A 46,103-nucleotide genomic window follows, 5' to 3' on the forward strand; every position below is an offset into this window, starting at 1 on the left:
TCGCAGACAAGGGCGCGGACGAGGACGTCACCCGACTGGTGACCGTCTACGAAAACATGAAGCCCAAGGAAGCGGCGCCGCTTTTTTCGACCATGGCACCTGATTTTGCAGCCGGATTTCTGTCGCGCATGCGCCCTGAATCCTCAGCCGCGATCATGGCCGTACTCGACCCGAAGGTCGCCTATACGATCAGTGTCATCATGGCTGGCCGCAATGCTGGCGCCCCCCAAAACTGATCCGAAGAGCATTTGTTAAGCGACCTCTGGCAGTATCGCCGGAAATGGATGGAGAACACCCATGCTGGGGATTGTAGGTATCATCATCATCTTCGTCATGGTGTTCGGAGGATATGTCGCCTGCGGGGGCAATCTTGAGCCCGTGATCGAGGCAACACCCTTCGAGATGATCGTCATCGGCGGCGCGGCAGTGGGTTCCTTCGTGCTCGCCAATGACATGGGCGCGATCAAGCACACGGTCAAAGACATGGGCCTGGTGTTCAAAGGCGTGAAATGGAAACCCGCAGATTATCGGGATCTTCTATGCCTGCTCTTCGAGCTGATCCGTTTGGCCCGACAGAATCCCGTCGCTATCGAAGAGCACATCGAAGCCCCTGAAAATTCTTCTATTTTCGGAAAGTACCCGAAAATCATGAAGGATCATGCGGCAGTGGAAATGATCTGTGACACGATGCGGTCGGCGTCAATGAACTACGACGACCCCCACCAGGTCGAAGAGGTGCTCGAAAAGCAGCTCGAAGCAAATTATCACCACGCGATGCATTCGAGCCATGCGATCCAGTCCGTGGCCGACGCCATGCCCGCCCTCGGCATCGTTGCCGCCGTGCTCGGCGTGATCAAGACAATGGGTTCGATCGACCAACCGCCCGAAGTTCTTGGTGGCATGATCGGTCACGCGCTCGTGGGGACTTTTCTCGGCGTGTTCATGGCTTACGGTTTCATCGCGCCCTTCGCCACACGCATCAAGGGCGTGGTCGACGAGGATGCGCATTTCTACAAGTTGATCCGGGAAGTTCTGGTGGCGAACCTTCACAACCACGCAACCAACATCTGCATCGAGGTCGGGCGTCAGAATACGCCGCATCACATCCGCCCCAGTTTCTCGGAACTCGAAGAGGCGCTCAAGGCGGTGAAATCGGAGGCTGCATGACCCGGTTCATTCTGGCTGTCTGGGCGCTGCTGTTTGCGGCTTCCCCGGTCCCGGCTCAGCAGATCGCGGTGCGTTCCGGCGAACATGAGAACTTTTCCCGTCTGGTGTTCATGCTGCCTCCCGGTACGGCATGGACAACCGAGCGTGTCGATGGCGGATATCGCCTGACAACACCCAGCCGAGAGAACCGCTTTGATCTTTCGCGCGTTTTCGATCTCATTCCGAAAACGCGCGTGCTCTCGATCTCGCCGGATGTGGATGCGCGCTCGGTTTTCATCGAGACCCCGCCTTCGGTTCACCTTGAATCTTTCCCGTTGCCAATCGGGGCAGCGGTGATCGACATCGTGGACGGCGCCGAGCCCGATAAAGCGGTGCCGGTCACACCGGTTAAACCCAGTTTTGTTCCCTCGCCAAATCGCGGCTATCTGGATCTTTACTGGTCAAAGCCTGCCCCCTCGGCTCAACCGGAAACCCCGGACCCCGTGGTACAGATTCCAAGCGAAAAGCCGGTGCAGGTGGCCTCGCCACTGGCCTTGCCCGACGCGCGGGTACAAGCAGCCGAGCGCGATCTGGTCGATCAGCTCGGGCGGGCCGCCTCGCAAGGTCTGATCACGATGGAGTTGCCGAAACACGCTCCTGAAGCCCCCGGGAAACCACAAGAAGAGCCCCCGACCGAGCATGCCGCAGCAGAAACACCGAAACAGGAAGGCGTATCCTTGCCGCTGCAATCGGAAACCGTCGTCGATCGTGACATGGCAGCGACAATTGCGAGGCATCAGCTTTCCGATTCGGGGCACAGCTGCCCGTCCGACACGGAATTCGACGTGCTGTCCTGGCAGACCGACAAACCGGTGGTAGAACAACTGACGGAGGCAAGACGCGACCTTGTCGGCGAATTCGATCGCCCCCGTCCGGAGGCCGTGATTCATCTGGCGCAGGTCTATATCGCATATGGCTTCGGCCTTGAAGCCAAGGCGGCCTTGCGTGCTTTCGGCATTCCCCCGGCGGAGGCTGGCCCCCTGCCAACCATGGCCGATATCGTCGATGGAAATCCGATCCCGGCCTCGGACAAGTCCCTGATCGGGTTGAGCGCCTGTGATGGCAAGGTGGCACTCTGGTCGGTTCTGGCAAGCCCCGAGACACCCCGGAAGGAGGATGTGAACTTCGGCGCGGTTCTGCGCAGTTATTCTGCCCTTCCCCCGAATATTCGCGCTCTGGTCGGACCACCGCTCAGTGCCCGGTTGATCGAAATGGGGGCACCAGACGTTGCCACCACTGTTCGCTCGATGCTGGCCCGTGCCCCCAAATCGGATCAACGGGCGCTCGATGAAATCGATGCTCAGATCGAGCTGAGCGCCGGTCGCAAAGAAGAGGCGACCCGCCTGCTTGACGGGCTGGCGCAATCGGATACGCCCGAAGCGGCCGAAGCGCTGATCAAGTCGATTGAAGTCAAACTGTCTGAAGGCGTGGCCATTCCGACCGCAGATGTCGACAATGCCGGGGCGCTTGGGTTGCAGATGCGCGGCTCGGAAACCGGAGCCCGGCTGGTCCGGGCGGAGATTCTGGGCATGGGGTCGACGGCCCGGTTCGATGACGCTTTCCGCGCCCTCGCGAACTGGGACTCGCAGAACTTCGGGGATCTTGAGAAATCGACCCGAAATGATCTTGCCAATCTGCTTGGCAAGGTTCCGAGCGACAGCATCTTCATCGAAACCTTTTTCCGGCATCGTGACGAGCTTGACCCCGCCAACCTTCAGGAAGAGGTCCAGTTGACGCTCGCCGATCGACTTTCGAACACCGGTTTCTCGCAATCGGCGCGGGATATTCTGGCTGCGGAAACCCGGCGCAGCCCGAAGGGCAGGCTTGCCCTGGCGCGGGCGGCTCTGGTGGGGCGGGATGCGGCGGCAGCTTATTCCTACCTGAGCGACCTTCCGGGCGAAGAAGCCTCGAAAATGCGTGGCGAAGCCATGAGCATGATTGGCAATCACGACACGGCCGAGGGCGAATTCGCACAGGCAGGCCAATCGCAGGCACAGATCGAGGAAGCCTGGCGCGCAGGGAACTGGAATTTCGTTGCCAAGGAGGGCTCGGAGACGCAGAAGCGATTCGTCGAACTCTTCGCACCGGAGACGAAACCACCCGCGGACCCGCGGGATATCGTCCCGCTGGGCCCATTGGCGGAAGCGCAACAACTCATCACGCAGAGTCAGTCTGAACGCGATGCTTTTGCGAAGCTGATGGAAGAGCTCAAAACCCCCTGACCCGGAGCGGCAGGTTCGTCATGGATACGAATTGCCGCGCCCCCGCTTTGCCGGGAAAGCTGGTCTTCCCGCCCGCGCCGCTCTGGGCTAGCACTTGGGTCGAGCGACCGTCGATCAAGGGAAGCGCCAAGATGACCATGACACCAGAGCAGATCCGCACCGCGCGCGCCAAGAAGCCGCGGGTCTATGCACGTGATTTCGCAGAGGATCTTGGCATCACCGAAGCCGCGCTTTGCGCCGCTTTCGTTGGAGTGACTGGCACCCGGATTGTGGCGGATCCAGACCGGATCATGCCCGGTCTGGCGGCACTCGGTCAGGTGATGGCCCTGACCCGCAACGACAGTTGCGTGCTGGAAAAAGTCGGTTGTTATGACCAGTATCAGTCTGGAGACTCGCCCCGGATCGTCAATCCGCCAATCGAGATCGAGATGTTCCGCCCGCATTGGCAGCATGCTTTTGCCTTTGATGAGGCCACACCAAAGGGGCCGAAACGCTCGATCCAGATCTTTGATACCGCGGGTGAGGCGGTGCACAAGATCCACCTGCGCACCGAAACAAACGCTTCCGCTTGGGCGCCACTGATCGCGTCGCTGCGGATCGAAGATCAGAGTCAAAGCTTCGATCCCAGCCCGGCGGGTCATTCGGTCGATGGTTGGGGGGATTTGAGCCGTCTCGCGGATCTGCGTCTTGGCAATACTCCAGCCCGCCATCTCTCCAAAGGATCGGTCGAACGATTGATGTATCGCGCCGCCGAGCTTGCCGTGCCGGTGCAATTCGCCGTGGGCAATCCCGGCTGCATCGAGCGGCATTCCGGTCTGATCGTGCGGGTGCTGGAAACAGGCCCCTGGATCAACGTCCTTGACCCGGGGTTGGAACTGCATCTGCGCATGGATCACATGGCAGAAGTCTGGGCCCATCCCGACGGGTCGGTCGATGCTTTCGGCGAAGCCGGTCAGCTGATCGTGCGGATGTCGGGGGCGGAGGGCTGGGCCGATCTGCTGGCGGCCGAGGGCGATTTCCAGCCCTGAGCCTCAGGGCATCAAAGCGCGAATCACCGCATTGAGCACTGCACGCCCCTGTGCGGTGGCGCGGACGCGCCCCGCGTCACGCGCGATCATCCCCATTTCCTCCAGATCGGTCAGGGCCTGCGCGGGCAGCGCCTGCCCCGAGAGGCGTTCATAGCGGGCCGGGTCGATCCCCTCGGCCAGCCGCAGGCCGAACAGCAGGAATTCGGTCGCCTGTTCCTGCCGGTCAAGCGGTTCTCGCGGCATCTCGCCATTGCCCCGACGCTCGACCCGGTCCAGCCACTCGGCAGGGGCTTTCGGCGCCTCGGTCGCGTGACGGACGCCGCCAAGGGTCAACCGCCCATGCGCGCCGGGGCCGATCCCGGCATAATCGCCATAGCGCCAGTAAACGAGGTTGTGCCGACACTCGGCGCCGGGCCGCGCGTGGTTCGAGACCTCATAGGCGGGCAGCCCCGCCGCATCACAGATTTCCTGCGTTTTCAGATACATATCGGCGGCCAGATCATCTTCGGGCAGATCGCGCAGCTTGCCCGCCGCGAACAGCCGCCCGAAGGCGGTGCCGTCTTCGATCGTCAGCTGATAAAGCGAGAAGTGATCGACCGCCATCGAGAGCGCCCCGCGCAATTCGCGCGCCCAGTCGTCTAGGCTTTGCCCCTGCCGCGCATAGATCAGATCGAAGCTGACGCGGGGAAAATGCGCGCGGGCGATGTCAAAGGCCGCCCGCCCCTCGGCCACGCTGTGCATCCGGCCAAGACGGTGCAGGCTTTCATCGTCCATCGCCTGCATGCCCATCGAGAGCCGCGTCACTCCGGCCTGAGCAAAAGCCCGAAACTTGCCCGCATCGATGCTGGTCGGGTTGGCCTCGAGCGTGATTTCCAGATCATTCGCGGTGGGCCAGGTGGCGCGCAGCCGGTCGATCACCGCCGCCACCGTCTCGGGCGCCATCAGGGACGGCGTGCCGCCGCCGAAAAACACCGTGTTCAGCACGCGCCCCTGCGTTTCGGCGCCGATCCGGTCGATTTCGGACAGATAGGCGCGCAGCCAGCGGTCGTGATCGATCGTGGCGGCCACATGGCTGTTGAAGTCGCAATAGGGGCATTTGGCGGCACAAAAGGGCCAGTGAACGTATAGGCCGAAGCCCCCGTGCCGCCAATCGTCGCTCATCCCTTGAACGCCGTGACTTCGATCTCGATCTTCATCGCCGGATTGACCAGACCCGCCACGATCATCGTCGCCGCCGGACGGATCTCGCCGAAGGTGGTCGAGAGCGCCGGGATGATCTGCTCCATATAGGCGGCATCGGTGATGATGTAATTCGCCCGCACGACGTTTTCGAGCGCGAAGCCCGCGCCTTCGAGCACCGATTTGATCGTGGCCAGCGTGTTCTGCGCCTGCTCCAGCACCGAATCGGGGAAGGTCTTCGTCACCGGGTCAACGCCGGTCGTGCCCGCGACAAAGCACCAGTCGCCCTGCACCACGGCGCGGGAATAGCCAAGCTTCGGTTCGTAGGGCGAGCCGCCCGAGATGTTCTGCCGAGTCATTTTGCCTCCATGACCTTGACGAATTTGCGGAACGCATCCGCACGGTGGGAAATCTCGTTCTTTTGCGCGGGGTCCATTTCCGCGAAAGTCATCTCGAACCCCTCGGGCTGGAACATCGGGTCATAGCCGTGCCCCTGCGCACCGCGCATCGGCCAGACAAGCTGCCCTTCGGCCTTGCCCTCGAAGACCTCGTCGTGCCCATCGGGCCAGGCCAGAACCAGCGTCGAACGGAACCGGGCCTTGCGCGGAAAGGGGGCGTTCTTCGCCTCGCATTCCGCCCAGGTCCGGGTCATCGCCTGCACGAAGTCGCGGCCATTCGGCGTTTCCGCCCAATCCGCGGTGTAGACACCCGGGGCGCCATCGAGCGCGTCGACCTCGATCCCGCTGTCATCGGACAGCGCGGGCAACCCGGTCGCCTTGGCCGCCGCATGCGCCTTGATCCGGGCATTGCCGACAAAGGTCGTCTCGGTTTCCGCCGGTTCGGGCAGGTTCATTTCCCCCGCACCGACGACCTCGACCCCGTAAGGGGCCAGAAGATCGCGCATTTCCGCCAGCTTACCCTTGTTGTGGGTCGCCACCAGCAGACGCTTTTCGGTGAAAGCCCTCATGCAAGCGCCGCCTTTTGCGCCGCCACCAGCTGCGCCACCCCGGCCTCGGCCAGATCGAGCAATTTCCCCATCTCTTCGCGCGAGAAGGTCGAGCCCTCGGCGGTCATCTGCACCTCGACCAGACGGCCGCGCCCGGTCAGGATGAAGTTGCCGTCCACGCCCGCTTCGCTGTCCTCGGCATAATCCAGATCGGCCACCGGCTGGCCCGCATAGATGCCGCAGGAAATCGCCGCCACATGATCGATGATCGGATCGGACACGATCAGCCCCGATTTCAGCAGCTTGTTCACCGCCAGACGCAGCGCCACCCAACCGCCGGTGATCGAAGCGCAGCGGGTGCCGCCATCGGCCTGCAGCACGTCACAATCCACCACAATCTGCCGCTCGCCCAGCGCGGACCGGTCGATCCCCGCCCGCAGCGCCCGGCCGATCAGGCGTTGGATTTCCTGCGTGCGGCCCGATTGCTTGCCCGCGGCCGCTTCGCGCTTGTTGCGCGAATTCGTCGCGCGCGGCAGCATCCCGTATTCCGCCGTCACCCAGCCAAGGCCCGAGCCCTTGAGGAACGAGGGCGCCTTGTCCTCGATCGTCGCGGTGCACAGAACATGGGTGTCCCCCATCTTGATCAGCACCGAGCCTTCGGCATGTTTCGTCACGCCAGTTTCGATGGAAATGGAACGGATGTCGGCAAGATTGCGGCCAGAGGGGCGCATGGGCTGTCCTTTCGCTGGATTTGACCCCATTTGAAACGGCAGAAGACCCGATGCAACCCCGAAGGCACGATTGACGGAAAAGCTTTCCCCGCAATAATGCGAAGCGTGGCCATGACAAACCAGAACCAGTTGATCTCCGATCTGAACGACCGCTCCCGCGAGGTGTTTCGCCGGGTGGTCGAAGGCTATCTCGAAACCGGCGATCCGGTCGGCTCGCGCTCGCTGACGCGGCTGATGAGCGAGAAGCTGTCGGCGGCGACGATCCGCAACGTGATGCAGGATCTGGAATATCTGGGGCTTCTGGGCAGCCCGCATGTCTCCGCCGGGCGGGTGCCGACGCAGATGGGGCTGCGGATGTTCGTCGATGGCTTCATGGAGGTGAGCGAGGTTCAGGCGACCGACCGTGCCGCGCTTGAGGCCACGGTGGGCGCGGCGGAACCCGATGTCGGCTCGCTGCTCGATCGGGTGGGTTCGGCGCTCTCGGGGCTGACGCATGGGGCGAGCCTTGTGCTCGCGCCCAAGACCGAGGCGCCGATCCGGCATATCGAATTCGTCTCGCTGGCGCCGGACCGGGCGCTGGTGGTGCTGGTGATGGCCGATGGTCAGGTGGAAAACCGCGTCTTCACCCCGCCTGCGGGGCAGACGCCCTCCTCGATGCGCGAGGCGGCGAATTTTCTGAACGCGCTGGCCGAGGGCAAGACGCTTTCGGATCTGCGCCGCGAAATCGCCGTGGAAATCTCCGCGCGGCGGCAGGAACTGGATGCGCTGGCGGCCGAGATGGTCGAAAGCGGTCTGGCGCAATGGGCCGATCAGGGCGAGCCCTGGGAGCGGCTGATCGTGCGGGGCCGGTCGAATCTGCTGGAGCCCGAGGGTGATCTGGACCGGATCCGCACGCTTTTCGACGATCTGGAACGCAAACGCGACATCGCCGAATTCCTCGATCTGACCGAGGAAGGCGAAGGCGTGCGCATTTTTATCGGGTCCGAGAACAAACTCTTCTCACTTTCGGGTTCCTCTTTGGTGGTCTCTCCCCTATATGAACGCGGATCGAAAGATCATCGGCGCGGTGGGGGTCATCGGCCCCACCCGGCTCAACTACGGGCGGATCGTGCCGATCGTGGATTATACGGCGCAACTGGTCGGGCGCATGCTGGCCGGCCGGGGCAAAGGGGTGAACGGATGACCGAGAAGAAGGACGAAATGGCAGAGGATCAGGCGCAGCTGGACGAGGCGCTGGCCGCGGCTCTGGGCGACGAGCACGACGAGCTGGAAATGCTGCGCGCCGAACGCGACGAACTGCGCGACCGCTTCATGCGGGCGCTCGCCGATGCCGAAAACTCGCGCAAGCGGGCGGAACGGGATCGGCGCGAGGCCGAGCAATACGGCGGCTCGAAGCTGTCGCGCGACATGCTGCCGGTGTTCGATGCGCTCAAACGCGCGCTGGATGCGGCGGGCGACGAGGTGCGGGCGGCGGCCCCGGCGCTGATTGAAGGGGTAGAGCTGACGCAACGCGAGCTGCTCAATGTCTTCGCGCGGCACGGGATCGTGGCGATCCAGCCGAAGGTGGGCGACAAGTTCGACCCGCTGCTGCATGAAGCGATGTTCGAAGCGCCGCTGCCGGGCACGGTTTCGGGCGACATCATTCAGGTGATGGACGACGGGTTCCTGTTGCACGACCGTCTGCTGCGTCCGGCGAAAGTCGGCGTGAGTTCCATGCCGAAAGCATAAAGGGTGGGGGCTCTGCCCCCACACCCCCGAGATATTTCGGGCAAGATAAAGATCAGTCCTTGAGAAGGGCGCGCAGAGCGTAAAGCGCGTCCATCGCTTCCCGCGGGGTCATTTCGTCGGGATGCAGCGCCCGAAGCTGCTCCTCGACCGCGGATTTCGTGGGCGGGGCAGCGGGCGCCGCGGGTGGAGGAGACGCCATCGCGAAAAGCGGCAGATCGTCGATGATCGCCTGTTTCTTGCCCCCCTCGCGTTCGCCCTTTTCCAGCGCATCGAGCACCACACGGGCGCGGGCGACGACGCTTTCGGGCAGGCCAGCCAGTTTCGCCACCTGCACACCATAGGAGCGATCGGCCGCGCCCTTTTTGACCTCGTGCAGGAAGATCACCTCGCCGTGCCATTCCTTGACCGAGACGGTGGCGTTCTCGACACCCTCGAGCTTCGCCGACAGCGCGGTCATTTCGTGGTAATGCGTGGCGAAGAGCGCGCGGCAGCGGTTCACCCCGTGCAGATGTTCCATTACCGCCCAGGCGATCGAAAGCCCGTCATAGGTCGCCGTGCCACGGCCGATTTCATCGAGGATCACCAGCGCCCGGTCGTCGGCCTGATTGAGGATCGCGGCGGTTTCGACCATCTCGACCATGAAGGTCGACCGGCCGCGGGCCAGATCGTCGGCGGCGCCGACGCGGCTGAAAAGCTGGCTGACAAGGCCGATATGGGCACGCCGCGCGGGGACGAAACTGCCCGCCTGCGCCAGAAGCGCAATCAGGGCGTTCTGCCGCAGGAAGGTCGATTTGCCCGCCATGTTCGGGCCGGTCAGCAACCAGATCGCAGGCGTGGGGCCACTGGTCAGAGCGCAGTCGTTGGCGATGAAGGGCTCGCCCTGCCGTTTCAGCGCCGCTTCGACCACCGGATGGCGGCCGCCCTCGATCTCGAAGGCGTGGCTTTGATCGACGGTCGGTTCGACCCAATCCTCGGCGGCAGCCAGATCGGCGAAAGCGGCGGAAAGGTCGATTTCCGAAAGCGCCCGGGCGGTTTCGGAAATCGGTCCGGCAGCGCCCAGAATTGCGCCTTTCAGGCTGTCATAGAGCCGCTTTTCGATCTCCAGCGCGTGGTTGCCCGCGTTCAGAATCCGGGTTTCAAGCTCGCTCAATTCCAGCGTGGTGAAGCGGACCTGATTGGCCGTCGTCTGCCGATGAATGAAGCGGGCCGAGAGCGGCGGGGCGAGCATCTTTTCGGCATGGGTCGAGGTGGTCTCGATGAAATAGCCCAGCACGTTGTTGTGCTTGATCTTCAGCGACGAAATCCCGGTTTCGCTTATGTAATCGGCCTGCATCCGGGAGATGACGCCGCGGCCTTCGTCGCGCAGCTGCCGGGTCTCGTCGAGTTCCGGCTCGTAGCCCGTCGCGATGAAGCCGCCATCGCGGGCCAGCAGCGGCGGCTCGGCCACCAGCGCAGCCGCGAGCAGCGCCACAAGGTCATCGTGACCCAGAAGCCTTTGCCCGGCCTCGGCCAGAAGCGCGGGGGCTTCGGTCTCGGCCAGACGCTCGGCAATCCGGCCCGCCTGTTCCAGACCGTTGCGGATCGCGGCCAGATCGCGGGGGCCGCCACGGTCGAGCGCAAGGCGGCTGAGCGCACGGTCGATATCGGGGCAGCGCCGCAAATCGGCACGCAGGTCTTCGGAAAATCGACCCTGTTCCAGCAGGAATCGCACCGCATCGTGGCGGGCGTGGATCAGCGCAAGGTCACGCGACGGCGCCGAAATCCGGCGTTCCAGAAGCCGCGCCCCGCCCGCCGTCACCGTGCGATCGATCGTGGCGAGAAGCGAGCCCTCGCGTCCGCCCGAAAGCGCCTGCGTCAGTTCCAGATTGCGCCGCGTGGCCGCGTCGATCTGCACAAGGCTGCCCGCCTCTTCCCGAAGCGGACGCGCCAGAAGCGGCAGTTTCCCCCGTTGCGTGAGGTCCAGATAATCGACCAAAGCCCCCATCGCGGACACTTCGGCCCGCGAAAACGCCCCGAACGCATCCAGAGACCCCACGGCGAAGAGATCGCACAGCCGCTTTTCTGCCCCCTGACTGTCAAAGCTCGAGCGCGCCAAAGGCGTCAGAGACGCGCGCAGATCAGAGACGATTCCAGCACAATCCGCCTCTTTCGTCTCGCTCACCAGCACTTCGCGGGGGGCAAGCCGGGCAAGCTCCGGACCAAGACGGGGAAGCGGACAGGGCATCACCCGGAACTCGCCCGTGGAAATATCGGCCCAGGCCAAAGCCCCTTCGTCACGCACCTCCGCCCAGGCGGCAAGATAGTTGTGCCGACGCGCTTCGAGCAGGCTTTCTTCGGTCAGCGTGCCCGGCGTGACGAGCCGCACCACATCGCGTTTGACCACCGATTTCGAGCCGCGCTTCTTCGCCTCGGCCGGATCTTCCAACTGCTCGGCGATCGCCACCCGGAAGCCCTTGCGGATCAGCGTCAAGAGATAACCCTCGGCGGCATGGATCGGCACGCCGCACATCGGGATCTCCTCGCCCAGATGCAGGCCACGTTTGGTCAGCGCGATGTCGAGCGCCGCGGCGGCGGCCACCGCATCGTCAAAGAACATCTCGTAGAAGTCGCCCATCCGGTAGAACAGAAGCGCCCCCGGGTTTGCTTCCTTGATCGCCAGATATTGCGCCATCATCGGCGTCACGGTTTCGCTGCTCATCGCACCCCCCAAGTCGCGCCAACTTATTAAACGCCGCACCCCCGTGCAAACCGATTGAGGCAGCGCCGCAAGGGGGATAAGGAAAAAGCGCCCATTGGAGGAGTTTGGCCCATGTCCACCAAGAACCGCGTCACGCCCGAAGAGGCGCTGGCCTATCACCTCGACCCCGTGCCGGGGAAATACGAGGTCGTCGCCTCGAAGCCGATGACCACGCAGAGGGATCTGAGCCTGGCCTATTCCCCCGGCGTTGCGGTTCCGGTCGAAGCCATCGCCGAACGGCCCGAGACCGCCTATGACTACACCAACAAGGGCAACATGGTGGCGGTGATCTCGAACGGCACGGCGATCCTTGGTCTGGGCAACCTTGGCGCGCTGGCCTCGAAACCGGTGATGGAAGGCAAGGCGGTGCTGTTCAAGCGCTTTGCCGACGTGAACGCCATCGACATCGAATTGGCCACCGAAGACCCGGAAGAAATCATCAAGGCGGTCAGCCTGATGGGCCCGACCTTTGGCGGCATCAACCTTGAGGACATCAAGGCCCCCGAATGTTTCATCATCGAGCAGCGGCTGAAAGAGATGATGGACATTCCGGTGTTCCATGACGACCAGCACGGCACGGCGGTGATCTGCGCGGCGGGGCTGCTGAATGCGCTCGAAATCTCGGGCAAGAAGATCGAAGACTGCAAGATCGTGCTGAACGGCGCGGGGGCGGCCGGGATCGCCTGCCTTGAGCTGATCAAGACGATGGGCGCACGGCATGACAATTGCATCATGTGCGACACCAAGGGCGTGATCTATCAGGGCCGCACCGAGGGCATGAACCAGTGGAAATCGGCGCATGCGGCCAATACCGACGCCCGGACGCTGGAAGATGCGATGCAGGGGGCCGACGTGTTCCTTGGCGTCTCGGCCAAGGGGGCGGTGACGCCGGAGATGGTCGCCTCGATGGCGGACAATCCGGTGATCTTCGCGATGGCGAACCCGGACCCGGAAATCACCCCGGAAGAGGCGCATTCGGTTCGCCCCGATGCGATCGTCGCCACCGGGCGTTCGGACTATCCGAACCAGGTCAACAACGTGCTGGGCTTCCCCTATCTGTTCCGCGGCGCACTCGACATTCATGCCCGTGCGATCAATGACGAGATGAAGATCGCCTGTGCGAAGGCACTGGCGGCGCTCGCCCGCGAAGACGTGCCCGACGAGGTCGCGATGGCCTATGGCCGCAAGCTGGCCTTCGGGCGCGATTACATCATTCCGACGCCGTTCGATCCGCGGCTGATCCACATCATTCCGCCCGCGGTCGCCAAGGCCGGGATGGACACCGGGGTGGCCCGCCGCCCGATCATCGACATGGAGGGCTATGCGCAAAGCCTGAAGGCGCGGATGGACCCGACGGCGGCGATCCTGCAGGGCATTCATGCCCGCGCCCGTCAGGCGCAGGCGCGGATGATCTTCGCCGAGGGCGACGATCCGCGCGTGCTGCGCGCCGCGGTCGCCTATCAGCGCGGCGGCATGGGCACGGCGCTGGTCGTGGGCCGCGAGTCGCATGTGAAGGAACAGCTGGAAGCCGCCGGGATCGGCGATGCCTTCCGCGAATTGCAGATCGTCAATTCGACGAATTGCAAGCACATGGATACCTACAAGGACTTCCTCTATCGCCGCCTGCAGCGGCAGGGGATGGACCGCGAGGATGCGCACAAGCTGGCCACGCGTGATCGGCATGTGTTCGCAGCGCTGATGCTGGTGCATGGGCACGGTGACGGAATGATCACCGGGGCGACGCGGAAATCGGCGCATGTGCTCGAGCTGATCAACAAGGTGATCGACGCCAAGCCCTCGGATGGCGCCGTGGGGATCACCGCGCTGTTGCACAAGGGCAAGGTCGTCTTCATCGGCGATACGCTGGTGCATGAATGGCCCGACGAGAACGATCTGGCCGATATCGCGATGGCCGGGGCGCGGGTGGCCCGCGGTCTGGGCATCGATCCGCGCGTCGCTTTCGCCTCGTTCTCGACCTTCGGCTATCCGGTGTCGGAACGTGCGATGAAGATGCACATTGCGCCGCAGGTGCTGGATGAACGCGGCGTCGATTTCGAATATGATGGCGAGATGGCCGTCGATGTCGCGCTGAACCCCGAGCAGATGAAGCATTATCCCTTCTGCCGTCTGACCGGCCCCGCGAACATCCTTGTGGTGCCCGCGCGGCATTCGGCCTCGATCTCGGTGAAGCTGATGCAGGAAATGGCGGGGGCGACGGTGATCGGCCCGATCCTGACCGGCATCCAGCATTCGGTGCAGATCTGCTCGAACCGCGCGACGGTGAACGACATCCTGCATATGGCGGCACTTTCGGCCAGCCGTCTGGGGCTGAAACGCTAAATACCCCTCCGGGCCGGGGCGTCTCGGCCCGGGTCAAGACCCCGGAGAAGACCCATGACCATCTTCAACCTCGGCTCGATCAATGCCGACCACTTCTATCGCCTGCCGCATCTGACCCTGCCCGGGGAAACGCTGGCCGCGACCTCCTATGACCGGGGTCTGGGCGGCAAGGGGGCGAACCAGTCGGTGGCGGCGGCACGGGCCGGGGCGGTCGTGCGCCACATCGGCGCGACCGGGGCCGATGGCGCCTGGATGCGGGCGGAACTGGCCGCCGATGGCGTCGATTGCGCCCATGTGGCCGAAGCCGAGGTGGCCTCGGGCCATGCGATCATCATGGTCGATGCCTCGGGGGAAAATTCGATCGTGCTTTTCCCGGGCGCGAACCGGGCGGTGCCGCTGACGGCGCTTGAGGCCGCGATGGCAACCGCCGCGCCGGGCGACTGGATGCTGATGCAGAACGAAACCTCGGCCCAGGTCGAGGCGGTCGCGCTGGCGAAGGCCCGCGGTGTCAAGGTCGCCTATTCGGCCGCGCCGTTCGAGGCCGAGGCCGTGCGCAAGGTTCTCGCCGATCTCGATCTTCTGCTTCTGAATGCGGTCGAGGCGGCGCAGCTGTGCGAAGAACTCGGCACGACGCTCGAAGCGCTGCCGGTGAAGGCGGTCTGCGTGACCCATGGCGCGAAAGGCGCCGTCTGGCACGATCTGGCGGGCCAAACCGCGCAGGAGCAACCGGCCTTCAAGGTGACGCCCATCGACACCACCGCCGCGGGGGATACCTTTGCGGGCTACCTTGTGGCCGGTCTGGCCGAGGGGATGACGCCGCCGCAGGCCCTGCGCCTGGCAGCCGGGGCCTCGGCGCTGAAAGTGACGCGGGCCGGAACGGCCGCCGCCATCCCGACCCGCGCCGAGGTCGATGCTTTTCTGCAGGATCGCTAACCGAGGCTGTAGCCGGTTCCGCGCACGGTGCGCACGGGATCGACGCCGCCGTTCACCATCAGCGCCTTGCGCAACCGGCCGACATGCACGTCGATGGTGCGGGTATCGACATAGATGTCGCGCCCCCAGACCCGGTCGAGCAGTTGATCGCGGGTCCAGACCCGGCCGGGCTTTTCCATCAACGTCGACAGGAGCCGGAACTCGGTCGGGCCGAGTTTCAGCGGCTGGCCGTCGCGGAAGACGCGGTGTTCGGCGGCATCGAGAATGATGTCGTCAAAGACCAGCCGCTCGCCCATCGTCGCGGGCCGGGTGCGGCGCAGCTGCGTGCGCAGACGCGCCATCAGCTCCACCACCGAATAGGGCTTCACCACATAATCATCGGCGCCGGTTTCCAGCCCCCGGACCCGGTCGCTTTCCTCGGACCTGGCCGAAAGCATGATGATCGGGATCGACCGGGTTTCGGGATTGGCCTTCACCCGGCGGCAGATCTCGATGCCCGAGACATTCGGCAGCATCCAGTCGAGCACGACCAGATCGGGCTTTTCCTCGCGCAGGAACAAAAGCGCCTCGTCGCCGTTGACCGCCATCACCACCCGGAAACCTTCGGCTTCAAGGTTGTATTGCAGAACTTCGCGCTGCGCCGACTCGTCCTCGACCACCAAAACACAGGGCTGTTGCGCGGGGCTCATCGATCAGCTCTCCAGCGGTTTCACGGCCACCACGCCATCGGATTTCGGCCGCGGCTCATCGGGCATCTGGCCGGTGACGAGATAGGTCACCTGTTCCGCGATCGAGGTGCACAGATCGCCCATCCGCTCGATATTCTTGGCGATGAAATGCAGATGCATGCAGGGCGTGATGTTGCGCGGATCTTCCATCATGTAGGTCAGGAATTCGCGGAACAGCGCGTTGTACATCTGGTCAATCTCGACGTCACGGGCGCGCACGTCGGCGGCCAGCTTCGCATCGCGCTGGATGAAGCTGTCGATCGAATCCTTCAGCATGCCTTCGACTTCCGAAGCCATGCGCCGGATCGCCCCCGAAGAGCCGTTGATCGACGGCAGCTCGCCAATAACCTTGGCGCGCTTGGCGATATTCTTCGAATAGTCACCCACGCGCTCCAGATGGCCCGCAATCTTGATCACCGTCAACGCGATGCGCAGATCCGTGGCATGCGGCGCCCGCAGTGCGATCAGACGCGCGGCTTCGGTGTTGATCTGCTCTTCGAGCAGGTCCACCTGCTTGTCGCGGCTCCGGACGGTCTCGGCCAGTTCCTCGTCGCGCTCTTCCAGCGCCTGCGCGGCATCCAGAACCTGCGTCTCGACGAGTCCCCCCATCTTGACGACCATCGCCTGAACCGACTCGAGATCCCGGTCAAAGGATGAAACGATATGTTGAGCCATGATGCCCTTCCTCAACCGATGCGGCCGGTGATGTAGCTTTCCGTGCGGGGATCGCGCGGATTGGTGAAGATCTGCCCGGTCTCGCCGAACTCGACCAGATTGCCGAGGTGGAAGAAGGCGGTGCGCTGGCTGACCCGGGCCGCCTGCTGCATCGAGTGCGTCACGATGACGACCGAGAAATTGGTGCGCAGCTCATCGATCAGCTCTTCGACCTGCGCGGTGGCGATCGGGTCGAGCGCCGAGCAGGGTTCGTCCATCAACAGCACTTCGGGCGAGGTGGCGACGGCGCGAGCAATGCACAGACGCTGCTGCTGACCGCCCGAAAGCCCGGTGCCGGGGGCGCCCAGACGATCCTTGACCTCGTTCCAGAGCGCCGCCTTGCGCAAAGCACTTTCGACAACCTCGTCAAGCTCGGCCTTGCTGCGGACCAGACCGTGGATTTTCGGACCATAGGCCACGTTGTCATAGATCGATTTCGGGAAGGGGTTCGGCTTCTGGAACACCATGCCGACGCGGGCGCGCAGTTGCACCGGGTCCACCTTCTTGTCGTAGATGTCCTCGCCATCGAGCAGGATCGAGCCCTCGACGCGGCAGATGTCGATCGTATCGTTCATCCGGTTCAGACAGCGCAGGAAGGTCGATTTCCCGCAGCCCGACGGGCCGATGAAGGCAGTCACGGTCTTGTCGAGAATATCGATATCGACATCCTTGATCGCATGGGAGGCCCCGTAATGCACCTGCACCTTGCGGGCGGTGATTTTCGTATCGGTGGCTTGCACGGCTCTCTCCGTCAGTCGCATGTTGTTCATTTCTTACCACCGCCGTTCGAATTTGCGCCGCAAGATCACGGCCAGGGAGTTCATCACCAGAAGGAAGACCAGGAGCACGATGATTGCCCCCGAAGCCCGTTCGACGAAGGCCGGATCGGCACGTTGCGTCCAGTTGTAGATCTGCACCGGAATGGCCGAGGCCGGGTCCAACACGCCCTCGGGCGGGGCGGCCGGGTAATCTTTCACGAAGGCCACCATGCCGATCAGCAGCAGCGGCGCGGTTTCGCCCAAGGCCTGCGCCAGCCCGATGATCGCCCCGGTCAGGATGCCCGGCACGGCCAGCGGCAGGACGTGATGGAAGATCGTCTGCGTCTTCGAGGCACCAACCCCCCAGCGCCGCTTCGCGGATCGAGGGCGGAACGGCATTCAGCGCGGCGCGGGTCGGGATGATGATCCGCGGCAGCGTCATCAGCGTCAGCACCAGCGCGCCCACCAGCGGCGAACTTTGCGGCATGCCGGCAAAGTTGATGAAGGCGGCAAGGCCGAGGATCCCGTAGACGATCGAAGGCACGGCGGCGAGGTTGGCGATATTCACCTCGATCAGGTCGGTGAAGCGGTTCTTCGGCGCCATTTCCTCAAGATAGATCGACGCGGCAACCCCGATCGGCAGCGCCATGACCAGAACAAGGAACATCATGTAGATCGAGCCGAGGATCGCAACGCCCAGACCCGCCGATTCCGGCCGAAGTTCCGAGGCATCGGGGTTGATCAGGAAGCCGGGGTTGAAGGCAAGCTTCAGCAGGCCCGCCTCGCGCAGCTTGGCGGCCAGCTGCAGTTGCTCGGGCGAGATGTTGCTGTCGAGCGCTGCGCTTTCCAGCGTCACCCGGCCTTTGAAGAACCCGTCGACCCGGCCCGAGGCCAGCACATCATAAGTGATCGTCGTGCCAACGAGGTCCGGATTGGCCAGAACCTTGTCGCGCAGACCGGCCGGGGCTTCCTTGGAGATCAGCTCGCCGATCTGTTTCGTCTTCATGCCGGGGGCGAGGTTCTTTTCCGTCACCACCGCTTCCAGTGCCTTGGTGATCAGCTTGCCATAGGTGACCGTCGTCGCCTTGGCCATCTCGGCCGGGTCGCGATGCCCCTTGGGGTCAAGCGCCTTGGCATCAAGCGTGATCGGCAGGCTCAGCACGGTCTGGCGGAACGCGCCGAGCCCCGAGCCGAGCACCGACGAAAGCAGCACCACCAGCGCCAGCAGGCCGATGGCCACGGCGGCGACGCCATAGATGCGGAAACGCTTTTCGGCAGCGTTACGGGCCTTGGTGCGGGCATCGGCGGTATAAAGCGACCGCGGCGCGGAAGTCTCGACCATGGTCATTCGTATTGCTCCCGGTATTTGCGCACGATCACCAGCGCGAGGACGTTCAGCACAAGCGTGAAGACGAACAGCGTCAGGCCCAGCGCGAAGGCCACAAGGGTTTCAGGCGAGGCGAATTCTGTGTCGCCGGTCAGCTGGCTGACGATCTTCACCGTGACGGTGGTCATCGCCTCGAAGGGGTTCATCGACAGCTTCGCCGCCGCCCCCGCCCCAAGAACCACGATCATCGTTTCACCGATGGCGCGCGAGGCGGCGAGCAAGATGGCACCGACGATGCCGGGCAGCGCGGCGGGCAGGATCACCTGTTTCACCGTTTCGGATTGCGTCGCGCCCATGGCAAAGGAGCCATCGCGCAGAGATTGCGGCACGGCGTTGATGATGTCATCCGACAGGGACGAGACGAAGGGAATGATCATCACCCCCATCACGAGACCCGCCGTCATCACCGAGGAGGACGAAGACCCGAGCCCAAGCGGCTGCGCGATCCAGTCCCGCAGCAGCGGGCCGACGGTGATCAGCGCGAAGAGGCCGTAAACGATGGTCGGGATGCCCGCGAGCACCTCAAGCAGCGGCTTGGCGATGGCGCGGACCTTTTTCGACGCATATTCGGCCAGATAGATCGCCGCGAACAGGCCGACCGGCACCGCCACGGCGAGCGCGATGAAGGACACATAGAGCGTGCCCCAGACCAGCGGCCAGATCGACAATTCCGAGCCGCCGCCGAATTTCGGGTTCCAGGTCAGAGAGAAGAAGAATTCCTGGAACGGGTAGAGTTGGAAGAAATGCACGGTCTGGAAGACCAGCGACAGGACGATCCCGATCGTCGTGCCGATCGCGACGAGCGAGGCGGCGATGAGCAGCCAGCGCAGGAAGGTTTCCGAGACGTTGCGGGCGCGGAACTCGGGGCGGATGCGGAAGGCGGCAAAACCGAACCCCGCCAGCGCCACGGCCAATGTCGCCGCCGTCATGCCGATGCGGGCAAGGCCATTCAGATGGCGCCAGGCTTTCGCGGCCTCGAACACCGAAGGCTGCACGTTCGATCCCAGCGCGACGCCGACATCGGCCATACGAGAGCGGATGTCGCTCAGATCGGCGCGCATCTCGCGCAGATCGGTTTCGGACATGCCGCCACTGGCAAGGATCGTGTCGAGACCATCCGCGATGCGCCGCACATCGGCCATCACCAGATCGCGGCTTGATCCCTGCGGCAGATCTTCGGCCGGGATCATCGACGAGATCCGCGTTTCGACCATGACCGGCTGCACCAGCAGCCAGACCGCCATCAGCGCCAGCGCGGGCACGCCGGTGAACAGCGCCACCGTCTGACCATAATAACCGGGAAGGGAATGCAGGAGCCGCAGGTCCTTGCCGACCAGTTGCAACGCCCGAAAGCGGCCCAGAAAAAAGCCGCCACAGGCAAGGGCGAGCACGATCAGCGCAAGAAGACCGGGGGTCATGTGTTCATCCGCAACAAGGGAAGGGAGGCGCCCTTGGGCACCCCCCGAGATCAGCTTACTTCAGCGGCCCCATCGGGGTTTCCGCCTCGACCATCGCCTGGGTTTTCGCCAGTTCCGGGTCCGAGACAAGACCGTAAGCCGCCAGCGGACCATCCGGGCCAGCCATTTCGTCCGAGACGAAGAAGGTGATGAATTCCTTCAGGCCCGGGATCACGCCGAGATGGGCTTTCTTGACGTAGAAGTAGAGCGGACGCGAGACCGGATAGGTGCCGTTGGCGATGGTCTCGGTCGAGGGGACAATGCCGTCCATGGTGGCAACGCGCAGCTTGTCGGTGTTGTTCTGATAGAACGACAGGCCGAACACGCCGATGGCGTTCTTGTTGGCGTCGATGCGCGAGAGCGTCTCGGTGTAGTCGCCGTCGATGTCGACAGCCACGCCATCGGTGCGCAGCGTCAGGCAGGACTTGACCGCGTCCTTTTTCTTGGCGTCATCATCGGCGCCGGTCGAGGCGGCGAGGAACAGGTCATAGGCGCCGGTGGCCTTGCAGCCTTCTTCCAGAACCTTGGTGTCGAAGACTTCACGGGTGCCGTGCTTGGTGCCCGGGATGAAGGTCAGGATGTCTTGCGCCGGCAGCTTGCCGTTCACGTCGGCCCAGGTCTTCGCGGTGTTCGGGACCAGCTTGCCGTCTTTCACCACTTGCGACGAGATCGCGCCGAAGATGTCGGCGGGGGTGAAGGCGAATTCCGGGCCCTTGATGTCGCCGGCAAAGACGATGCCGTCATAGCCGATGCGGACTTCCATGATTTCGTCGACGCCGTTCGCCTTGCAGGTGTCGATGTCCGACTGCTTGATGCGCGAGGAGGAGTTGGCGATGTCGATGGTGTTTTCGCCGACGCCTTCGCACAGCTTCTTGCGGCCCGCGCCCGAACCGCCGCCTTCGACGACCGGGGTCTTGAAGTCGAAGTTTTCGCCGAAAGCTTCGGCAACGATGGTGGCATAGGGCAGGACGGTCGAAGAGCCGGCGGCCTGGATCTGGTCACGCGCGGCAGCGCCGGTGGCCGAGGCGGCGATGATGGCAAGCGCCGAGACGCCGAATTTCACGAAAGTCATGGATCACTCCTGAAGATCTGGAAGGGCCGTTAAGACCTTGGCAACCCCTCTAGGCTCGGGTCGTGACGCTTATGCAAAAGATATATGACAGCTGTGTGACAAACGCGGATCAGGCACGGCGCAGGGCATCCGCAATCAGGTCTGCCGCCTCAGGACGTTCGCCGATGGCAGGCAGCAGGGAACCACGAAAGCCTGCCTGCGCAAGCGCTTCGGGAATGTCGCGATCGACATGGCCCGCCCGCAGCGCAAAGAAGGGCAGACAGATCGCCTCGGGATGCTGTGCCGCAATGTCGCGCAGATGCGGGTCTTCTTCCAGAAAGGCCGAGGCAATCCGCCGTCCGGGCAGGCTGTGACTGATCCGCTCGGCCATCGCCATCGTCGCCATGCGTGAACTGCGCGCGACCTGCGAGCCGTGGGCGCAGAGAATCAGATCGCCCGGACCGGCCTCGGTCACGGTCTTGATCACCAGCGCGGGCAGGGCAGGATCGGCGCCAAAGGGCGACAGAATCTCGGCCCGGCTGCCCAGATCGGCCAGCCTGCGCGGCAGTTGCCGCGAGGTGAACCAGCCCTCGGCCATGAAGAACGGATAGATTCGCGCCCGCGGCAGGGTCTCGAGCGCGCGGGCCAGCGCCCCCGGTTTCGCCAGCGTCGCCGCAATCATCCGCATCTCGGGCACCCGCGCGGCGACCAGCGCGGCCAAAGCCCCCAGGGCGGCCTCGGCAGGATCGGGGTTCGAGGGGAAACCATGGGCAACGAGGATGAAATCGGACATGGGGAAAAGTTAGTCCGAATGCCCGTCACGGCAAGTCGGCGGCGTCTTGGTTAACCAAGGATTTCCACCAAGACATTGGAATTAGGTCAGATTGTCGGGATTGTCTGGTTGCGGGGAATCACCCCGTCACGTAGGAATAGCTCAACGGCCAGTACGGCCAGGACCCGATTACAGTTTCACGTGTGGTGCGTAGGGGAGCACGTGGGGTGAAGGAGGGTCCTGGTAGGGGTGCCGGGACCCTCCGGTTTTTTGCGGGGGGCTTTTGTGTTTGTCAGCCCGAAAGCCGCAGCGTGATCCGCTCAGGGATCGATGCCGCCAAGCTCGCAAACGATCTTCCACTCTTCATCCGTGACCGGCTGCACCGACAGGCGCATGCTTGTGACAAGCGCCATCTGCGACAGCCGCGGATCGGCCTTCACCGCAGCGAGCGTCACCGGCGTCTTCAGCGGCCGCACGGCACGGATGTCGACACAGTCCCAGCGCGGGTCATCGGTGGTCGAATCGGGGTGGCTCAGCGCGCAAACCTCGACGAGGCCGACCACTTCCTTGCCGATATTCGAATGGTAGAAGAACCCCTGATCGCCCAGTTGCATCGCCCGCATGTTGTTGCGCGCCAGATAGTTGCGCACCCCATGCCACTCTTCGCCGACCGCGCCCTTGGCCACCTGCATGTCCCAGGACCAGACGTTGGGCTCGGATTTGAAGAGCCATTTCGCCATCAGCCGATCACCTTTTTCCATTCGGTGACACTGACGCTGTCAAAAAGCCCGGCTGCCGCATAGGGATCGCCCGCCGCCCAAGCCTGCGCCGCCTCAAGGCTGTCACAGTCCACGATCACCAGCGAGCCGCACATCTGCCCGGCCTCCAGAAACGGCCCGGCCATGGTCACGATGCCGGTCGCCTCGATATAGGCCAGATGTGCGGCGCGGGTGTCGAGCCGGGTTTGCAGCGCCCCGGGCTTGTCCTTGCAGATCACGGCGTAAAGCATTCATTCCTCCTTCAGCGGGCGAGAGAGCAGCGCCGTAACGGCGTCGGAAACGGAAATCTTCTGTGCGCAGAGCGCGGCGATCATCGCGGCGATCGGCATGTCGATGCCATGGCCGTGGGCCAGTTTGGTGACGGCCTTGGCGGTCGCGGCCCCCTCGACCGTCACGCCGGGGTCGAAATCGGCCCCGCTGCCCAGCGCGATGCCATAGCGGAAGTTGCGCGATTGCAGCGAGGTGCAGGTCAGCACCAGATCGCCAAAGCCGGACAGGCCCATCAGCGTCTCGGGCCGGGCGCCCAGTTTCATCGCCAGCCGGTTCATCTCGGCAAAGCCGCGGGTCATCAGCGCGGCGCGGGCGGAATCGCCCAGGTTGGCGCCGATCACCACCCCGGCGGCAATGGCAATGACGTTTTTCAGCGCCCCGCCCAGTTCCGCGCCGATCGTATCAGTCGTGCGGTAAAGCCGCAGCGTCGGGGTCGACAGCGTGGCCTGCAGCCCGGGCGAATCCGTCCGGCAGGCCAGCGTCAGGGCGGTGGGCAGGCCGCGGGCAATGTCGGCGGCAAAACTCGGGCCGGTCAGCACCGCGGCAGAGGCCCCGGGACAGGCCGCCTCGATCAGATCGACCGAGCCGCGCCCTGTCGCCAGATCGATCCCCTTCGAGCAGGAGACCAGCACCTTGCCATCAAGCAGCGCGGCGTTTTCGCTCAGGAAGCCGCCCATCTTCTGCATCGGCACGCCAAGCAGAACCACCTCGCAGCCCGCGGCATCCGCGATCCTGTCGGTGACGGTCAAGCTTTCGGGAAAAGCGGCATCGGGCAGACGACGGGTGTTGTGACGGGCGTCCTGCATCTCGGCGACATGGGCGGCATCGCGCGCCCAAAGCAGCACCGGCCCACGTTGCGCAAGCGAGATCGCCAGAGCCGTGCCGAAAGCCCCTGCCCCCAGAACCGCAATCGTCATGCCTTGGCCCCCTTCTTGCCCGATCCGAGCATCGCGGGCGCCGTGGCGTCAAGCGGCCAGCGCGGCCGCGCGATCAGATCGGCCTCGGTCGCGATGCCAAGCCGGAACCGCTCGATCCCGGCCCAGGCGATCATCGCCGCATTGTCGGTGCAAAGCCGCAGCGGCGGCGCGGTGAAGTGCACGCCCTGCGCCGCGCAAAGACGTTCAAGCGCCGTGCGGATCGCGGTATTCGCTGCCACCCCCCCGGCCACGGCCAAAGCAGGCTGTTCCGGCGCAGCGTCCAGATAAACCGCCAGCGCACGCCGGGTTTTTTCGGTCAGCACATCGGCGATGGCCTGCTGAAAGCCTGCGCAAAGATCGGCGCGGGTCTGCCGATAAAGCCCGCCATGCGCCGCAATCTCGGTATCGCGGGCGCGCAGCAGCGCGGTCTTCAGCCCGGAAAACGACAGATCGCAGCCGGGACGGTCCAGAAGCGGACGGGGAAACCGGAAGGCCTTCGGATTGCCCTTGGCGGCCTCGGCCTCGACCCAGGGGCCACCGGGCTGCGGCAGGCCAAGAAGTTTCGCCGCCTTGTCGAAGGCCTCGCCCGGGGCGTCGTCGATCGTGCCCCCCAGACGCGCGAAACTGTCCGGCCCGCGCACCAGCAGAAACTGGCAATGCCCACCGGAAACCAGCAGCATCAGATAGGGAAAGGCCAGCCCATCGGTCAGCCGCGGCGTCAGCGCATGGCCCGCCAGATGGTTCACGCCCACAAGCGGCAGCCCGGTCCCGGCTGCGAGTCCGCGTGCGCACATCACCCCCGACATCACCCCGCCGATCAGCCCCGGACCCGAGGTCACGGCGATGCCATCCAGATCGGAAAGCGAAAGCCCGGCCTCGGCCAAGGCTTCCTCGACGCAGGTGTCGAGCTTTTCGGCATGGGCGCGCGCCGCGATCTCGGGAACCACGCCGCCAAAGGGCGCATGCAGCGCCGTCTGACCCGCCACGACCGAGGCCAGCACCGTGCCATCCGACCGCACCACCGCGGCGGCCGTGTCGTCGCAGCTCGATTCAAGGCCAAGGAAGGTCAGAAGTTTCGTCATGCCGATGTCGTTGCGCGGGGTCCTCCTTGCAGGTAACACCGGCTCAGGCATCGCACAACCCGAGGCGCCGATGAGCCCAGCTTCCCGACCGCCGCTTTTATTGACCCGCCCGCGTGCGGGATCGGAGCGTTTCGCCGCGCAGTTCTGCGCCCGGATGGGGGCGGATTGGCCGGTGGTGATCGCGCCACTTCTGGAAACCGAGCCGACGGGGGCGGATCTGCCCGCGGCAAATGCGCTCATCTTCACCTCGGAACAGGCGGTCAAACCGCTGGCCGACAGCGCTTTGGCGGGCAAACCCGCCTTCTGCGTCGGCGAACGCACGGCCGCGGTGGTCCGGCAGGCCGGGTTCCCGGTTCTGGCCACGGCCCCCGATGCCGAGCACCTCTTCGACGTGATCCTGACCGCCGCCGATCCGGGGCCGATCCTGCATGCGCGCGGCAATGAGAGCGCCTTTCCCTTGGCCGAGCGGCTGGTCGCAGCCGGGCGGCAGGTGGCCGAGGCGATCGTCTACGCGCAGCGCCCCCAGCCCCCCGCGCCCGAGATGCTGGCGCTGTTTGCCGCGCCCGGCCCGGTTCTGGTGCCGATCTTTTCGCCCAACAGCGGCAAGTTGCTCGCCGCGGCCGCGCAAGGCGCCCGTGCCGAGCTGCGGTTGGTGGCGATTTCCGAAAAGGCAGCGCGGTCTTGCACCGACCTGCCTGCGACACTGCTGCAGATTGCAGCACGCCCCGATGCCGAAGCGCTGCTGGACGCACTTGTCGCACTGACCTGAGAGCGGTTGAGGTTGAGCCGAGCCGAACCGCTCAATAGACTGCCGCGAAATTGAAGAAATCGCGCCGCGTTGCGCGACTTGGAGGAGTGTCCATGGCGAACCCGGACGAGACGGAGCGTGACAGCACAGCAGAGATTGCTGCGCAAACCCCTGAAATGTCTGACAAAGACGCAGGCAGCCCGGGTGCGGACGTGACGGAGGCCAAGACCGAAGCCGCAGCGCCCGCCGCAGCGGCACCGGTGTCGAAACCCGCAAGCGAATCAGCTCCGGCGAAACCGAAGCCGGTGCAACAACCGCCGCGGGGCGGCATGTCGGTCGTCTGGGGCGGCATCATCGCCGCGGTGATCGGCTCGGTCGGCACGCTGGTCGTGCTGCCGAAACTGCCGCCTGAACTGCGCGACAAGGTGCTGCCGGGCGCGCAAAGCGAGGTCGAAAAGACCCTCGCCGATCAGACCGCGCGGCTCGATGGCGTGATCAAGGCGATGGCCGAGCTGCAAGCGGGCAATGCCGGCGTCGCGGCGCTGCAGACCGCGGTGGGCGATCTCACCAGCAAGGTGCAGACGCTGGAAGCGCAGGGCGGCACCGCCCCCGCCGCGCCGGTCGATCTGTCGGGCGTGCAGGGTCAGATCGACGCGCTGAAGGCGATGGTCGAAAAGAGCCCGGCCTTTGCCTCGCAACAACAGCTGGAAGCGGCAACTGCCGCCGCCAAGGCGCAAATCGCCGCGGCCGAGGCCGAAACCGCAAAGATCCGCGCGGAATCGGAAGCCGCCGCGAAAAAGGCGATCGCGCAGGCCGCGGTCGCCCGTGTGGCGGCTGCCTTCGAAACCGATGCGCCAATCGATGGCGCGCTGGGCGATGTGGCCGCCGCGGGCGTCTCGGTTCCTGACGCGCTGAAGGGCGCCCTGCCCTCGATCGCCGCGATCAAGGCCGCCTTCCCCGAGGCCGCGCGCAAGGCGCTGACCACGGCGCGCAAGGCCACCGCGGGTGACACGGTGACGGACAAGCTTGGCTCGTTCCTGCTAGCGCAAACCGGGGCCCGGTCGCTGACCGCGAAGGACGGCACCGGCCCGGATGCGGTGCTGTCGCGCGCGCAAACCGCGGTCGATGCGGCGCAATTCGACGCGGCGCTGACCGAAATCGGCACGCTGCCCGAAGCGGCGCAGGCCGATCTGCAATCCTGGAAGGACATGGTGGCCCAGCGCGCGAGCGCGCAGGCCGCCATCGCCGACCTGACGCAATCCGTGCAATGAGGGGACGGCGATGATCTGGTCTTTCATTAAAATCTCGCTGTTCGTCGCCGTCGTGGTCGGGCTCGCCTTTGGCGCCGCCTGGCTCTCGGATCTGGGCGAAACCATCCGCATCATCGCCTTCGGGATCGAGCTGAACCTGGGCGCGCTGCAAGCGGTGATCCTGGTCGGGCTCGTCGTGATCGCGATCTGGCTGGCGCTGAGGGTGCTCGGCTTCGTCTTCGCCTTCATCCGTTTCGTGACCGGCGATGAAACCGCGATCAGCCGCTATTTCGACCGCAACCGCGAGCGCAAGGGCTACGAAGCTCTCGCCGAGGGGATGCTGGCCGTCGCCTCGGGCGAATCGAAGCTGGCGCTGTCGAAGGCCAACAAGGCCGAACGCTACCTGCGCCGTCCCGAGCTGACCAACCTTCTGACCGCGCAGGCGGCGATGATGAACGGCGACACCCGCAAGGCCGAAGAGGTCTATCGCAAGCTGCTCGCCGATCAGCGCACCCGCTTCGTCGGCGTGCAGGGCCTTTTGTCGCAGAAGCTGGCCGAGGGCGACACCGATACCGCGGTGAAGCTGGCGCAAAAGGCCTTTGCGCTGAACCCGAAGAACCTCGAGGTGCAGAACACGCTCTTCAAGCTGCAGACCGAGGTGGGCGACTGGAAAGGCGCGCGCGACGTTCTGCTGGCCAAGATGCGTCAGGGGCAACTGCCGAAAGACGTGCACAAGCGTCGCGACGCCGTGCTTGCGCTGCAGGAAGCCAAGGCGGTTCTGGATGGCGGCACCTCGATCGAGGCGCAGGAAGCGGCCATTGCCGCGGCCAAGGCTTCGCCCGACCTGATTCCCGCGGCGGCGATGGCGGCCAAGGCGCATTACGACAAGGGCGATGCGAAATCGGCGACCCGCGTGCTGCTGAAGGCCTGGGAGGCGCAGCCGCATCCCGATCTGGCGGCGGTCTTTGCTTCGATGGTGCCGGGCGAATCAGCGACCGAGCGTCTGAAACGCTTCGAAAAACTGCTGTCGCTGCGCCCCGATCACGAGGAAACTCGTCTGCTGCGCGCCGAGCTTTGCATCGCAGCCGAGGATTTCCCCGCGGCCCGTCGGGCCTTGGGCAATCTGGTCGAAAGCAACCCGACCTCGCGCGTCCTGACGCTGATGGCGGCGATCGAACGCGGCGAAGGCGAGGACGATGCGGTGGTCCGCGGCTGGCTGGCCAAGGCGCTGACCGCGCCGCGCGGCAAGCAATGGTGCTGTGACAAGTGCCAGAACATCCAGTCGCAATGGGGTCCGGTCTGCGACAATTGCGGCGGCTTCGACACGCTGAGCTGGCGTGAACCGGCGCATAACAGCATGCCCTTGCCCAATGGCGCCGAGATGCTGCCGCTGATCGTGCCGAAAGGGACGAAAGCCGATGCGGGCGAAACACTTGAAGGAACAGCCCGCGCTGTGAGCGAACGCGAAAAATAGGGCTACACATCCCCGCAAGGGCGTGCTAACTGCGCGCCACAGTGCCGGTGTAGCTCAGCTGGTAGAGCACGTCATTCGTAATGATGGGGTCGGGGGTTCGAGTCCCTTCACCGGCACCACTGAACAAAAAGGCTGGCAACCCTGCGGTTGCCAGCCTTTTTGCTTTGAATGGCCGATCAGCGGTTACTGCGAATCCTGCCGGGCGATGTCCGAGATCAGCACGTTCAGAACCAGATCCCCCAGTACGCCCTGAGAGGCTTCGGTCAATGCGCGGCGCAGGTCGGTCATGTTGGCCGTATCGGTGAAGGCCCCTTCGAACCCGCCTGCATTCGCGTGATCGAAAAGAACCTGCAGCAGCACATCGCGCAGCTTCGGTTCGGCGGCATAGACCTTTTCGGTGCTGCCCACCGTCACCTCGAGGCTCAGCGACAGCACCACGAGCGAGGCGACCGAACCCTTCTTGATCACCGGAATCACGAACTGATTGTTCAGCTTCACATATTCGATCGTCGCAGCGCCCTCTTCGCCACCGGCTTTCTCGCCAGCCGCTTTCTCGGGCGCGGCATGCTCGCCCTTGGGCTTTTCCTTGCCTTCGGCCGGGGCCTTTTCGCCCTCGGCTCCGGCTTCGGCCGCGGCTTCCTCCGGCGGAGGCGGTGGCGGCCGCAGGAAGTAGCCCGCTGCCCCGCCTCCGGCGAGACCGATCAACGCAAGCACAACGGGAAGAATGATCTTCAGCATGGAAACCTCAGAACGGAAGAAGGATATCGGCGACCTGCTGGCCATAGCGTGGCTGCTGCACGTCGGTGATCTGACCACGGCCGCCATAGGAAATCCGCGCACCGGCGATCTTGTCGTAGGTGATCTCGTTCTGGCGGCTGACATCTTCGGGCCGCACGAAGCCGGTCACGATCAGCTCGCGCACCTCGAAGTTGACGCGGACCTCCTGGCTGCCCTGGATCCGCAGCACGCCATTCGGCAGCCGGTCGAGCACGGTGGCCGCCACGCGCAGGGTCAGTTTCTCTTTCCGCGCCACCGAGCCATCGCCCTTGTAGGACGAGGCGGAACTGGTCTCGTAGGCGCTGTCCATCGAGGCGCCGCTCGGCAGTTGCGAGTTCAGACGCTGCGGAATGCCGAACATCGAGGGCACCCCCATCGTGTCGGAGCTTGCCCGCGACCGGTCCGAGGTGTTCGAGATCTCTGCCTTGTCGTCGATCTCGATCACCACGGTCAGGATGTCGCCGCGCTTCGCGGCCCGACGGTCGCCGAGCAAGGAACCACGGTTGCCAGACCAGAGCGAAGCCTCCTGCGCCTCGGTTCGCGGCGCGATGTCATCCGGCATCGGCGGACTGTTCATCGCGAAGAACTCGTCGCTGCCTTCGACAGTCTTGAAATCAGGGGCCTTTCCGACCTGCTCAAGCCGACCGCAGGCGGCCAGCGAAACGGCCATGAGGACAAGAAGGATGGAGCGCATGGAACGGACTTTCAGTGAGGTTGGACATAAGCGACGCCATCGGCGCCAATCATCGCGAAAAGGGTCACCTTGGAGGTGATGTTCATCACACGGATCGTGTCGCCGACGGCGCCGCGGTCGAGTGCACGCCCCTCCGTCGTGATCGACAGGCTGCCATCCTGATAAGCCATCGGCACCATCTGGTTGCGTTCGACGACGGCGGGCGGCGCCAGATCTCCGGCGCTGATCGGTTGCTGTGGATAGATCGCTCTCCGGGTCTCAAGACCGATGGCGGCCGTCGGATCGGTCAAGGCGCCGGGCACCTCGTCCTCGGCGATGGCCAGATCCGATTCGGTGATCACGGTCTGCGCACGCAGGGTCCGCGCGGCGATCACTGAACCGGCCTCGGCGAGGGCGGGAAAACCGCAGAGCAGAAGGGAAAGGGCCAGTCGGATCATCAGCGCACCTGTGTCGTCGCTTGCAACATCTCGTCGACGGCGGTGATCACCTTGGCGTTCATCTCGTAGCCGCGCTGCGCCTTGATCAGTTCGGTGATCTCGCGCACCGCATCGACCGAGCTTTCCTCAAGATACCCCTGCTTGATCACGCCAAGCCCGCTGGTGCCCGGCACCGCAACGGTGGGCGCCCCCGAAGCCTCGGTTTCAAGGAACAGGTTCGAACCGATCGCCTCGAGGCCCTTTTCGTTGGTGAAGCCCGCCAGCGTGATCTGACCCAGCAGCTGCGGCTGCACCTGATTGTTGAAATAGGCATAGACCTCGCCCGCGGCGTTGATCGAGATCGTCGTCGCATCGGAGGGAAGGGTGATGCCGGGCACGAGCGGATAGCCGTCCGAAGTGACGATCTGCCCATCGGCCGAGCGCTTGAACCCACCGTCGCGGGTATAGGCCGAGGCACCCGAAGGCAGCGTCACCTCGAAGAAGCCGTAACCGTCGATCGCCATGTCGAGATCGCCACTGGTCTGGGTCAGAGAACCCTGCGCCAGGTTGATGCTGACCGCGGTCGGGCGCACACCCAGGCCGATCTGCACCCCGGCCGGCACGATGGTGCCGTCGTTGGCGGTGATCGTGCCCGGACGGGTCGCCTGCTGATACATCAGATCGGCGAATTCCGCGCGCCGGGCGTTGTAGCCCGTGGTCGACATGTTGGCGAGGTTGTTCGAGATGACTTCGACCCGCATCTGCTGGGCGCTCATCCCGGTGGCGGCAATCTGCAGGGCGCGCATCGGGGGTCTCCTTTACTTCAGCGTCGAGATGACGTTGCGAATGCGTTCATCCTCGCGATCGAGGAAATTTTGACCCAGTTCGTAGGCGCGTTGCACCTCGACCATCCGGGCAATCTCGGACACCGGATCGACGTTCGACTGCTCGACGAAGCCCTGCATGACGCGGGCATTTTCGGCAGGAACAGTGCCTTCGGGCACGGCAAAACGGGTGCCTGCCTGCAGGCTGAGCGACGTCGAAGTCTGCGGATCATAAAGGCCAAGCTGCGCCAGCGGCTGCCCCCTGGCCGACAGGGTTCCGTCTTCGGCGATGGCGATCGGCCCCTGATCTGCGGGCAGGAAGATCGGTGAGCCGCCATTGTCCAGAACGCGGAAGCCCTCGGGGGTGACCAGCTCACCCTCGGACGAGCGCATGAAACTACCCGCGCGCGTCAGCTGATTGCCGTCGGGCGTTTCCACCATGAAGAAGCCCTTGCCCTGAATGGCAAAGTCAAGCGGGCTGCCGGTGGAGGCAAGCGAACCCTCTTCGAAATTGATCGTGCGTCCGCTTGCATAGGCCATCGAGAGGGAGGGCTCGTTGCCATCAAGCGAATCGACATATTCGGAGAACACCACCCCCTCGCGGCGGAACCCGGTGGTGGTGATGTTCGCCATGTTGTTGGCGACCACCTGCATCTCGCGCATCAGGCCGGATTGGCGCGACAGGGCCGCGTAGATCGTGTTGTCCATGGCTCAGCTTCCGACGATGAGCGGGATGATCCCCGACTTGAAGAAATCGACGAGGGTTTCGGACATGAAGGACATCGACACCCAGAAGACGATGAGCATGGCGCCGACCTTCGGCACGAAGGTCAGCGTCATCTCCTGAACCGAGGTGAGCGCCTGGAAGAGGCCGATGGTAACCCCGGCGACGAGTGCCACGATCAGCATCGGCGCCGAGATCATCACCGCGATCCAGAGACCTTCCCGCATCGCGTCGAAGAAGACGGTGTCGGACATCTCACACCGGCATCCGGAGGATTTCCTGATAGGCCTCGACGACCTTGTTGCGCACCGTCACCGCGGTCTCGACCGCCAGTTCGGTCTGGGCGAGCGCTTGCACCAGCGTATGCGGATCGGCATTGCCGAGCATCGCGGATTTCGCCGTGTCCTCGCTTTGCTGCATGGTTTCGAGGAAGCTCGTGGCGACCTTGCCAAGTCCACCGCCCTGATCGGAAACGGTGCTTTCAGACAGGGGCGTTGCGGCTGAACGGGCTCGTGCATAGCCTTGTGCCGCGACAGAAGTCTTGATGTCCATTCTGGACCTCCTTCGTCTTCAGGGTTTCAACGACGCAGCAGATCGAGCAGAGAGGCCGACATCTGCCGGGTCTGATCGAACATTCTGAGGTTCGCCTCGTAACTGCGCTGCGCTTCACGCGCGTCTGCGATTTCGACCACCAGATCGACATTCGAGCCGTCGTAGTAGCCGTTCTTGTCGGCCAGCGGGCTGCCCGGATCATAAATGCGGGACAGATCCTTCTGGTCGAGCTCGACGGGACCGAGTTGCACCCCGGTGGCCGCGCCGTCGTCTTGCGTCGCCACTTCCTCGAATTGAACCACCTTGCGGTGGTATCCGGGGGTGTCGGCGTTCGCGATGTTCTCCGACACATGGCGCAGGCGCATCGATTGCGCCTTGAGGCCAGAGGCGGAAACGGAAAGCGTGGAAGTGAAGTCGCCCATGATCACCCTTTCCCGAGACTGCTGCGCAGGACGTTGAGAGAGGACTTGTAGATCGCAAGCGCGAGATCATGCTGACGCTTGACCTCGACCGCCTTCACCATCTCGTCCTCAATCGCGACCCCGTTGCCGTCGGGCGAGGTGGAATCGGAGTCGGGATCTTCCCCGACAGAGACGGTGTAGGACCCATCTGACCCGATATGCCCGGGCCGGGTCGCCCGCATCGGCGTCACATGTTCGGTCTGGTAGGTATCGGCGAAGGAGGCCACGTCACGGGCGCGATACCCGGGGGTATCGGCATTCGCGATATTGGTCGCTATCGCGCCTTCGCGCAGCGAGGCCTGCCGGGCCATGGACTGCGCCATCTGGAAAACTTCGAGTTTCTCGAACATCGGGGTTTCTCCTCCGAGCTATCAACCAAGGCTTAAGAGAGAATCGTTTAGAAAACGTTTCGAGGAAATCGACTCAAATGCTGGAGGCCAGAATGGCGATGAACGGACTCGAACGGCTGCAGGCTGAAATCGCCGACCTGGGGGCCGTGCATCCGGTCGGACGGGTCTTCGAAGTTGGCAAGGGTACGATCGAGGTCAGCGGCCTGACTGCCCGGGCGGCCCTCGGGGACCGGGCCCTTCTTCACACGCAATCTGGTGCCGTCTTCGGGGCAGAGGTGATCGCGCTGCGTCGGGGCGCAGTGACGCTTCTGGCCGATTGCGCAGTTGACGGCGTCGCGATCGGCGACCGGGTCGAGGTGCTTGGGCAGACCGGCATCGCGCCGGACGACAGCTGGATCGGGCGGATCGTCGATCCCTTCGGTCGCCCGCTCGATGGTCGGCCGCTGCTACGCGGCGGGATCGAACGCAACATCCGTGCCTCTCCGCCGCCCGCCGCCTTCCGGCGCCGTCTGGGAGACCGGGTTGAAACCGGGCTCGACGCCTTCAACACCATGCTGCCGCTCGTGCGGGGGCAGCGCATCGGTCTTTTTGCCGGCTCCGGCGTCGGCAAATCATCGCTGCTGGCCAAATTCGCCCGCGGGGTTGCCGCTGATGTCGTGGTGATCGCGCTGATCGGCGAGCGCGGCCGCGAGCTGCGCGAATTCGTCGAAAAGACACTGGGGCCGGAGGGCATGGCCCGGTCGGTCATCGTCGCGGCAACTTCCGACCAGTCCCCGCTGGTGCGCCGTCGCTGCGGTTGGTCGGCCATGACGGTCGCCGAATATTTCCGCGATCAGGGCAAGCATGTGCTGTTTCTGGCTGACAGCGTGACCCGCTTTGCCGAGGCCCATCGCGAAGTCGCTCTGGCAGCCGGCGAACCGCCCAGCCTGCGCGGCTATCCCCCCTCGACCTCGCACCAGATCATGTCGCTGGCCGAACGCTCCGGCCCCGGAATGGAGGGCGCAGGAGACATCACCGCGGTCTTCTCGGTGCTCGTCGCCGGGTCGGACATGGAAGAGCCGGTCGCGGACATCCTGCGCGGCACGCTCGATGGTCACGTCATTCTGGATCGTGCGATTGCCGAGCGCGGCCGCTTTCCGGCCATCGATCTGCTGCGATCGGTTTCGCGGTCTCTGCCGGATGCGGCAACCCCAGCTGAGAATGATCTGATCGCAAAAGCACGCAAGCTTCTGGGCGCTTATGATCGGGCCGAGATGATGATTCAGGCCGGGCTTTATTCCGCCGGGAGCGATCCGGTGATCGACGCGGCCATCAAGGTCTGGCCCGCGCTCGATGCGTTTCTGGCGCGCGATGCGGCGGATGGCACTCGGGCGAGCTTTTCACGCCTTACGGCGGCCCTCTCTCAGGCGGGATAAGAGCCGACAGGCTCTCATCCCACGATCAGACGAGTTTCGACAGAAGAGAGGCGCTGGAAGCGCCCGATGAGGCTCCTTGCAGCAATTGCAGCGCAATGTTGCCCGATGTGGTCGTGCTGTTCTGGGCGATCTGAGACCGGACAAGATACAGGCGGATGGTCTTTTCCATCACCGCACTATCCGAAAATATCGAAAAATCAGAGCTACCCAGAACGGATTCCGCCTTCTGAGTATAGATGACCAGTTGCTGGTCGACATCAAGCGACCCAACGCTGCTGGGCAATCCGAGCGCCGTCTGCATCACCGCGCTCAGGGAATCAGACCCGATCACGTTGTACCATTTCGTATTGTTGGAACTCGACGAGGCCGCCAGATCCGCAAGCTCGCGTTGCGCCGACATCGCGAAGCGATAGGTCTCGTCGGAATCGCCAACGGCAACTTCGAATTGCCGGGTCTCGTATTTCTGCAAGATCTCGTCGGCAAATCCGCTCAGCTGCGTGCGCGGGGTCTCCGAGTCGCCAAAACCGAAAGCTGTCGACAGTTTGAGATAGGTCTTGTCAGCAAGCTTGTTGGCCAGCGCCTTTGTGTCCGTCGTGCTGCCTTCGAGAACTTTGCGAATGAAGAACTTGTTGTCGATATCCGCATCAAGGCCAAAGGCACCAAGAGCGACTTTGAGAAGCCGACGATCGGCAACAAGATCTTCGGCGGTCGTGATTGATCCGATCTTGGAGCGGAAATAGTCTTCGTCGCGCTGAATATCAGCAGAGGCGACAAACGCCGCCTTCTGCTTTTCCATGGTTCGGTTGAGGAGCTTCCAGCCCGCATAACCGCTGGCCGGAATGACCGGCGTATAACTCATGCGCTTCCGGCGGCGAGGAGCCGCTCCTCCCTCGGCAAAAGGGCGCGCAAGGATTTCAGCGCCTGGTAATGCTGGTCTTCCAGCACGGCCGCAGTGGCCTGTGTCAGATGCGCCCTGCTGTCGTGATCGGTCAGAACCTGACTGAGTTGCTCGATGCCACGCAGAAGTTGCATGCGTGCCTCGCTGGGCTCGGCATCCCCCGACAGCACGAGTTGCGCGATGTAGCAGACGCGACGAACCGGGGTGTTGACTTCCTCAGGGTGGATTGCATCACGCAGACGCAGGATATGCGCATTGGGCGTCATGATCGCGAGACGCGACCGACGATCCCCGTTTTCGATCACGGCGCCATTGATCAGCACGCGTTCTTTCGGGGCGAGTTTGAGAACGAGACCGGTCATTCCGCACCCCCCTCCCGACGAAGACCACGCATGATCGCGGTGTTGATGTCGATGAGCACGTCGACAGTGGCTTCGCCCTTCAGGACTTTGCCGCTGTGCGCCTGGGTGAATTGGTTGAGATAGAAGATACGCGCCCGGAGCGTGTCGGGAAGTTCATTGTCGGGCAAGGCAACATCAACCGCGAGGGTGGTCCAGAGACGGCGGTTGTCATAAAGCGCACGTACGAGCGCGGGGAAGTTCGACTTTTCCAATCCAGCCGCCTGTTTGAGGCGATGGGTCACGCGCGCGAAGATTTCGTATTCGGTGCCGCGCAGGGTGCGAGTGGGCTGACCGGGGTTTGCATAGGCCGTTTTGGCCAGAATCGTGGCGTTCACAGGAATACCTTCCAGTGGCGAGAGGGGTCAGATCGCGGCTTTGCCGCGGGCAAAGGGGGCGCCGCCAAGGCGCCCCCCGAAGGTCATCACTTGAACAGCGACAGGATCGACTGCGGTTGCTGGTTGGCGATCGAGAGCGACTGGATACCAAGCTGCTGCTGGGTCTGCAGGGCCTGCAGACGAGCCGAAGCTTCTTCCATGTCGGCATCGACCAGGGCGCCGATACCGTTCTTCAGAGCGTCGCTCAACTCGCTGACGAAGCTCGACTGGCTTTCGATCCGCGATTCGACCGCACCGAAAGCAGCAGCCGCGTCAATCGCGCCGTTGATCATCGTTTCGATCTCGGCAACGGTGTTCGACGTGGTGAAGCCGCTCAGCCCTGCCAGCGGACCCGAACCCGCGGCGTTGATCGCTACGCTCATGTTGACGCCGAGGGTCTCGTCCGAATCGACATTGACGGTCAAATCGGCGCTGCCAGCGGTATAGGTCGCGGTAACGCCGCTGATCCCGGCATCCATCACCTGGCTGTAGAGGTTCGCCGTCGCAACTTCGTTCACATCGGAGCCCGAGTCCACATCGGCTTGGCTGACCGTATAGCTGAACGACTTGCTGCCGATCGCCATGGTGACCGTTTCACCGACTTCGAGTCCCGAAAGCGCAAAGCCAGCGGCGCCACCGGCTTCGATCGCCGCGGACCCCTTGTTGCCACCAGCCGCGGCAAAGTTGCCCGCTGTCGCGCCCGCTGCAACCTGCCCGGTCGGCAGTGCCGTTGCGGCGGTGCTCATATCCTGGTGAGCGATGTCGATCGTGTTGGCGGTCACCGTGCTGTTCGCACGGTCGAGCGAACCGAGGATGGTCTCCGAGCCCGCGGAGCTGATCAGGTTCACGCCGTTGAATTGGGCGCCCGCCACTTTCGACTCGATCATGCTGACCAGCTCAGTGATCTCATCATTGAGCTTGCCGGTGTCGGCCGACGGGTCCTGCGCCGCAACGATCTTCTCTTTGATCGTCTTGAGGTCGTCCGTGATCGATTCAACCGCGGTCCGAGCCACCGACACCATCGATTGACCGGTGGCAAGGCTGGTCGAAACCGATTCAAACCCGCTCACGTCAGATTCCATCACTTTCGAGATGGCCCAGACCGCGGAGTTGTCCTTGGCCGAGGCCACGGTCTTGCCGGTCGAGATTTCGGCTTGGGTCTTCGACAGGTTCGAGTTGATGCCCTTGAGGGTCTGCAGCGCAACCATCGCGCTGGTGTTCGTGAGAATGCTGGACATGTCAGGTCCTTCGTCTTTGGCGCTTTGCGCCGGGTTTCACTTGCCGTCGGTAAAACGGCGCCTACGGCTTTCTGACCCATGCGGCCGCATCGCTGCCCTGCCGCGCCACCCCTCGGGATGCAGGGGAACCTTGGCATGTGAAGACCTAACGAAGTGCTAAGGCCGCCCTTTCGGACGGCCCTGGATACGTCGGATTTTCGAAGAATGGTTTACGCCCGGCGTTCAATCGACCCACCCTCGGGGCTGATCTTGCGCGCTTTTCCGTTCTGATCATAGCTCATGTAGCTTTTCGATGCCTCGCGGATCTCGGCGAGCCGCGCCTGAACGGAGCGCACCCCCTTGATCGCCGCATCCAGAAGACGCTGGTTCTCGAGCGCCATTTCCTGTGCATCAAGCAGCAGCCGGGCGGGCGTGCCCTGCAATTCATCGAGCAGCTTTTCCTTGCGCGCGATCAGTTCGGGCAATGCCGCGAATTCGGCATTGCGGATCACGTCCTTCTCCAGACGCAACAGGTCAATCAGCCGGGCGATCCGGTCCTCGGTCTCATTCTGCATGCTCCGCTCCTTTCTGCAGCGATTTGAAGATGCTCTCGGCAAGACCGATTCCTCCGGCCTTGACCATCTTGCTGGCGTATTCGTCGACGAGGAACGAGGAGAACTGCTCCTCTCCTACGCCGCCATCGAAACCGCCCTCGCTCTTTCCGAGACCGGTGTATTTCAGCATTTCGGCCAGAAAACTGGCCTCAAGGTCCTGCGCCTTGCGGCGCAGTGCCGCTTCGTCCTTCACCTTGCTCTCGGAGGAGGCAGAGGTGGCGGTGGCCGTAACAGGCCGGATCTCCATGGGAATCGCTCCAATTGAACCGATTTCATCTTGTTCTCCCATAACTGGGTAAAGAAGCAGTAACCTCCTGCTGCCATTCTGAGCGGGTCACAGGCAGAAGTCGTGAGGCCATGAAAACACTCGCTCTCTCGGATCAGATCTCGTTTCTTTCCGCCATTTCTCCGGCGGAGGGAGGGGCCGTTGATGGCGCCACCGGCAATCATGCGGCGACAGAAAGGCATGATGCCTTCGCAACGATCCTCGCCGAATCGGCTGGGTCTGCGGGGAAGAAAAGCGGGGCCGAACTGACCAAAGCGACAGCGGCACAGGCCGAGATGGAAGCGGATGCGGCCGTCTCCGACATGCTTGAGCTTGCCCGCTCAGGTGCCCCGGGCACCGCCATCTCGGCGCTGCAAGGCACCTTGCAAAACGTGGTCGCTGTGGACGCGCAGAATCCTGATGCCATCCCCCAGACCGTCGCAGTCGCCACTCCGGCAGAGAACCGTCTCGCCGGACATGAAGCGGCTGTTGCCTTTTCGCTCTTACCCAATGGTGCCGAACTTTCCGCGACGGCGGCCCCCCTTGCGTCGACTCCGAGCGAATCTCCCAAAGGCGAACCGTCCAAAGCGCAGAAACAGACACGGCCCGAAGCGGATACGACGGCCTCTACCGTCGCGGCCATGGTCCTGGTCCCCATCAGCGATCTGCCTTCTTCGGCAAAGGGAACCTCGTCAGAAGAAATCGCGCCAGCGGTGACAGGTGGGGCACAGGCAAACGCAGCAGCCCTTGCAAGCGATCAGGCCCCGACAAAGACGATCTCCCTGCCAGCCGCTCAGGAGGCGCAAGCTTACGACACGGACAAGGCCTCTGCTGCCCCCCTGACCACTCCTGACAAAACGGCCAACATCGCCTCAGAAACTCTTTCTGCGGTCAAAACCTTGGATGGCCAGGAGTCGATGACATCCTCGGCGCAGGTGGCCCATACATCGAAAGAGAAGGAACGTGCGGCCACGGCAACCGCGAGCGACGCGACGAACGCAGGAAAGCCGTCGGCTTTCGTCGCTGTGCCCGGAGATCAGGCCGCCCGGGCCGAAACGACACTGCCCGGCAGTTCTTCCACCGCAGTGACGTCCCCTCAGATGACGGCCTCTTCGTCGGCGGCACAGGCACAGATTGCCGCCGAACAGGGGGCCGCCCTGGCCGGTGTCGCGAATGGGGAAAGCGCAAGACAAACTGCCGCGCTGATGGCGGCCACGTCGCCGAGCAGCGCCGGACAAGCTGCCTCCGCCGCGGCGGCAAATACGAGCCCGTCCGTCCGCAACTCTTCCCCGGAGAAAAGCACGAAAACCGAAGGCACGGCACAGACATCCGCAGCAGGGAAAACGACGGAGCAGAAGCCGCCATCACTGTCGCAGGCTGTTTCGGTGCGTGTCCTGCAACAATCTGACACCCCGGCAGCATCCGCGCCGCGGGAGTCACTGGCCGAATCGCGTATCAGGGCTGCGCTTGCATCCCAGACTGCCAGCGCGGGCAACGATCCCAAGGCGCAAATGCCCTCGGTCACCTCAGCTGCAGATGCATCGAGCCCGAGGGTCGCGCCAACGCAGAGCACCGATGGCGCAGAGGCCACCGACACCGCACAAATGACCACGGCGCAGGCGAAATCGACTTCAGGAACGGAGACGACCGCGGACATGGCCACGACGAGCCCAGTCACTCCGTCGCAACCTGCGGCCTTGGCAGGTCAATCGACCGATGCACAACCACGCGCAACAAGGCTGCGCGAGACGAAAGAGGCCTCTTCGGTCAAGGATCGCAGCGACTCGGGGGCCCAGAGCTCCGGTGTGGTGGCCGATGCTTCGATCAAGACCGCCGATGTGGCCGTGGCGCCCGCCGCCGACAAGGTCGAGAGCCTGTCCGCAACCACATCGGGCGGCCCCTTGTCCTTGGGCGCCACCGGCACGACCAGCCTTGCCGAGCGCAGCGCGCAGATCCTGAGCGGCGATGCCGGGACCGCAACCGGCACGCATCGGGCGGCGGCCAGTCCGCATGCGATCGCACATCAGATGTCGCATGCGCTGGCCGATGCCGGCAACCGGACCGTGGAACTGACATTGACGCCCGAAGAGCTGGGAAAGGTGCGGATGACCCTGCACAGCAGCGATGGCGCCATCACCGTTTCGGTTCAGGCCGAACGGCAGGAGACGCTCGATCTCATGCGGCGCAACATCGATAGCCTTGCCCGTGATTTCCGTGACATGGGCTATTCGAACATCGAGTTCGACTTCGGCCAGCAGGCCGATCAACGTCCATCGGCGCAACAGCAAGCCGCCGCGGAAACAGCCCAGAAACAAGCCACACCGGACCGTGAGGTCGTGGCCCGCTTCGATACCACCTCCATCGCCCTTCAATCCTCGCCCCGCACCGCTTCGGGCGGGCTCGACCTGAGAATCTGAAAGAGAGCCCCATGACCAGTGTTACCTCCTCCACCTCGACCAGCAGCTCGAGTTCGTCCAGTTCGTCTTCCTCGAGCTCCAGCTCGACCTCGACCAGCGTCAGCTCCGATTACGAGATGTTCCTGAAGCTGCTGACAACGCAGATGACGAACCAGGATCCGACCAGCCCGATGGACAGCTCCGATTACGCGGTGCAGCTGGCGACGTTTTCGCAGGTCGAACAGCAGGTGAAGACGAACGATCTGCTGACCAGCCTTGCCAGCCAGTTGGGCGTGATGGGGATGAGCGAATATGCGAGCTGGGTGGGCATGGAAGCCCGCTCGGAATCCGCGGGTTATTTCGATGGAACCAATCCGGTGACGATCTCGCCAAACCCGGTTACGGGCGCCGATGCCACCACGGTGGTGGTCAGCGATGCGGATGGCAATGAAGTCTCGCGGTACAGCATCGATGTGTCGAGCGATGCAATCGAATGGAATGGCACCGATGCCGATGGCAACGCGCTACCGGCCGGAAACTATACGTTCGAGCTGGAAAGCTACAAGAACGGAACCCTGCTCTCGACTGATCCGGTCGAGACCTACAACCGGGTCGTCGAAGCGCAGGGGACCAGTGACGGGGCCGTTCTTGTTCTGGCCGGGGGCGGCACGGTCTCGACCGGGTCGATCACCGCGCTGCGCGAGGCCGACTGATCAGATCAGAAGCCCAAGCGCCACGCCCGCGGCAAGGATCAGCACTGCGCTGACCGCCCCCAAAGCCTGAGCCGATTTCGGCTCGGGCTTTTCTTCGGGTTGCACCTGCCGCTCAAGCGCCTTCTGCATCAGCTCGGGCAGTTGCGGCCCGAACCGACCCAAAACCCGCGCGGTGCGGGTCAGATCGCGCAGGATGCCGCGCGGGCCGACGTTCTCGCGGATGTAGCTTTCGACGACGGGCTTCGCGGTTTCCCACATGTTGATCCCGGGGTTGAGCGAGCGTGCCACCCCCTCGACCACCACCATCGTGCGTTGCAGCAAGATCAGCTCGGTCCGCGTCGCCATGCCGAAGCGCTCGGTCACCTCGAAGAGATAGGCCAAAAGCCGCGCCATCGAGATCTGCTTGGCATTCATCCCGAAGATCGGCTCGCCCACCGCGCGCAGCGCCAGCGCGAATTGCACCACGTCCTGATCGGGCGGAATATAGCCCGCCTCGAAATGCACTTCGGCCACGCGGCGGTAATCGCGATGGATGAAGCCCATCAGGATTTCCGCATAGACATGCCGGGTGTATTGGTCGATCTGCCCCATGATGCCGAAATCGAAGGCGATGATGTCGCCGTTTTCCGCCACCTTCAGGTTGCCTTGATGCATGTCACCGTGGAAATAGCCGTCGCGCAGCGCGTGGGACAGGAACAGCTGCAGCACCCGCGTGCCGATCGCGGTCACGTCATGGCCCGCGGCCTTCAGCGCCTCGGGATCGCCCATCGGCAGCCCCTCGGCCCAGTCGATCACCATCACCCGGCGGCTCGAGAGCTGCCAGACCGGCAGCGGCACGCGGAACCCCGCATCCTTTTCGGTATTGGCGGCGAATTGCGAGGCCGCCGCCGCTTCCAGCCGCAGATCCAGCTCCCCGGCCACCAGATCTTCGAAATGCTTGATCACATCCGAGGGCCGCAACCGCCGCGAGGCCGGAGACAGCCGCTCGATCATGTTCGCGGCGAAATGGAAGGCGTCGATGTCGCGCTTGAAGGCCTTTTCGATGCCCGGGCGCAGCACCTTGACCGCCACCTTCTCGCCGGTCTCAAGGAGCCGCGCCGAATGCACCTGCGCGATCGAGGCCGCCGCGACCGGTTCGGAAAACTCGGAGAAGATTTCTTCGACCGGACGGCCGTATTCCTCGGCCAGGGTCGCCTTGGCCAGAGCAATGTCAAACGGCGGCAGACGGTCCTGCAGCACGCGCAGCTGATCGGCCAGCTCCTCGCCCACCACATCGGGGCGGGTCGAAAGCACCTGACCCAGCTTGATATAGGCGGGACCCAGCGCGGTGATCGCCCGCGTCACTGGCGGCAGCGCGGGATCGCCCGCATAGCCCAGCCATTTGAACGGCCAGCCCATGATGCGCGCGACAAGGCGCAGCCGCGGCGGCGCCTCCATCGCTTCCAGCGCCACGCGCATGGCGCCGGTCCGCTCGAAGGTTGCCCCCGTGCGGATCAGCCGCCACAGATTGTGCGGGCCGCGCATATTACACCTTCCAACCCGAGTGCAGCGCGGCGATGCCCATGGAAAGGTTGCGATATTTGACCTGGCTGAAGCCCGCTTCGCGGATCATCGAGGCAAACAGCTCCTGGTTCGGGAACTTGCGGATCGACTCGACCAGATACTGGTAGCTGTCGCGGTCATTCGCCACGACCTGCCCCATCACCGGGATCACGTTGAAGGAATAGGCGTCGTAGACCGCCTGCATCAGATCGTTCGGGATCTGGCTGAATTCGAGCACCATCAGCCGCCCGCCCGGTTTCAGCACGCGATAGGCTTCTTTCAGCGCATCGGGAATGCGGGTGACGTTCCGGATCCCGAAGGAAATCGTGTAGACGTCGAAGCTGTTGCTTTCGAACGGCAGGTCCATCGCATCGCCGACGACCCAGTTCAGCCGCGAGGCCATGTTCTCGGCATCGGCGCGTTTCTGGCCCTCGATCAGCATCGATTCCGTCATGTCGCAGACGGTCGCGGTCGAGCCCTTGGCGCGTTTGAGGAACCGGAAAGCGATGTCGCCGGTGCCGCCCGCCACATCGAGCAGCTTCTGCTCGGGGCGCGGGGCCAGCCAGTCCATCATCGCATTCTTCCAGATCCGATGGATGCCCATGCTCATCAGATCGTTCATGATGTCGTATTTCGAGGCCACCCGCGAAAAGACGCCATGGACCATCCCGGCCTTGGCCTCTTCGTTCACCGTCTGGAACCCGAAATGAGTCGTCTTGGTCTGATCCGTGCTCATCTGCCCTTGCCGATCTTGAACTGTCCCCCTCCTTATAGGGTCGGTTTCAGCGGTGACAATGCGACAGGAGCGAAAATGCCAGAACTGCCCGAGGTCGAGACGGTCCGGCGCGGCCTTGCCCCCGCGATGGAGGGGCGCGTGATCGATCGGGCCGAGGTGAACCGCCCCGATCTGCGCTGGCCGCTGCCCGAGGCCATGGCCGCGCGGCTGACCGGGGCGCGGGTGACGCTGCTGCGGCGGCGCTCGAAATACATCCTGGCGGATCTGTCGACCGGGGAAAGCCTGCTCATTCATCTGGGGATGTCGGGGCGGATGCTGGTCTCGGGCGTGATGCTCGGCGATTTTCACCTCGATCATCCGGCGGCGCAAAAGCACGACCATGTAGTGCTGCATATGGAGGGGGGCGCCCGTGTCACCTTCAACGACGCACGGCGGTTCGGGGCGATGGATCTGGTCCGCACCGACCGGGAAGCCGCGCATTGGCTGCTGTCCGGGCTGGGGCCGGAGCCTTTCGGCAATGACTTCCACGAGGCCTATCTGATCGAGGCGCTGAAATCGCGCAAAAGCCCGATCAAGACAGCGCTGCTGGATCAGCATGTCGTCGCCGGGCTCGGCAATATCTATGTGTCGGAGGTGCTTTTCCGCGCCGGGATCGACCCGCGTCGAGCGGCGAACCGGATTTCGGCGGCACGGCTGGCGGCGCTGGTGCCGCTCATTCGCGAGGTTCTTTCTGAGGCGATCGAGGCGGGCGGATCGTCCTTGCGCGATCATCGTCAGGCGGATGGGGAGCTGGGCTATTTCCAGCACAGCTTCCGGGTCTATGACCGCGAAGACGAGCCCTGCCCCAGCTGCGGCACGCCGATCAAGCGCATCGTGCAATCGGGCCGATCGAGCTATTTCTGCCCCGCCTGCCAGAAGTGACGCAGCGGCAATTCCGCCGCGCCCGGTTGAGTTTCGGCCTCTGACTGTTACCTCTTGCCCATCACCAGCAAAGGGAATCCCATGTCCTATCAGACCTTGATCGTGGAAATCGAAGATGGCGTGGCGCTGATCCGCCTCAATCGGCCCGAGGCGCTGAATGCGCTGAATTCCCAACTGCTGGGCGAATTGGCCGAGGTGCTGAAGACCCTCGACACCGATCCGGCCGTGCGCTGCTTCGTGCTGACCGGCTCGGACAAGGCCTTTGCCGCGGGGGCCGACATCAAGGAAATGGCCGACAAGAGCTTTGTCGACATGCTCAAGCTGGATTTCTTCGGCACCGAGGGCGACGCGATCCTGCGCACGCGCAAACCGATCATCGCGGCGGTGGCGGGCTATGCCTTGGGCGGCGGCTGCGAACTGGCGATGATGTGCGATTTCATCCTCTGTGCCGAGAATGCGAAATTCGGCCAGCCCGAGATCAATCTGGGCGTCGTCGCGGGGATCGGCGGCACGCAAAGGCTGACCCGCTTCGTCGGCAAGTCGAAGTCGATGGAAATGCATCTGACCGGTCGCTTCATGGATGCAGCTGAGGCGGAACGCTCGGGCCTGGTCAGCCGCGTGCTGCCGGTTGCCGAACTGGTGCCCGAGGCGCTGGCCACCGCGCGCAAGATTGCGGCGAAATCGGCGATTGCCACGATGGTGGCCAAGGATTGTGTCAACCGCGCCTATGAAACCACGCTGCGCGAAGGCGTGCTTTATGAACGCCGGGTGTTTCACGCGCTTTTCGCAACCGAGGATCAAAAGGAAGGCATGGCCGCCTTCACCGAGAAACGCCCGGCGAAGTTCACCGACAAATAAGGGCGAAAAGGACTTCCCTTTCGGCCGATTTTGCCCTAACAGCCACCGTCACATGCGCGTGGAGCCCGCTCAGGCTAGAATCATCCGGTTCGCTGGGACGACCGGGCTTTGCGCTATACATATTCGCTTCAGCCCGGGAATAGGGAAACATGGCCAACACGCCCCAGTCCAAGAAACGCGCTCGTCAGAACGAGCGTCGCAACGACATCAACAAAGCCCGCCGTTCGCGCATCCGCACCTTCCTGCGCAAAGTCGAAGAAGCGATCGCCTCGGGCGACGCCGGTGTGGCCAAGGCCGCCCTTGAAGCCGCGCAACCCGAACTGGCGCGCGGCATCACCAAAGGCGTGCTGCACAAGAACACCGTGGCCCGCAAGATGTCGCGTCTCTCGGCTCGCGTGAAGGCCCTGTCGAACTAATCTTCCGATCTCGGAAGTTAATCTTCGTAAACGGCGTCCCATCTTTGGGGCGCCGTTTTATTTCTTTAATTTCAACGTCTTGATAATAGTGTTGCGGCCCTG

At 63.8% G+C, this 46,103-nt stretch carries 48 protein-coding genes, 1 tRNA gene and 2 pseudogenes (1 of these 51 running past the window's edge); 18 read left to right on the plus strand and 33 right to left on the minus strand.

Translation table 11 applies throughout. The features are described from left to right. The 4 genes from ACTTAI_RS20235 to ACTTAI_RS20250 all read left to right on the plus strand — a co-directional run. Positions 1 to 236, plus strand: the final stretch of a protein-coding gene (locus ACTTAI_RS20235) for a MotE family protein (protein WP_444453429.1). It extends 370 nt beyond the left edge of the window; the window shows 236 of its 606 coding nt (coding positions 371–606); its start codon lies beyond the left edge, outside the window; the stop codon is at positions 234 to 236. A gap of 61 nt (positions 237 to 297) precedes the next feature. Then, positions 298 to 1,167 (plus strand): flagellar motor stator protein MotA, encoded by an 870-nt coding sequence (motA, locus tag ACTTAI_RS20240; protein ID WP_444453431.1) that lies wholly within the window; start codon positions 298 to 300, stop codon positions 1,165 to 1,167. Beyond that, positions 1,164 to 3,428 carry a hypothetical protein gene (locus ACTTAI_RS20245; RefSeq protein ID WP_444453433.1) on the plus strand — a complete coding sequence of 755 codons (2,265 nt, stop codon included), beginning with the start codon at positions 1,164 to 1,166 and terminating at the stop codon, positions 3,426 to 3,428. Before motA ends, ACTTAI_RS20245 begins: the two co-directional genes overlap by 4 nt. Before the next feature lie 131 nt (positions 3,429 to 3,559). Next, the gene (locus ACTTAI_RS20250; RefSeq protein ID WP_444453435.1) at positions 3,560 to 4,456 is read left to right on the plus strand and encodes a ChuX/HutX family heme-like substrate-binding protein; all 897 of its coding nucleotides are present in this window, start codon (positions 3,560 to 3,562) and stop codon (positions 4,454 to 4,456) included. 3 nt (positions 4,457 to 4,459) lie between these two features. Here the strand turns inward: ACTTAI_RS20250 and hemW are convergent, their stop codons facing one another. Genes hemW through rph form a run of 4 tightly spaced genes read right to left on the minus strand, consistent with a single transcriptional unit; the run spans position 4,460 to position 7,312 of the window. Next, a complete protein-coding gene (gene hemW, locus ACTTAI_RS20255; protein WP_444453437.1) occupies positions 4,460 to 5,617 on the minus strand; it encodes a radical SAM family heme chaperone HemW in 1,158 nt (385 codons plus the stop codon). Then, positions 5,614 to 5,994: a RidA family protein gene (locus ACTTAI_RS20260; RefSeq protein WP_444453439.1), complete on the minus strand. Its 381-nt coding sequence runs from the start codon at positions 5,992 to 5,994 to the stop codon at positions 5,614 to 5,616. Before ACTTAI_RS20260 ends, hemW begins: the two co-directional genes overlap by 4 nt. Beyond that, a complete protein-coding gene (gene rdgB / locus ACTTAI_RS20265; RefSeq protein ID WP_444453441.1) occupies positions 5,991 to 6,602 on the minus strand; it encodes an RdgB/HAM1 family non-canonical purine NTP pyrophosphatase in 612 nt (203 codons plus the stop codon). The genes ACTTAI_RS20260 and rdgB overlap by 4 nt, the downstream gene beginning before the upstream one ends. Next, positions 6,599 to 7,312, minus strand: coding sequence for a ribonuclease PH (gene rph, locus ACTTAI_RS20270; protein WP_444453443.1), 714 nt, complete (start codon positions 7,310 to 7,312; stop codon positions 6,599 to 6,601). Before rph ends, rdgB begins: the two co-directional genes overlap by 4 nt. A gap of 111 nt (positions 7,313 to 7,423) precedes the next feature. On the opposite strand from rph, the pseudogene hrcA reads away from it, so the two are divergent. Then, a pseudogene (hrcA, locus tag ACTTAI_RS20275) lies at positions 7,424 to 8,495 on the plus strand (heat-inducible transcriptional repressor HrcA). A 17-nt stretch (positions 8,496 to 8,512) separates the two neighbouring features. Beyond that, positions 8,513 to 9,040 (plus strand): nucleotide exchange factor GrpE, encoded by a 528-nt coding sequence (locus ACTTAI_RS20280; RefSeq protein WP_444455816.1) that lies wholly within the window; start codon positions 8,513 to 8,515, stop codon positions 9,038 to 9,040. Between the two features lie 52 nt (positions 9,041 to 9,092). On the opposite strand, the gene mutS is transcribed toward ACTTAI_RS20280, so the two are convergent. Continuing rightward, positions 9,093 to 11,738, minus strand: a complete 2,646-nt coding sequence (gene mutS / locus ACTTAI_RS20285; RefSeq protein ID WP_444453445.1) for a DNA mismatch repair protein MutS — start codon at positions 11,736 to 11,738, stop codon at positions 9,093 to 9,095. Positions 11,739 to 11,849: 111 nt separating this feature from the next. On the opposite strand from mutS, the gene ACTTAI_RS20290 reads away from it, so the two are divergent. Together ACTTAI_RS20290 and ACTTAI_RS20295 are read left to right on the plus strand one after the other, a co-directional pair. Beyond that, positions 11,850 to 14,117, plus strand: a complete 2,268-nt coding sequence (locus ACTTAI_RS20290; protein WP_444453447.1) for an NADP-dependent malic enzyme — start codon at positions 11,850 to 11,852, stop codon at positions 14,115 to 14,117. 54 nt (positions 14,118 to 14,171) lie between these two features. Continuing rightward, complete coding sequence (locus ACTTAI_RS20295; protein WP_444453448.1) at positions 14,172 to 15,050, plus strand: ribokinase; 879 nt, start codon at positions 14,172 to 14,174, stop codon at positions 15,048 to 15,050. Here ACTTAI_RS20295 and phoB read toward each other — a convergent pair. The 11 genes and pseudogenes from phoB to tsaD form a co-directional block, all read right to left on the minus strand. Then, a complete protein-coding gene (phoB, locus tag ACTTAI_RS20300) occupies positions 15,047 to 15,739 on the minus strand; it encodes a phosphate regulon transcriptional regulator PhoB (protein ID WP_444453449.1) in 693 nt (230 codons plus the stop codon). The genes ACTTAI_RS20295 and phoB overlap by 4 nt on opposite strands. Positions 15,740 to 15,742: 3 nt before the next feature. Beyond that, positions 15,743 to 16,453 (minus strand): phosphate signaling complex protein PhoU, encoded by a 711-nt coding sequence (gene phoU, locus ACTTAI_RS20305; RefSeq protein WP_444453451.1) that lies wholly within the window; start codon positions 16,451 to 16,453, stop codon positions 15,743 to 15,745. Between the two features lie 11 nt (positions 16,454 to 16,464). Next, the gene (gene pstB, locus ACTTAI_RS20310; RefSeq protein ID WP_444453453.1) at positions 16,465 to 17,262 is read right to left on the minus strand and encodes a phosphate ABC transporter ATP-binding protein PstB; all 798 of its coding nucleotides are present in this window, start codon (positions 17,260 to 17,262) and stop codon (positions 16,465 to 16,467) included. Positions 17,263 to 17,265: 3 nt separating this feature from the next. Further along, positions 17,266 to 18,598: pseudogene (gene pstA / locus ACTTAI_RS20315) on the minus strand (phosphate ABC transporter permease PstA). Beyond that, complete coding sequence (gene pstC / locus ACTTAI_RS20320) at positions 18,595 to 20,055, minus strand: phosphate ABC transporter permease subunit PstC (protein ID WP_444453455.1); 1,461 nt, start codon at positions 20,053 to 20,055, stop codon at positions 18,595 to 18,597. The pseudogene pstA and the gene pstC overlap by 4 nt, the downstream one beginning before the upstream one ends. Before the next feature lie 55 nt (positions 20,056 to 20,110). Continuing rightward, the gene (locus tag ACTTAI_RS20325; RefSeq protein WP_444453456.1) at positions 20,111 to 21,166 is read right to left on the minus strand and encodes a PstS family phosphate ABC transporter substrate-binding protein; all 1,056 of its coding nucleotides are present in this window, start codon (positions 21,164 to 21,166) and stop codon (positions 20,111 to 20,113) included. Positions 21,167 to 21,275: 109 nt separating this feature from the next. Continuing rightward, on the minus strand, positions 21,276 to 21,938 hold the full coding sequence (locus ACTTAI_RS20330) for a sirohydrochlorin chelatase (RefSeq protein WP_444453458.1): 663 nt from the start codon (positions 21,936 to 21,938) through the stop codon (positions 21,276 to 21,278). A gap of 299 nt (positions 21,939 to 22,237) precedes the next feature. Further along, complete coding sequence (locus ACTTAI_RS20335; protein WP_444455817.1) at positions 22,238 to 22,657, minus strand: EVE domain-containing protein; 420 nt, start codon at positions 22,655 to 22,657, stop codon at positions 22,238 to 22,240. Next, entirely contained in the window at positions 22,657 to 22,926 is a 270-nt protein-coding gene (locus ACTTAI_RS20340) for a YciI family protein (protein ID WP_444453460.1), read from the minus strand. Before ACTTAI_RS20340 ends, ACTTAI_RS20335 begins: the two co-directional genes overlap by 1 nt. Beyond that, positions 22,927 to 23,883 carry an NAD(P)H-dependent glycerol-3-phosphate dehydrogenase gene (locus ACTTAI_RS20345; RefSeq protein ID WP_444453462.1) on the minus strand — a complete coding sequence of 319 codons (957 nt, stop codon included), beginning with the start codon at positions 23,881 to 23,883 and terminating at the stop codon, positions 22,927 to 22,929. After that, positions 23,880 to 24,965 carry a tRNA (adenosine(37)-N6)-threonylcarbamoyltransferase complex transferase subunit TsaD gene (gene tsaD / locus ACTTAI_RS20350; RefSeq protein WP_444453464.1) on the minus strand — a complete coding sequence of 362 codons (1,086 nt, stop codon included), beginning with the start codon at positions 24,963 to 24,965 and terminating at the stop codon, positions 23,880 to 23,882. Before tsaD ends, ACTTAI_RS20345 begins: the two co-directional genes overlap by 4 nt. A 70-nt stretch (positions 24,966 to 25,035) precedes the next feature. On the opposite strand from tsaD, the gene ACTTAI_RS20355 reads away from it, so the two are divergent. The 4 genes from ACTTAI_RS20355 (at position 25,036) to ACTTAI_RS20370 (ending at position 28,556) form a co-directional block, all read left to right on the plus strand. Beyond that, positions 25,036 to 25,734: a uroporphyrinogen-III synthase gene (locus ACTTAI_RS20355; protein WP_444453466.1), complete on the plus strand. Its 699-nt coding sequence runs from the start codon at positions 25,036 to 25,038 to the stop codon at positions 25,732 to 25,734. 92 nt (positions 25,735 to 25,826) lie between these two features. Further along, complete coding sequence (locus ACTTAI_RS20360) at positions 25,827 to 26,984, plus strand: COG4223 family protein (protein ID WP_444453467.1); 1,158 nt, start codon at positions 25,827 to 25,829, stop codon at positions 26,982 to 26,984. Positions 26,985 to 26,994: 10 nt separating this feature from the next. Next, positions 26,995 to 28,437 carry a heme biosynthesis protein HemY gene (locus ACTTAI_RS20365; RefSeq protein ID WP_444453469.1) on the plus strand — a complete coding sequence of 481 codons (1,443 nt, stop codon included), beginning with the start codon at positions 26,995 to 26,997 and terminating at the stop codon, positions 28,435 to 28,437. Between the two features lie 43 nt (positions 28,438 to 28,480). Then, positions 28,481 to 28,556 (plus strand) — tRNA-Thr (locus ACTTAI_RS20370). A 64-nt stretch (positions 28,557 to 28,620) separates the two neighbouring features. Here ACTTAI_RS20370 and ACTTAI_RS20375 read toward each other — a convergent pair. Genes ACTTAI_RS20375 through ACTTAI_RS20415 form a run of 9 tightly spaced genes read right to left on the minus strand, consistent with a single transcriptional unit; the run spans position 28,621 to position 33,235 of the window. Further along, positions 28,621 to 29,175 carry a flagellar basal body-associated FliL family protein gene (locus ACTTAI_RS20375; RefSeq protein ID WP_444453470.1) on the minus strand — a complete coding sequence of 185 codons (555 nt, stop codon included), beginning with the start codon at positions 29,173 to 29,175 and terminating at the stop codon, positions 28,621 to 28,623. Between the two features lie 7 nt (positions 29,176 to 29,182). Continuing rightward, positions 29,183 to 29,908, minus strand: a complete 726-nt coding sequence (gene flgH / locus ACTTAI_RS20380) for a flagellar basal body L-ring protein FlgH (protein WP_444453472.1) — start codon at positions 29,906 to 29,908, stop codon at positions 29,183 to 29,185. Between the two features lie 11 nt (positions 29,909 to 29,919). Further along, positions 29,920 to 30,345 (minus strand): flagellar basal body P-ring formation chaperone FlgA, encoded by a 426-nt coding sequence (flgA, locus tag ACTTAI_RS20385; protein ID WP_444453474.1) that lies wholly within the window; start codon positions 30,343 to 30,345, stop codon positions 29,920 to 29,922. Then, complete coding sequence (gene flgG, locus ACTTAI_RS20390) at positions 30,345 to 31,130, minus strand: flagellar basal-body rod protein FlgG (protein ID WP_444453476.1); 786 nt, start codon at positions 31,128 to 31,130, stop codon at positions 30,345 to 30,347. Before flgG ends, flgA begins: the two co-directional genes overlap by 1 nt. A gap of 12 nt (positions 31,131 to 31,142) precedes the next feature. Next, positions 31,143 to 31,856, minus strand: coding sequence for a flagellar hook-basal body complex protein (locus tag ACTTAI_RS20395; RefSeq protein ID WP_444453478.1), 714 nt, complete (start codon positions 31,854 to 31,856; stop codon positions 31,143 to 31,145). A 3-nt stretch (positions 31,857 to 31,859) separates the two neighbouring features. Continuing rightward, positions 31,860 to 32,126, minus strand: coding sequence for a flagellar biosynthetic protein FliQ (locus tag ACTTAI_RS20400; protein ID WP_444453480.1), 267 nt, complete (start codon positions 32,124 to 32,126; stop codon positions 31,860 to 31,862). Between the two features lies 1 nt (position 32,127). Further along, complete coding sequence (gene fliE, locus ACTTAI_RS20405) at positions 32,128 to 32,424, minus strand: flagellar hook-basal body complex protein FliE (protein ID WP_444453482.1); 297 nt, start codon at positions 32,422 to 32,424, stop codon at positions 32,128 to 32,130. A gap of 26 nt (positions 32,425 to 32,450) precedes the next feature. Beyond that, entirely contained in the window at positions 32,451 to 32,846 is a 396-nt protein-coding gene (flgC, locus tag ACTTAI_RS20410; RefSeq protein ID WP_444453483.1) for a flagellar basal body rod protein FlgC, read from the minus strand. Positions 32,847 to 32,848: 2 nt separating this feature from the next. Next, the gene (locus ACTTAI_RS20415; RefSeq protein ID WP_444453485.1) at positions 32,849 to 33,235 is read right to left on the minus strand and encodes a FlgB family protein; all 387 of its coding nucleotides are present in this window, start codon (positions 33,233 to 33,235) and stop codon (positions 32,849 to 32,851) included. Positions 33,236 to 33,327: 92 nt separating this feature from the next. On the opposite strand from ACTTAI_RS20415, the gene ACTTAI_RS20420 reads away from it, so the two are divergent. Then, positions 33,328 to 34,650: a FliI/YscN family ATPase gene (locus ACTTAI_RS20420; protein ID WP_444453487.1), complete on the plus strand. Its 1,323-nt coding sequence runs from the start codon at positions 33,328 to 33,330 to the stop codon at positions 34,648 to 34,650. Positions 34,651 to 34,675: 25 nt separating this feature from the next. Here ACTTAI_RS20420 and ACTTAI_RS20425 read toward each other — a convergent pair whose 3' ends face one another. The 6 genes from ACTTAI_RS20425 to ACTTAI_RS20450 all read right to left on the minus strand — a co-directional run bounded on the left by ACTTAI_RS20425 (position 34,676) and on the right by ACTTAI_RS20450 (position 38,401). After that, positions 34,676 to 35,509: a DUF1217 domain-containing protein gene (locus ACTTAI_RS20425; RefSeq protein ID WP_444453489.1), complete on the minus strand. Its 834-nt coding sequence runs from the start codon at positions 35,507 to 35,509 to the stop codon at positions 34,676 to 34,678. After that, positions 35,506 to 35,910 carry a flagellar biosynthesis repressor FlbT gene (flbT, locus tag ACTTAI_RS20430; RefSeq protein WP_444453490.1) on the minus strand — a complete coding sequence of 135 codons (405 nt, stop codon included), beginning with the start codon at positions 35,908 to 35,910 and terminating at the stop codon, positions 35,506 to 35,508. Before flbT ends, ACTTAI_RS20425 begins: the two co-directional genes overlap by 4 nt. After that, a complete protein-coding gene (flaF, locus tag ACTTAI_RS20435; RefSeq protein ID WP_444453491.1) occupies positions 35,907 to 36,284 on the minus strand; it encodes a flagellar biosynthesis regulator FlaF in 378 nt (125 codons plus the stop codon). The genes flbT and flaF overlap by 4 nt, the downstream gene beginning before the upstream one ends. Positions 36,285 to 36,370: 86 nt before the next feature. Further along, positions 36,371 to 37,531, minus strand: a complete 1,161-nt coding sequence (locus ACTTAI_RS20440) for a flagellin N-terminal helical domain-containing protein (RefSeq protein WP_444453493.1) — start codon at positions 37,529 to 37,531, stop codon at positions 36,371 to 36,373. A gap of 239 nt (positions 37,532 to 37,770) precedes the next feature. Then, complete coding sequence (locus ACTTAI_RS20445; RefSeq protein WP_444453495.1) at positions 37,771 to 38,115, minus strand: hypothetical protein; 345 nt, start codon at positions 38,113 to 38,115, stop codon at positions 37,771 to 37,773. Beyond that, on the minus strand, positions 38,105 to 38,401 hold the full coding sequence (locus ACTTAI_RS20450; protein ID WP_444453497.1) for a rod-binding protein: 297 nt from the start codon (positions 38,399 to 38,401) through the stop codon (positions 38,105 to 38,107). The genes ACTTAI_RS20445 and ACTTAI_RS20450 overlap by 11 nt, the downstream gene beginning before the upstream one ends. 110 nt (positions 38,402 to 38,511) lie before the next feature. Between ACTTAI_RS20450 and ACTTAI_RS20455 the strand changes: the two genes are divergently transcribed. Together ACTTAI_RS20455 and ACTTAI_RS20460 are read left to right on the plus strand one after the other, a co-directional pair. Next, complete coding sequence (locus ACTTAI_RS20455) at positions 38,512 to 40,836, plus strand: flagellar hook-length control protein FliK (RefSeq protein WP_444453499.1); 2,325 nt, start codon at positions 38,512 to 38,514, stop codon at positions 40,834 to 40,836. An 11-nt stretch (positions 40,837 to 40,847) separates the two neighbouring features. Next, a complete protein-coding gene (locus ACTTAI_RS20460) occupies positions 40,848 to 41,528 on the plus strand; it encodes a flagellar hook capping FlgD N-terminal domain-containing protein (protein ID WP_444453501.1) in 681 nt (226 codons plus the stop codon). On the opposite strand, the gene ubiB is transcribed toward ACTTAI_RS20460, so the two are convergent. Continuing rightward, positions 41,529 to 43,052 carry a 2-polyprenylphenol 6-hydroxylase gene (gene ubiB / locus ACTTAI_RS20465; RefSeq protein ID WP_444453503.1) on the minus strand — a complete coding sequence of 508 codons (1,524 nt, stop codon included), beginning with the start codon at positions 43,050 to 43,052 and terminating at the stop codon, positions 41,529 to 41,531. It abuts the gene before it with no gap. A 1-nt stretch (position 43,053) separates the two neighbouring features. Next, the gene (gene ubiE, locus ACTTAI_RS20470; protein ID WP_013069227.1) at positions 43,054 to 43,806 is read right to left on the minus strand and encodes a bifunctional demethylmenaquinone methyltransferase/2-methoxy-6-polyprenyl-1,4-benzoquinol methylase UbiE; all 753 of its coding nucleotides are present in this window, start codon (positions 43,804 to 43,806) and stop codon (positions 43,054 to 43,056) included. Positions 43,807 to 43,881: 75 nt separating this feature from the next. Here ubiE and mutM point away from each other — a divergent pair, with 75 nt between their 5' ends. The 3 genes from mutM to rpsT all read left to right on the plus strand — a co-directional run bounded on the left by mutM (position 43,882) and on the right by rpsT (position 46,001). Continuing rightward, on the plus strand, positions 43,882 to 44,727 hold the full coding sequence (gene mutM / locus ACTTAI_RS20475; protein ID WP_444453504.1) for a bifunctional DNA-formamidopyrimidine glycosylase/DNA-(apurinic or apyrimidinic site) lyase: 846 nt from the start codon (positions 43,882 to 43,884) through the stop codon (positions 44,725 to 44,727). 81 nt (positions 44,728 to 44,808) lie between these two features. Then, positions 44,809 to 45,585, plus strand: coding sequence for an enoyl-CoA hydratase (locus ACTTAI_RS20480; RefSeq protein WP_444453506.1), 777 nt, complete (start codon positions 44,809 to 44,811; stop codon positions 45,583 to 45,585). Between the two features lie 149 nt (positions 45,586 to 45,734). Then, positions 45,735 to 46,001, plus strand: a complete 267-nt coding sequence (gene rpsT / locus ACTTAI_RS20485) for a 30S ribosomal protein S20 (RefSeq protein WP_444453507.1) — start codon at positions 45,735 to 45,737, stop codon at positions 45,999 to 46,001. Positions 46,002 to 46,103: the final 102 nt, after the last annotated feature.

Source organism: Rhodobacter capsulatus (genome assembly GCF_052363175.1).
Lineage (GTDB): Bacteria > Pseudomonadota > Alphaproteobacteria > Rhodobacterales > Rhodobacteraceae > Rhodobacter > Rhodobacter capsulatus_D.

Bases quoted from the DNA above. Each gene is read 5' to 3' on its own strand.
- ubiB (WP_444453503.1), bottom strand. From the start codon at position 43,052: ATGCGCGGCCCGCACAATCTGTGGCGGCTGATCCGCACGGGGGCAACC.
- ACTTAI_RS20325 (WP_444453456.1), bottom strand. From the start codon at position 21,166: ATGACTTTCGTGAAATTCGGCGTCTCGGCGCTTGCCATCATCGCCGCC.
- pstB (WP_444453453.1), bottom strand. From the start codon at position 17,262: ATGAACAACATGCGACTGACGGAGAGAGCCGTGCAAGCCACCGATACG.
- motA (WP_444453431.1), top strand. From the start codon at position 298: ATGCTGGGGATTGTAGGTATCATCATCATCTTCGTCATGGTGTTCGGA.
- ubiE (WP_013069227.1), bottom strand. From the start codon at position 43,806: ATGAGCACGGATCAGACCAAGACGACTCATTTCGGGTTCCAGACGGTG.
- ACTTAI_RS20395 (WP_444453478.1), bottom strand. From the start codon at position 31,856: ATGGACAACACGATCTACGCGGCCCTGTCGCGCCAATCCGGCCTGATG.
- ACTTAI_RS20460 (WP_444453501.1), top strand. From the start codon at position 40,848: ATGACCAGTGTTACCTCCTCCACCTCGACCAGCAGCTCGAGTTCGTCC.
- flbT (WP_444453490.1), bottom strand. From the start codon at position 35,910: ATGACCGGTCTCGTTCTCAAACTCGCCCCGAAAGAACGCGTGCTGATC.
- ACTTAI_RS20400 (WP_444453480.1), bottom strand. From the start codon at position 32,126: ATGTCCGACACCGTCTTCTTCGACGCGATGCGGGAAGGTCTCTGGATC.
- ACTTAI_RS20375 (WP_444453470.1), bottom strand. From the start codon at position 29,175: ATGCTGAAGATCATTCTTCCCGTTGTGCTTGCGTTGATCGGTCTCGCC.
- ACTTAI_RS20455 (WP_444453499.1), top strand. From the start codon at position 38,512: ATGAAAACACTCGCTCTCTCGGATCAGATCTCGTTTCTTTCCGCCATT.
- ACTTAI_RS20415 (WP_444453485.1), bottom strand. From the start codon at position 33,235: ATGTTCGAGAAACTCGAAGTTTTCCAGATGGCGCAGTCCATGGCCCGG.
- mutM (WP_444453504.1), top strand. From the start codon at position 43,882: ATGCCAGAACTGCCCGAGGTCGAGACGGTCCGGCGCGGCCTTGCCCCC.
- rdgB (WP_444453441.1), bottom strand. From the start codon at position 6,602: ATGAGGGCTTTCACCGAAAAGCGTCTGCTGGTGGCGACCCACAACAAG.
- ACTTAI_RS20250 (WP_444453435.1), top strand. From the start codon at position 3,560: ATGACCATGACACCAGAGCAGATCCGCACCGCGCGCGCCAAGAAGCCG.
- ACTTAI_RS20330 (WP_444453458.1), bottom strand. From the start codon at position 21,938: ATGTCCGATTTCATCCTCGTTGCCCATGGTTTCCCCTCGAACCCCGAT.
- ACTTAI_RS20290 (WP_444453447.1), top strand. From the start codon at position 11,850: ATGTCCACCAAGAACCGCGTCACGCCCGAAGAGGCGCTGGCCTATCAC.
- ACTTAI_RS20440 (WP_444453493.1), bottom strand. From the start codon at position 37,531: ATGGTTGCGCTGCAGACCCTCAAGGGCATCAACTCGAACCTGTCGAAG.
- mutS (WP_444453445.1), bottom strand. From the start codon at position 11,738: ATGAGCAGCGAAACCGTGACGCCGATGATGGCGCAATATCTGGCGATC.
- rpsT (WP_444453507.1), top strand. From the start codon at position 45,735: ATGGCCAACACGCCCCAGTCCAAGAAACGCGCTCGTCAGAACGAGCGT.
- ACTTAI_RS20445 (WP_444453495.1), bottom strand. From the start codon at position 38,115: ATGCAGAATGAGACCGAGGACCGGATCGCCCGGCTGATTGACCTGTTG.
- ACTTAI_RS20245 (WP_444453433.1), top strand. From the start codon at position 1,164: ATGACCCGGTTCATTCTGGCTGTCTGGGCGCTGCTGTTTGCGGCTTCC.
- rph (WP_444453443.1), bottom strand. From the start codon at position 7,312: ATGCGCCCCTCTGGCCGCAATCTTGCCGACATCCGTTCCATTTCCATC.
- phoU (WP_444453451.1), bottom strand. From the start codon at position 16,453: ATGGCTCAACATATCGTTTCATCCTTTGACCGGGATCTCGAGTCGGTT.
- ACTTAI_RS20340 (WP_444453460.1), bottom strand. From the start codon at position 22,926: ATGCTTTACGCCGTGATCTGCAAGGACAAGCCCGGGGCGCTGCAAACC.
- pstC (WP_444453455.1), bottom strand. From the start codon at position 20,055: ATGACCCCCGGTCTTCTTGCGCTGATCGTGCTCGCCCTTGCCTGTGGC.
- flgC (WP_444453483.1), bottom strand. From the start codon at position 32,846: ATGGGCGACTTCACTTCCACGCTTTCCGTTTCCGCCTCTGGCCTCAAG.
- ACTTAI_RS20345 (WP_444453462.1), bottom strand. From the start codon at position 23,883: ATGACGATTGCGGTTCTGGGGGCAGGGGCTTTCGGCACGGCTCTGGCG.
- flgG (WP_444453476.1), bottom strand. From the start codon at position 31,130: ATGCGCGCCCTGCAGATTGCCGCCACCGGGATGAGCGCCCAGCAGATG.
- tsaD (WP_444453464.1), bottom strand. From the start codon at position 24,965: ATGACGAAACTTCTGACCTTCCTTGGCCTTGAATCGAGCTGCGACGAC.
- flgA (WP_444453474.1), bottom strand. From the start codon at position 30,345: ATGATCCGACTGGCCCTTTCCCTTCTGCTCTGCGGTTTTCCCGCCCTC.
- ACTTAI_RS20260 (WP_444453439.1), bottom strand. From the start codon at position 5,994: ATGACTCGGCAGAACATCTCGGGCGGCTCGCCCTACGAACCGAAGCTT.
- ACTTAI_RS20480 (WP_444453506.1), top strand. From the start codon at position 44,809: ATGTCCTATCAGACCTTGATCGTGGAAATCGAAGATGGCGTGGCGCTG.
- ACTTAI_RS20360 (WP_444453467.1), top strand. From the start codon at position 25,827: ATGGCGAACCCGGACGAGACGGAGCGTGACAGCACAGCAGAGATTGCT.
- hemW (WP_444453437.1), bottom strand. From the start codon at position 5,617: ATGAGCGACGATTGGCGGCACGGGGGCTTCGGCCTATACGTTCACTGG.
- phoB (WP_444453449.1), bottom strand. From the start codon at position 15,739: ATGAGCCCCGCGCAACAGCCCTGTGTTTTGGTGGTCGAGGACGAGTCG.
- ACTTAI_RS20280 (WP_444455816.1), top strand. From the start codon at position 8,513: ATGGCAGAGGATCAGGCGCAGCTGGACGAGGCGCTGGCCGCGGCTCTG.
- ACTTAI_RS20420 (WP_444453487.1), top strand. From the start codon at position 33,328: ATGGCGATGAACGGACTCGAACGGCTGCAGGCTGAAATCGCCGACCTG.
- ACTTAI_RS20365 (WP_444453469.1), top strand. From the start codon at position 26,995: ATGATCTGGTCTTTCATTAAAATCTCGCTGTTCGTCGCCGTCGTGGTC.
- flgH (WP_444453472.1), bottom strand. From the start codon at position 29,908: ATGCGCTCCATCCTTCTTGTCCTCATGGCCGTTTCGCTGGCCGCCTGC.
- ACTTAI_RS20355 (WP_444453466.1), top strand. From the start codon at position 25,036: ATGAGCCCAGCTTCCCGACCGCCGCTTTTATTGACCCGCCCGCGTGCG.
- ACTTAI_RS20450 (WP_444453497.1), bottom strand. From the start codon at position 38,401: ATGGAGATCCGGCCTGTTACGGCCACCGCCACCTCTGCCTCCTCCGAG.
- fliE (WP_444453482.1), bottom strand. From the start codon at position 32,424: ATGGACATCAAGACTTCTGTCGCGGCACAAGGCTATGCACGAGCCCGT.
- ACTTAI_RS20425 (WP_444453489.1), bottom strand. From the start codon at position 35,509: ATGAGTTATACGCCGGTCATTCCGGCCAGCGGTTATGCGGGCTGGAAG.
- ACTTAI_RS20335 (WP_444455817.1), bottom strand. From the start codon at position 22,657: ATGGCGAAATGGCTCTTCAAATCCGAGCCCAACGTCTGGTCCTGGGAC.
- ACTTAI_RS20295 (WP_444453448.1), top strand. From the start codon at position 14,172: ATGACCATCTTCAACCTCGGCTCGATCAATGCCGACCACTTCTATCGC.